This window comes from Alloalcanivorax marinus, from assembly GCF_016785095.1.
GTDB classification, from domain to species: domain Bacteria; phylum Pseudomonadota; class Gammaproteobacteria; order Pseudomonadales; family Alcanivoracaceae; genus Alloalcanivorax; species Alloalcanivorax marinus_A.
In genome coordinates, this window is the sequence record NZ_JAEKJB010000008.1 from 338874 (window position 1) to 396215 (window position 57342).

Annotated in this window: 55 protein-coding genes and 1 tRNA gene (2 of these 56 running past the window's edge); 20 read left to right on the plus strand and 36 right to left on the minus strand. The window is 65.7% G+C overall.

Features of this window, described 5'->3' with window-relative positions:
* Positions 1 to 25, minus strand: partial view of a methyl-accepting chemotaxis protein gene (locus JF515_RS08600; protein WP_203103206.1) — the 5' end (the start) only. It extends 1622 nt beyond the left edge of the window; only the first 25 of its 1647 coding nucleotides appear in the window; it begins with the start codon at positions 23 to 25; the stop codon falls past the left edge of the window.
* Positions 26 to 221: 196 nt separating this feature from the next.
* Between JF515_RS08600 and ettA the strand changes: the two genes are divergently transcribed.
* From ettA to JF515_RS08615, 3 genes are read left to right on the plus strand one after another with little or no spacing between them, the layout of a single operon-like run.
* Positions 222 to 1889, plus strand: a complete 1668-nt coding sequence (gene ettA, locus JF515_RS08605) for an energy-dependent translational throttle protein EttA (protein WP_203103208.1) — start codon at positions 222 to 224, stop codon at positions 1887 to 1889.
* A 42-nt stretch (positions 1890 to 1931) separates the two neighbouring features.
* Positions 1932 to 2546, plus strand: a complete 615-nt coding sequence (locus JF515_RS08610) for an RNA polymerase sigma factor (protein ID WP_203103210.1) — start codon at positions 1932 to 1934, stop codon at positions 2544 to 2546.
* A complete protein-coding gene (locus tag JF515_RS08615) occupies positions 2540 to 2767 on the plus strand; it encodes a zf-HC2 domain-containing protein (protein ID WP_203103212.1) in 228 nt (75 codons plus the stop codon). The genes JF515_RS08610 and JF515_RS08615 overlap by 7 nt, the downstream gene beginning before the upstream one ends.
* A gap of 198 nt (positions 2768 to 2965) precedes the next feature.
* On the opposite strand, the gene JF515_RS08620 is transcribed toward JF515_RS08615, so the two are convergent.
* Positions 2966 to 3604, minus strand: coding sequence for a Fic/DOC family protein (locus tag JF515_RS08620; RefSeq protein WP_194297454.1), 639 nt, complete (start codon positions 3602 to 3604; stop codon positions 2966 to 2968).
* A 165-nt stretch (positions 3605 to 3769) separates the two neighbouring features.
* Between JF515_RS08620 and fdhD the strand changes: the two genes are divergently transcribed.
* From fdhD to JF515_RS08655, 7 genes are all read left to right on the plus strand, one after another.
* A complete protein-coding gene (fdhD, locus tag JF515_RS08625; protein ID WP_203103214.1) occupies positions 3770 to 4603 on the plus strand; it encodes a formate dehydrogenase accessory sulfurtransferase FdhD in 834 nt (277 codons plus the stop codon).
* Positions 4604 to 4638: 35 nt separating this feature from the next.
* Positions 4639 to 6966, plus strand: a complete 2328-nt coding sequence (locus JF515_RS08630) for an FdhF/YdeP family oxidoreductase (RefSeq protein ID WP_203103216.1) — start codon at positions 4639 to 4641, stop codon at positions 6964 to 6966.
* An 18-nt stretch (positions 6967 to 6984) separates the two neighbouring features.
* Positions 6985 to 7605 carry a hypothetical protein gene (locus JF515_RS08635; protein ID WP_203103218.1) on the plus strand — a complete coding sequence of 207 codons (621 nt, stop codon included), beginning with the start codon at positions 6985 to 6987 and terminating at the stop codon, positions 7603 to 7605.
* Between the two features lie 126 nt (positions 7606 to 7731).
* The gene (locus JF515_RS08640; RefSeq protein WP_203103220.1) at positions 7732 to 8979 is read left to right on the plus strand and encodes a sensor domain-containing phosphodiesterase; all 1248 of its coding nucleotides are present in this window, start codon (positions 7732 to 7734) and stop codon (positions 8977 to 8979) included.
* 96 nt (positions 8980 to 9075) lie between these two features.
* Positions 9076 to 10119: a methyltransferase domain-containing protein gene (locus JF515_RS08645; protein WP_203103222.1), complete on the plus strand. Its 1044-nt coding sequence runs from the start codon at positions 9076 to 9078 to the stop codon at positions 10117 to 10119.
* Positions 10120 to 10205: 86 nt separating this feature from the next.
* Positions 10206 to 12350, plus strand: a complete 2145-nt coding sequence (locus JF515_RS08650) for an FAD-dependent oxidoreductase (RefSeq protein ID WP_203103224.1) — start codon at positions 10206 to 10208, stop codon at positions 12348 to 12350.
* 73 nt (positions 12351 to 12423) lie between these two features.
* The gene (locus tag JF515_RS08655; protein ID WP_203103226.1) at positions 12424 to 13227 is read left to right on the plus strand and encodes a DUF547 domain-containing protein; all 804 of its coding nucleotides are present in this window, start codon (positions 12424 to 12426) and stop codon (positions 13225 to 13227) included.
* Here JF515_RS08655 and JF515_RS08660 read toward each other — a convergent pair.
* From JF515_RS08660 to rnr, 11 genes are all read right to left on the minus strand, one after another.
* On the minus strand, positions 13224 to 14588 hold the full coding sequence (locus JF515_RS08660; RefSeq protein ID WP_203103228.1) for a TrkH family potassium uptake protein: 1365 nt from the start codon (positions 14586 to 14588) through the stop codon (positions 13224 to 13226). The two genes, JF515_RS08655 and JF515_RS08660, sit on opposite strands and share 4 nt — an antisense overlap.
* Complete coding sequence (locus JF515_RS08665) at positions 14585 to 15235, minus strand: potassium channel family protein (protein ID WP_203103230.1); 651 nt, start codon at positions 15233 to 15235, stop codon at positions 14585 to 14587. Before JF515_RS08665 ends, JF515_RS08660 begins: the two co-directional genes overlap by 4 nt.
* Positions 15236 to 15311: 76 nt before the next feature.
* Positions 15312 to 16676, minus strand: a complete 1365-nt coding sequence (gene radA, locus JF515_RS08670) for a DNA repair protein RadA (RefSeq protein WP_203103232.1) — start codon at positions 16674 to 16676, stop codon at positions 15312 to 15314.
* Positions 16677 to 16734: 58 nt separating this feature from the next.
* Entirely contained in the window at positions 16735 to 17805 is a 1071-nt protein-coding gene (alr, locus tag JF515_RS08675; protein WP_203103234.1) for an alanine racemase, read from the minus strand.
* A 9-nt stretch (positions 17806 to 17814) separates the two neighbouring features.
* The gene (gene dnaB / locus JF515_RS08680; protein ID WP_203103236.1) at positions 17815 to 19206 is read right to left on the minus strand and encodes a replicative DNA helicase; all 1392 of its coding nucleotides are present in this window, start codon (positions 19204 to 19206) and stop codon (positions 17815 to 17817) included.
* Positions 19207 to 19323: 117 nt separating this feature from the next.
* A complete protein-coding gene (gene rplI, locus JF515_RS08685) occupies positions 19324 to 19776 on the minus strand; it encodes a 50S ribosomal protein L9 (protein WP_203103238.1) in 453 nt (150 codons plus the stop codon).
* A gap of 15 nt (positions 19777 to 19791) precedes the next feature.
* Positions 19792 to 20022 carry a 30S ribosomal protein S18 gene (gene rpsR / locus JF515_RS08690; RefSeq protein WP_161384846.1) on the minus strand — a complete coding sequence of 77 codons (231 nt, stop codon included), beginning with the start codon at positions 20020 to 20022 and terminating at the stop codon, positions 19792 to 19794.
* A 21-nt stretch (positions 20023 to 20043) separates the two neighbouring features.
* Complete coding sequence (gene priB / locus JF515_RS08695) at positions 20044 to 20331, minus strand: primosomal replication protein N (RefSeq protein ID WP_203103247.1); 288 nt, start codon at positions 20329 to 20331, stop codon at positions 20044 to 20046.
* 23 nt (positions 20332 to 20354) lie between these two features.
* Positions 20355 to 20696 carry a 30S ribosomal protein S6 gene (gene rpsF, locus JF515_RS08700; RefSeq protein WP_203103249.1) on the minus strand — a complete coding sequence of 114 codons (342 nt, stop codon included), beginning with the start codon at positions 20694 to 20696 and terminating at the stop codon, positions 20355 to 20357.
* Between the two features lie 266 nt (positions 20697 to 20962).
* Positions 20963 to 21700: a 23S rRNA (guanosine(2251)-2'-O)-methyltransferase RlmB gene (gene rlmB, locus JF515_RS08705; RefSeq protein ID WP_238400991.1), complete on the minus strand. Its 738-nt coding sequence runs from the start codon at positions 21698 to 21700 to the stop codon at positions 20963 to 20965.
* Between the two features lie 86 nt (positions 21701 to 21786).
* Positions 21787 to 24231, minus strand: coding sequence for a ribonuclease R (gene rnr / locus JF515_RS08710; protein WP_203103253.1), 2445 nt, complete (start codon positions 24229 to 24231; stop codon positions 21787 to 21789).
* Positions 24232 to 24400: 169 nt separating this feature from the next.
* Between rnr and JF515_RS08715 the strand changes: the two genes are divergently transcribed.
* Together JF515_RS08715 and JF515_RS08720 are read left to right on the plus strand one after the other, a co-directional pair.
* Positions 24401 to 24487: transfer RNA gene (locus JF515_RS08715), tRNA-Leu, on the plus strand.
* A gap of 157 nt (positions 24488 to 24644) precedes the next feature.
* A complete protein-coding gene (locus JF515_RS08720; protein WP_238400946.1) occupies positions 24645 to 24863 on the plus strand; it encodes a hypothetical protein in 219 nt (72 codons plus the stop codon).
* Positions 24864 to 24874: 11 nt separating this feature from the next.
* Here JF515_RS08720 and JF515_RS08725 read toward each other — a convergent pair whose 3' ends face one another.
* From JF515_RS08725 to JF515_RS08810, 18 genes are all read right to left on the minus strand, one after another.
* Positions 24875 to 25561, minus strand: a complete 687-nt coding sequence (locus JF515_RS08725) for a hypothetical protein (protein WP_203103255.1) — start codon at positions 25559 to 25561, stop codon at positions 24875 to 24877.
* 59 nt (positions 25562 to 25620) lie between these two features.
* The gene (locus tag JF515_RS08730; protein ID WP_203103257.1) at positions 25621 to 27027 is read right to left on the minus strand and encodes an alkaline phosphatase; all 1407 of its coding nucleotides are present in this window, start codon (positions 27025 to 27027) and stop codon (positions 25621 to 25623) included.
* A gap of 25 nt (positions 27028 to 27052) precedes the next feature.
* Positions 27053 to 28495 carry an alkaline phosphatase gene (locus tag JF515_RS08735; RefSeq protein WP_203103259.1) on the minus strand — a complete coding sequence of 481 codons (1443 nt, stop codon included), beginning with the start codon at positions 28493 to 28495 and terminating at the stop codon, positions 27053 to 27055.
* Positions 28496 to 28705: 210 nt separating this feature from the next.
* A complete protein-coding gene (locus tag JF515_RS08740; RefSeq protein ID WP_203103261.1) occupies positions 28706 to 29998 on the minus strand; it encodes an adenylosuccinate synthase in 1293 nt (430 codons plus the stop codon).
* A 19-nt stretch (positions 29999 to 30017) separates the two neighbouring features.
* Complete coding sequence (locus JF515_RS08745) at positions 30018 to 31196, minus strand: ATP phosphoribosyltransferase regulatory subunit (RefSeq protein ID WP_203103263.1); 1179 nt, start codon at positions 31194 to 31196, stop codon at positions 30018 to 30020.
* A 1-nt stretch (position 31197) separates the two neighbouring features.
* Complete coding sequence (locus tag JF515_RS08750) at positions 31198 to 31389, minus strand: DUF2065 family protein (protein ID WP_161384568.1); 192 nt, start codon at positions 31387 to 31389, stop codon at positions 31198 to 31200.
* A 310-nt stretch (positions 31390 to 31699) separates the two neighbouring features.
* Positions 31700 to 32425, minus strand: coding sequence for a response regulator (locus JF515_RS08755; RefSeq protein WP_203103265.1), 726 nt, complete (start codon positions 32423 to 32425; stop codon positions 31700 to 31702).
* Between the two features lie 296 nt (positions 32426 to 32721).
* Entirely contained in the window at positions 32722 to 33456 is a 735-nt protein-coding gene (locus tag JF515_RS08760; RefSeq protein WP_203103267.1) for a response regulator transcription factor, read from the minus strand.
* Positions 33453 to 35201, minus strand: coding sequence for a hybrid sensor histidine kinase/response regulator (locus JF515_RS08765; protein ID WP_203103269.1), 1749 nt, complete (start codon positions 35199 to 35201; stop codon positions 33453 to 33455). Before JF515_RS08765 ends, JF515_RS08760 begins: the two co-directional genes overlap by 4 nt.
* Positions 35202 to 35596: 395 nt before the next feature.
* Entirely contained in the window at positions 35597 to 36670 is a 1074-nt protein-coding gene (gene hflC, locus JF515_RS08770; RefSeq protein ID WP_203103271.1) for a protease modulator HflC, read from the minus strand.
* A complete protein-coding gene (hflK, locus tag JF515_RS08775) occupies positions 36670 to 37860 on the minus strand; it encodes an FtsH protease activity modulator HflK (protein WP_203103273.1) in 1191 nt (396 codons plus the stop codon). The genes hflC and hflK overlap by 1 nt, the downstream gene beginning before the upstream one ends.
* Positions 37861 to 37871: 11 nt before the next feature.
* Positions 37872 to 39239: a ribosome rescue GTPase HflX gene (hflX, locus tag JF515_RS08780; RefSeq protein WP_203103284.1), complete on the minus strand. Its 1368-nt coding sequence runs from the start codon at positions 39237 to 39239 to the stop codon at positions 37872 to 37874.
* 80 nt (positions 39240 to 39319) lie between these two features.
* Positions 39320 to 39616, minus strand: a complete 297-nt coding sequence (gene hfq / locus JF515_RS08785; RefSeq protein ID WP_203103296.1) for an RNA chaperone Hfq — start codon at positions 39614 to 39616, stop codon at positions 39320 to 39322.
* Between the two features lie 257 nt (positions 39617 to 39873).
* On the minus strand, positions 39874 to 40866 hold the full coding sequence (miaA, locus tag JF515_RS08790) for a tRNA (adenosine(37)-N6)-dimethylallyltransferase MiaA (RefSeq protein ID WP_203103298.1): 993 nt from the start codon (positions 40864 to 40866) through the stop codon (positions 39874 to 39876).
* Positions 40866 to 42725, minus strand: a complete 1860-nt coding sequence (gene mutL / locus JF515_RS08795) for a DNA mismatch repair endonuclease MutL (protein WP_203103300.1) — start codon at positions 42723 to 42725, stop codon at positions 40866 to 40868. The genes miaA and mutL overlap by 1 nt, the downstream gene beginning before the upstream one ends.
* Before the next feature lie 11 nt (positions 42726 to 42736).
* A complete protein-coding gene (locus tag JF515_RS08800; protein WP_203103302.1) occupies positions 42737 to 44080 on the minus strand; it encodes an N-acetylmuramoyl-L-alanine amidase in 1344 nt (447 codons plus the stop codon).
* Complete coding sequence (gene tsaE, locus JF515_RS08805) at positions 44067 to 44501, minus strand: tRNA (adenosine(37)-N6)-threonylcarbamoyltransferase complex ATPase subunit type 1 TsaE (RefSeq protein WP_203103304.1); 435 nt, start codon at positions 44499 to 44501, stop codon at positions 44067 to 44069. Before tsaE ends, JF515_RS08800 begins: the two co-directional genes overlap by 14 nt.
* Positions 44491 to 45981 (minus strand): NAD(P)H-hydrate dehydratase, encoded by a 1491-nt coding sequence (locus tag JF515_RS08810; protein WP_203103306.1) that lies wholly within the window; start codon positions 45979 to 45981, stop codon positions 44491 to 44493. Before JF515_RS08810 ends, tsaE begins: the two co-directional genes overlap by 11 nt.
* Before the next feature lie 81 nt (positions 45982 to 46062).
* On the opposite strand from JF515_RS08810, the gene JF515_RS08815 reads away from it, so the two are divergent.
* The 3 genes from JF515_RS08815 to JF515_RS08825 all read left to right on the plus strand — a co-directional run bounded on the left by JF515_RS08815 (position 46063) and on the right by JF515_RS08825 (position 48572).
* Entirely contained in the window at positions 46063 to 46956 is an 894-nt protein-coding gene (locus JF515_RS08815; RefSeq protein ID WP_203103308.1) for a DMT family transporter, read from the plus strand.
* A 12-nt stretch (positions 46957 to 46968) separates the two neighbouring features.
* Complete coding sequence (gene queG / locus JF515_RS08820) at positions 46969 to 48027, plus strand: tRNA epoxyqueuosine(34) reductase QueG (RefSeq protein ID WP_203103310.1); 1059 nt, start codon at positions 46969 to 46971, stop codon at positions 48025 to 48027.
* A 110-nt stretch (positions 48028 to 48137) separates the two neighbouring features.
* Positions 48138 to 48572, plus strand: coding sequence for a c-type cytochrome (locus JF515_RS08825; protein ID WP_203103312.1), 435 nt, complete (start codon positions 48138 to 48140; stop codon positions 48570 to 48572).
* Between the two features lie 71 nt (positions 48573 to 48643).
* On the opposite strand, the gene JF515_RS08830 is transcribed toward JF515_RS08825, so the two are convergent.
* Both JF515_RS08830 and orn read right to left on the minus strand, forming a co-directional pair.
* Positions 48644 to 49312 (minus strand): cytochrome b/b6 domain-containing protein, encoded by a 669-nt coding sequence (locus JF515_RS08830; RefSeq protein ID WP_203103314.1) that lies wholly within the window; start codon positions 49310 to 49312, stop codon positions 48644 to 48646.
* 23 nt (positions 49313 to 49335) lie between these two features.
* Positions 49336 to 49881 (minus strand): oligoribonuclease, encoded by a 546-nt coding sequence (orn, locus tag JF515_RS08835; protein WP_203103316.1) that lies wholly within the window; start codon positions 49879 to 49881, stop codon positions 49336 to 49338.
* Positions 49882 to 50032: 151 nt separating this feature from the next.
* Here orn and rsgA point away from each other — a divergent pair, with 151 nt between their 5' ends.
* The 3 genes from rsgA (at position 50033) to asd (ending at position 52876) form a co-directional block, all read left to right on the plus strand.
* Positions 50033 to 51064: a small ribosomal subunit biogenesis GTPase RsgA gene (gene rsgA / locus JF515_RS08840; RefSeq protein ID WP_203103318.1), complete on the plus strand. Its 1032-nt coding sequence runs from the start codon at positions 50033 to 50035 to the stop codon at positions 51062 to 51064.
* Between the two features lie 77 nt (positions 51065 to 51141).
* Positions 51142 to 51966 (plus strand): sulfurtransferase, encoded by an 825-nt coding sequence (locus JF515_RS08845; RefSeq protein ID WP_203103320.1) that lies wholly within the window; start codon positions 51142 to 51144, stop codon positions 51964 to 51966.
* Positions 51967 to 52015: 49 nt separating this feature from the next.
* The gene (asd, locus tag JF515_RS08850; RefSeq protein ID WP_203103322.1) at positions 52016 to 52876 is read left to right on the plus strand and encodes an archaetidylserine decarboxylase; all 861 of its coding nucleotides are present in this window, start codon (positions 52016 to 52018) and stop codon (positions 52874 to 52876) included.
* Between the two features lie 163 nt (positions 52877 to 53039).
* Here the strand turns inward: asd and JF515_RS08855 are convergent, their stop codons facing one another.
* Positions 53040 to 53813, minus strand: a complete 774-nt coding sequence (locus tag JF515_RS08855) for an enoyl-CoA hydratase-related protein (protein WP_338015189.1) — start codon at positions 53811 to 53813, stop codon at positions 53040 to 53042.
* Positions 53814 to 53959: 146 nt separating this feature from the next.
* Here JF515_RS08855 and JF515_RS08860 point away from each other — a divergent pair, with 146 nt between their 5' ends.
* Positions 53960 to 54769 (plus strand): ATP-grasp domain-containing protein, encoded by an 810-nt coding sequence (locus JF515_RS08860; RefSeq protein WP_203103324.1) that lies wholly within the window; start codon positions 53960 to 53962, stop codon positions 54767 to 54769.
* Here JF515_RS08860 and JF515_RS08865 read toward each other — a convergent pair.
* A complete protein-coding gene (locus JF515_RS08865) occupies positions 54700 to 55896 on the minus strand; it encodes a hypothetical protein (protein WP_203103326.1) in 1197 nt (398 codons plus the stop codon). The two genes, JF515_RS08860 and JF515_RS08865, sit on opposite strands and share 70 nt — an antisense overlap.
* A gap of 152 nt (positions 55897 to 56048) precedes the next feature.
* Here JF515_RS08865 and serB point away from each other — a divergent pair, with 152 nt between their 5' ends.
* Entirely contained in the window at positions 56049 to 57278 is a 1230-nt protein-coding gene (gene serB, locus JF515_RS08870; protein WP_203103328.1) for a phosphoserine phosphatase SerB, read from the plus strand.
* A gap of 9 nt (positions 57279 to 57287) precedes the next feature.
* Here serB and JF515_RS08875 read toward each other — a convergent pair whose 3' ends face one another.
* Positions 57288 to 57342, minus strand: the final stretch of a protein-coding gene (locus tag JF515_RS08875) for an EAL domain-containing response regulator (protein WP_203103330.1). It continues 2024 nt past the right edge of the window; only the last 55 of its 2079 coding nucleotides appear in the window; its start codon lies beyond the right edge, outside the window; its stop codon occupies positions 57288 to 57290.

The following is a 57342-nucleotide window of genomic DNA, read 5'->3' on the forward strand; positions in this document are numbered from 1 at the left end:
TGATCCGGTTGAAATTGGCAAACACGGCTCGACTCCTCAGTGCGGGTCAGGGCGGGCGTACATGGCACCCACCATTCATTGTTCTTCGCGCTGGGTATCGGCGCGGGCGCCGGGAACTTGAGCGGGCTTTCATCCCGGCGCGGGTTCGGTTAGTTTAGGCGCCATTCCGTCCGCGCCCCGTATGGCGGGCTTTTCAAAGCGATTTCAGGCAGTTTCTTTCTATGTCCCAGTACATCTTCACCATGGATAAGGTGGGCAAGGTCGTCCCACCCAAGAAGCAGATTCTCAAGGACATCTCCTTGTCGTTCTTTCCGGGCGCCAAAATCGGCGTGCTGGGTCTCAACGGCGCGGGTAAATCCACTCTGTTGCGCATCATGGCCGGGGTCGACAAGGACTACATCGGCGAGGCGCGTCCGCAGCCGGGCATCAACATCGGCTACCTGCCCCAGGAGCCGGAGCTGGACCCGGACAAGAACGTGCGCGAAATCGTCGAGGAATCACTGTCCGAGATCCGCAACGCCCAGACCCGACTGGAAGAGGTGTACGCCGCCTACGCGGAAGAAGACGCGGACTTCGAGAAGCTGGCCGAGGAACAGGCCAAACTGGAAAACATCATCGAGGCCACCGACGCCCACAACATCGAGCGGCGCCTGGACATCGCCGCCGACGCCCTGCGTCTGCCGCCCTGGGACGCCAACGTGGCCAATCTGTCCGGCGGTGAGCGTCGCCGGGTGGCGCTGTGCCGGCTGCTGATGAGCGCCCCGGACATGCTGCTGCTGGACGAGCCCACCAACCACCTGGACGCGGAGTCGGTGGCCTGGCTGGAGCGCTTCCTGCACGAATTCCCCGGCACCGTGGTGGCGGTGACCCACGACCGCTACTTCCTGGACAACTCCTGCGAGTGGATTCTGGAGCTGGACCGGGGCGAGGGCATCCCCTGGAAAGGCAACTATTCCTCCTGGCTGGAGCAGAAAGAGCAGCGCCTGGAACAGGAAGCCAAGGCGGAAAGCGCCCACCGCAAGACCGTGGAGAAAGAACTGGAGTGGGTGCGCCAGAATCCGAAAGGCCGGCGCGCCAAGAACAAGGCCCGGGTCAACGCCTTCGAGGAATTGGCCAGCCAGGATTTCCAGAAGCGTAACGAAACCCAGGAGCTGTACATTCCACCCGGCGAACGCCTGGGCGAGAAGGTGTTCGAGATCAAGGATGTCAGCAAGCAGTTCGACGGCAAGCTGCTCTACGAGAACCTGAACTTCTCGATCCCGCGCGGCGCCATCGTCGGCATCATCGGCCCCAACGGCGCCGGTAAGACCACCCTGTTCCGCATGCTCACCGGCGAGGAAACCCCGGATTCCGGCGAGATCGACAAGGGCGACACCGTGGACCTGGCCTACGTGGACCAGAGCCGCGAGGACCTGGACAGCAAAAAGACGGTCTGGGAAGAAGTGTCCGACGGCAATGACATTCTGAAAATCGGCAACTACGAGGTGTCCAGCCGCGCCTACCTGGGCCGCTTCAACTTCAAGGGCGGCGACCAGCAGAAGCGGGTCGGCGACCTGTCCGGCGGTGAGCGCAACCGCCTGCACCTGGCCAAGCTGCTCAAGCAGGGCGCCAACGTGCTGCTGCTCGATGAGCCTACCAACGACCTGGACGTGGAAACCCTGCGGGCCTTGGAGGAAGCGCTGCTGGCCTTCCCCGGCTGCGCGGTGGTGATTTCGCACGACCGCTGGTTCCTGGACCGGGTGGCCACCCACATCCTGGCGTTCGAGGGCGATGCGCAGGTGGAATGGTTCGAGGGCTCCTACACCGAGTTCGAGGAATACCGCCGCAAGCAGCTCGGCGACGACGCCCTGCAACCCAAGCGCATGAAGTACAAGCGTATCGAGGTATAGCTGGACGCTGGACGCGAAAAAATCGGGGAGCCATAAAGGCCCATGACGGAGCAGGATCTGGAAAGCGACGACTTCATCGCCCGCCTGCGCGCCGGGGACCGTGCCGCCCTGGCGGCGCTGGTGCGCGGCTATCATCCGCGCCTTCTGGCCACCGCCCGCACCCTGGTCAGCCCGGCGGACGCCGAGGAAGCGGTCCAGGACGCCTGGATCGCCGCCCACCGTGCACTGCCCCGCTTTGAGGGCCGCAGCACCCTGCTTACCTGGCTCACCCGCATCGTCATCAACCAGGCCCGCATGCAGCTGCGTCGTGGCGGCCGGGAAATACCGTTCGATCCCACCGAGGACGGCGGCGACGCCCTGGACCACCGCTTCAAACCCGGCGGCCACTGGCGGGACCCGCCGCGTCACTGGGACCTCACCGGGCCGGACACCCTGCTGACCCGGGATGAGCTGCAGCATTGCCTGGAAAAGAACCTGGCGGCTCTGCCCGACAACCAGCGCCTGCTGCTGCAGCTGCGTGACGTGCAGGGGCTGGATTTCGACGCCATCTGTCACATCCTGGAGGTCAGCGCATCCAATGCCCGGGTGCTGCTGCACCGGGCCCGGGCCCGCATTTTCCAGATGGTGGATCACTTTCAGGAGACCGGCGAATGCTGAAATGCCGAGATCTGGTCAATCAGGCCGACCTGCTGATCGACGGCGCCGAACTGCGCACCGGTCGGAGGATGGCGTTGCGAACGCACTTGCTGATCTGCCGCCACTGTCGCCGCTACCTGCGCCAGCTCGACGCCCTCACCCACCACCTTCACCAACCGCCGCCGCCCCTGAACGAACGCGACACCCGGGCGGTGCTGGAGCGGCTGGAACCACGGCGTTAACGCTTTCAAACCGCTTTCGGGATAGGTTTCAGAGCGGGTATAATGGCGTCATGAATAGAAAACGCGGCACCGCACCTCTTTCCGAGACCAACCCCCATCTCCGCCGGGCAGGCGGCGCGTGGCGTGTTCGTGCCCGCTCCGTGGCCAGTTCCACCGCCATTGAAACCGGCGAATCAGTAAAGGTGATCAAGGCCAAACTCAAAAAACATCCGACTCGGCGTCCCGCAAGGCAGAGCTGACAAACGCTTCCATCGCCCCATAATCCTCACCAAGCCCCTGCTGAATGGCGGCGAAGTAATTATCCCGGTCCCGGTCCCAACTGGAAAAATCCAGCCCCGCCTTACCCGCCTGAAGGGCCATGATATCCGCCAGCAACCGGGCGATGCGCCCATTGCCTTCCCGAAAAGGGTGCACAAGAACAAACTCGACGTGGGTTCTGGCAATCGCGGCAACCAGTTCCTCCTCCGTCATACAAAGACATGGCGTTGATTCCTGGATCATCTGATCCAGCTCCTCGGCGAGACGGGGCAACTGGGCGGCGGCGGCGAACGGAAAGCCATTCTTGCTCATATTGACGGTCCGATACTGGCCCGCCCAGGCGTAAATACCCCCCAGCCATTCCCGGTGCCAGGCAATGATGTCCTCCATGCCCAGCGTTTCGTCTTCGGTCACGGATTCGTACACACTCTGATAGAGATAGTTCAAACCATCGAGCTCAATCTGGTCCATCAGACAGGGGTCGGTAACCCCAAGCTGATTGGCCAGCACCTGTTCCTCCGAGCCCGGTTCCCATTCGCCTTCCGGTGAACCGGCCGTATCGTAGCGTCCCTGATTCACTGCGCCTGCCTCTCGTCAACGAGTGACCAAAGCATCGACGATTCCGGCCCGGGCGCCAAGGCCACGGCACGGCCAATTGGCCGATAGGCATTCGTTATTTGGCCAGCGCGCGCGAAGCGCTTATCCTCTCGGGCAGAATGCTTTCCGACCGCAAGAGGCACCGGCATGACCTCCCCGCCCCGGCACGACGCCGGGCATGATCCCATCCAGGAAACGCTGAACGATCCGTCTCCCCGCTTTGCTTACCGGGAATACGGCGCCGACGGCGCCGGCGGTGAGCAGGCGCTGGCCGCCGAGGTGGCGGTCGCGATCAGCTACAACGGCATCAATCACGCGGTGATGATGGCCACTCCGGAACACTTGGAGGACTTTGTCACCGGTTTCACGCTGACCGCCGGGCTGGTGGACCACGCCAGTGCCCTCTACGACATCGAACTGACGGCCCTGGAAGACGCGGTGGACGTGGCGGTGACCCTGAGCAGCCGGGCCTTCGCCGGCTTCAAGCAGCAGCGGCGCGGCCAGGCCGGCACCGGCGGCTGTGGGCTGTGCGGCGTGGAGGCCCTGGACCAGGCGCTGCCGCCACTGCCGGTGCGCGAGTGGGAGCCTCCGCCGCCTCGAGAGCACCTGGAAGGATTACGCGAGCGTTTCGACGCCACCCAGCGGCTGGCCCGGCACAGCGGCGCCATGCACGCGGCAATCTACGTGGACGGCACCGGCGAAACGCGGATCTGCCGGGAGGACATTGGCCGGCACAACGCCCTGGACAAGCTGATTGGCGCCTGCGCCCGCCAGGGGCTGGACCCGGCGGACGGCTTCCTGGCGGTCACCAGCCGTTGCGGCCTGGAGCTGATCCACAAGGCGGTGCGTGCAGGCGCCGGCACCCTGGTGAGCCTGTCCGCGCCGTCCTCGCTGAGCGTGCGCCAGGCGCGCCGCAGCGAACTGAACCTGATTCATCAACCCCGACACGGCGCGCCGCGCCTGTACAGCCCGATACGCTGATCCCGGACATCGGGCCCGGGAACACGGAGAACCCCATGAGTGATCCTCATACCCCCGCCGACCGGTTGCGCTTCAAGCCCTACCCGGGCCCCGCCGCCGGTTGGGGCGCGTTGCGCGCCGTCACCGACCACTGGTTCGAGAGCAAGCAGCCGTTCAAGAACCTGTTCGCCATGGTGAAAACCAACAAGAGCAACGGTTTCGATTGCCCCGGCTGCGCCTGGGGCGAAGCGCCCCAGGGCGGCATGATCAAATTCTGCGAGAACGGCGCCAAGGCGGTGAACTGGGAAGCCACCAGCCGCCGTGTGGACGCCGCCTTCTTCGAGAAACACAGTGTCTCCGATCTGCTCAAGCAGGACGATTACTGGCTGGAATTCCAGGGCCGGCTCACCGAGCCGATGGTTTACAACCGCGACACGGACCACTATGAACCGATCGCCTGGGACAACGCCTTCGCGCTGATCGCCCGTCATTTGAAGAACCTGGACAGCCCCCACGACGCCGCCTTTTACACGTCGGGCCGAGCCAGCAACGAAGTGGCCTACCTGTACCAGCTGTTCGTGCGCGCCTTCGGCACCAACAACTTCCCGGACTGCTCCAACATGTGCCACGAGGCCAGCGGCGTGGCCCTGTCCGAAAGCATCGGCACCGGCAAGGGCACCGTGACCTTCGAGGATTTCGAGAAGGCGGATGCCCTGTTCCTGTTTGGCCAGAACCCGGGCACCAACCACCCGCGCATGCTCGAGCCGATCCGCGACGCGGTGAAACGCGGCGCCCAGGTGGCGGTGTTCAACCCGCTCCGCGAGCGCGGCCTGGAACGCTTCCAGGCGCCCCAGGACCCGAGGGAAATGCTCACCGGCGGCTCCTCGCCCCTGAACACCGCCTACTTCCGTCCGGCCCTGGGTGGCGATATGGCGGCGGTGCGCGGCATGGTCAAATGGCTGCTGCAGTGGGACCGGGAGGCCACGGAGAACGGCGGCGAGCCGGTGTTCGATCACGCCTTTATCGCCGAGCACACCGACGGCATGGACGACTATCTGGCGGAGGTGGACGCCACTTCCTGGGAGCGGATCGAAACACAGTCCGGCCTGAGCCGCGATGTCATCGAGCATGCCGCGCGCATCCACCGGGACAGCAAGCGGGTGATCATCTGCTGGGCCATGGGCATCACCCAGCACAAACACTCCGTGCCCACCATTCAGGAGATCGCCAACCTGCAGCTGCTGCGTGGCCAGTTCGGCGAAGGCGCCGGCCTGTGCCCGGTACGCGGCCACTCCAACGTGCAGGGCGACCGCACCGTGGGCATCGCCGACGAGCCGCCGGCGGCGCTGCTGGACGCCCTGGAGAAACGTTTCGGTTTTCAGCCGCCCCGGGAGCCGGGCTACAACGTAATCACCACCCTGCAGGCCATGGTGGCCGGCAAGCTCAAGGTGTTCCTGGCGCTGGGCGGCAACTTCGCCCAGGCCACCCCGGATACACCGCGCACCCACGAGGCCCTGCGCAGTTGCGAACTGACCGTGCAGATCAGCACCAAACTCAACCGCAGCCATCTGGTGTGCGGCACCGAGGCGCTGATCCTGCCGTGCCTGGGCCGCACCGACATAGACATCCAGAAAGGCGGACCGCAAGGCGTGACCGTGGAGGACTCCTTCTCCATGGTGCATATCTCCCACGGCCAGCTGAAACCACTGTCGGAACAGATGCGGTCCGAGCCGGCGATCATCGCCGGTATCGCCGAAGCCACCCTGGGCAAGACGCCGGTGGACTGGTCCGCCCTGGTGGAGGACTACGATCGCATCCGCGACCTGATTCAGGACACCATTCCCGGCTTCGAGCGTTTCAACGAACGGCTCAAGCACCCGGGCGGCTTTTACCTGGGCAATCCGGCCCGCGACCGTGCATGGCATACCGACAGCGGTCGCGCGCGCGTGGCTGCCAACCCGCTGCCGGACAGTCTGGTGGACGGCGAGCTCCTGGCCCGTGGCGACGAGCCGGATCTGGTGTTGCAAACACTGAGATCCCACGATCAGTACAACACCACCATCTACGGCCTGCATGACCGCTACCGGGGCGTGCACAATGGCCGCAAGGTGTTGTTCGCCAACGGCGCCGACATAAAGCGCCTGGGTTTTCGCCCCGGCGACAAAGTCGATCTGGTGTCGCTGTGGCGTGATGGGGTGGAGCGTCGCGTCAGCGACTTCACCCTGCTGGAGTACGACGTGCCCGCCGGTCAGGCCGCTGCTTACTACCCGGAAACCAATCCACTGGTGCCCATGGACAGCTATGGCGATGGCAGTTTCACGCCCACCTCCAAGCTGATCGCCATTCGTCTGGAAGCCAGCCGTGCCCCCGCACGCATCGCCTGACCGCGAAGGACGGGTCCGGTGAGCGGCTTTCTGGCATTGTGTCTGGCGGGTCTGCTGGCGGCGCTGGTAACCCTGGCGGTCCTGGACCTGCGCCATTGCCGCCGGGGCCTGGCTCATCCTCAACAAAGCCCGGGCGGGGATAAAGTCGTCGGCCACCTGCGCGTGATCCTCTGCCTGGCGGTGGGCTTTCTGATTCCCACCGCGGCCATGGATATCGCCACGGTGCTGTACGCGGATAAAGGCAAAGCCCTGCGCACCGGTACGGTATCGGCGCTACACGGCTGCCAGCGCGACCCGTTGTTGTCGTGGCTCGGCCATCGCTGCGAGGTGCGTGTCGTCTGGCCGGGCCCGGGCCCGGAACGGCTCACTGTGCAAAGCCCGGCTCCGCTCGCCACCGGCGACCATATTGGTGCCTACTTGCAGCGGTTCAGCCGCCGCCCCGGCGCCGTCACCCGCTATTTCCCGGCATCCATCCGCGCCCCGGCATTCGATCTCGCCGGCTGGCGTCCGGCCCTGGGTGCCGGCGGCCTCCTGCTCGGGCTGATCAGTGGCATATGGTGGGAACGTACCTGGCGCCGGCACCGCCTCCCCGGCGGTAGCGAATCGCCGCCGCCCGCGACTCAGGACCGGCCACACTGACCACCATTCGCCAGCGCCGGCGCGTATCGCCTGATGATACCGGCCCGCCCTTCCCGAGGCGGGTCGTTGATCTTTGCCAAAGCGGGCGATAGCCTGAAACCTCCGTGCCTTATTTCGGGGAATATCATGGGGGATGACAGCCTGATCACCCCGCTCCTCGCCAGCGGCGAAGAGGACGTCGCTGACCTGGATCTGGACCAGGATACCCAGGACATCCAGCATATTCTTACCACGTTGCGCAGCCACCTGGGCATGGACGTGGCGTTTATTTCCGAATTCGTGGATGGCCGACGCCTGATCCGCTACGTGGACAGCCGGCGGCAAGCCGCCGCCATGCAGCCCGGCGACTCACACACCCTTCCAGAAAGCTACTGCCACTATATCTCCACCGGTGAGCTGGCGGGCATCGTTCCCAATACCGCCGAAAATCCGCTGACCCGGCACATGGCCGTCACCGGCGAGTTGAACATCGCCAATTACATCGGCGTGCCCATCCGGCTGCCGGATGGCTCTCTGTACGGCAGTTTCTGCTGCTTCGACCACCAGACCGGCGCCGATCTCGACCAGCGGGATCTCGCCCTTTTACGCGCGTTCGCGGATTTTGCCGGGCGCCTGATCAACAAGCAGGAAGAACAGCAAAACCGAGGGCGCCGCATCAAGGAAAGCGTACTCACACTCATCGAGGGGCGCCGGCTTACCACCCTGTTCCAGCCGATTTTTCACATGACCGAGCGCAAAGTGGTGGGCTTCGAGGCACTGACCCGCTTCCACTCCGAGCCGTATCGCTCGCCGGATTCATGGTTCGCGGATGCCCAGCGGGTGGGGCTGGGTCTGGAGCTGGAAAAGCTGGCCGTGGAGAGCGCCCTGGAGGCGGCACGGGCGATCCCCGCGCCCCTTTATGTTTCCCTGAACGTTTCCCCCGCCCATCTGCTCAAGGATAACTTCCTGGCTTGCCTTTCCAACTGGCCGCCACAGCGCACTTTGCTGGAGGTCACCGAACACGCGCGCATCGCCGACTATCAGGCGCTGCGCGCGGCACTGGCACCATTGCGCGAAAAAGGCGTACAGATCGCGGTGGACGATGCCGGTGCCGGTTACGCCAGCTTCCAGCATGTACTGGAGCTATCGGCGGACACCATCAAACTGGACCTCAGCCTGATCCGCGACATTCACACCGACCGCGCCCGCCAGGCTCTGGCGGCGGCCCTGATTCGCTTCGCGGAGGTTATCAATGCCCGGGTGATCGCCGAAGGGGTGGAATCCGAGACCGAGCTGGACACCCTGCGGCGGCTCGGCGTGGAAAAGGTACAGGGCTATTTCATCGGCAAACCCCTTCAGTTGGAGGAAGCCCTCCGCCTCGCCGGCCTGGACTAGGGCCGACTTTCCTGTTTTCTTCACGGAGAAGGGCCCCGACCCCTGATAGCGTCGGACTGGTGCCCCGTTTCGCCGCTACAGCAAGAGGTTCTCCCCGTGCGTGAAGACGTTCAACAGTATTACGGCCAGCATCTCTCTGGCAGCCAGGACCTGCAGACCAACGCCTGCTGCGACCAGACGCCGCCGGCCCACCTCAAACCCCTGCTCGCCCGCCTCCACGACGAGGTGGTGAGCCGCTATTACGGCTGCGGTCTGGTGGCGCCGGCGGCTCTGGAGGGCATGCGCGTACTCGATCTGGGCTGCGGCTCCGGTCGCGACGTTTATTTGCTGTCGGCCCTGGTGGGGGAAACCGGTGAGGTGGTGGGCGTGGACATGACCGACGAGCAACTGGCCGTGGCCCGGCGCCACCAGGATTACCACCGGGAAGCGTTCGGGTTCGCCGAAAGCAACGTGCGCTTTCTGAAAGGCTACATAGAGGAACTGGACGCTCTCGAGCTGGAGAGCGGCTATTTCGATATCGTGGTGTCCAACTGCGTGATCAACCTGAGCACCGACAAGGCCAAGGTGATCGGCGACGTTAAACGGCTGCTCAAACCCGGCGGCGAGTTCTATTTTTCCGATGTGTACGCGGACCGGCGGGTACCGGCGGCGCTGACCACGGACCCGGTGCTGTACGGCGAGTGTCTGGCGGGCGCTCTGTACTGGAATGACTTTCTCAATCTTGCCAGGAGGGGCGGGTTCGGCGATCCCCGACTGGTGGAATCCCGGCGTCTGACCGTGGACAACCCGGCCATCGAGGCAAAGCTGGGCAGTATCCGGTTTTATTCCGCCACCTACCGTCTTTTCAATATCGAGACTCTGGAGCCGGCCTGCGAGGATTACGGCCAGGCGGTGATTTACCGGGGTACGCTGGCGGAGCAGCCAGACGCCTTCGTGCTGGACGATCACCATGTGATGGAGACCGGGCGGGTCTTTCCCGTTTGCGGGAATACCTGGTTGATGTTGGCGGAGAGCCGGTTTGCCGGGCATTTTGAATTTATCGGGGATTTTTCCCGGCATTTTGGGATTTTCGAGGGGTGTGGGTTGAGTGTGCCCTTCGAGGAAAGTGACGTTGGTTCGTCGCCCGATGCTTGTTGTTAGTGAGTGCTTGACCCTCCAGAGGGGCGAAACGGCACAGCGCTATCCGGAAACCTCAGCGCTCCGGTAATTCGGATTCAGGAGAGGTTATGAGTATTAAGAAGGTGGCGTTGCTGTTGGTGATCGTGACGCTGGTGGCGGGCTACTTCTTTTTCGATGTGGGTCAGTACCTGAGCCTGGATTATTTGAAGGAGCAGCGCGGAGCGTTTCAGGCGTTGGCCGGTGAACATCCGGTGGCGGTGCTGGGCGGGTTCTTCGCGTTGTATGTGCTTGTGACGGCGTTGAGCTTGCCGGGGGCGGCGATCATGACGCTGGCGGCGGGAGCGTTGTTCGGGTTCTGGGTGGCGTTGCTTCTGGTATCGTTCGCGTCCAGCGTGGGAGCGACACTGGCGTTTCTGGCCGCCCGGTTTCTGTTCAAGGACGCGGTGCAGGAACGGTTCGGCGAGCGGCTGAAGAAGATCAATGCGGGGGTGGAGAAGGACGGCGCGTTTTACCTTTTCACGTTACGGTTAATTCCGGCGTTCCCGTTTTTCGTGATCAACCTGGTGATGGCGCTGACGCCGTTGAGGACCTGGACGTTTTACTGGGTAAGCCAGGTGGGCATGCTGGCGGGCACCGCGGTGTATGTGAACGCGGGCACTCAGTTGGGCGAGCTGGACCGGCTGTCCGGGTTGCTGTCGCCGGAACTGCTGGGCGCGTTCGTGTTGCTGGGCCTGTTCCCGTGGCTGGCCAAGGCGGTGCTCGCGCTGGTGCAACGGCGCAAGGTCTATCGCGATTATTCAAAACCCAAGCACTTCGATCGCAACCTGATCGTGATCGGTGCCGGCTCCGCCGGCCTGGTGAGTGCCTATATCGCCGCCACGGTAAAAGCGAAAGTATCGCTGATCGAGGCGGACAAAATGGGCGGCGATTGCCTGAATACCGGCTGCGTGCCGTCCAAGGCATTGATCAAGAGCGCGTCCCTGGCACATCTGGGAAAAGAGCCGGCCCGTTACGGCTTCAAGCGCATTATCACCGAGTTCGACTTCGCCGATATCCAGGCCCGTATCCAGCGAGTGATCGACCGCATCGAACCCCACGATTCCGTGGAGCGCTACAGCGCCCTGGGGGTGGACTGCATCCGCGGCCGGGCGCGGCTCGTATCCCCCTGGGAAGTGGCCATCGACACCGCCGATGGCGAGCAACGGCTGACCACCCGGGCGATAATCATCGCCACCGGCGCGCGACCGTTCGTACCGCCCATCGACGGCATCGACCAGGTACGCGTGCTGACCTCGGAAAACCTCTGGGATTTGAATGAGCTGCCACGCCGTCTGCTGGTGCTGGGCGGCGGGCCGATCGGCTGCGAGCTGGCGCAGAGTTTCGCCCGTCTGGGCAGCGCGGTGACTCAGGTGGAGCAATCTCCGCGGGTATTGCCCAGGGAGGACGAGGACGCGGCACACGCCGTGGCCCACGCCCTGACCGCGGATGGCGTGACCCTGCTCACCGGGCACCGCGCCGCGCGCTTCGCCGTGGAGCAAGGGGAGCAGGTGCTGTACGCGGAGAGCCAGGACGGCGAACGGCGCCTGGCTTTCGACGCGGTGCTGGTGGCGGTGGGCCGGCGTGCCAACAGCGCCGGCCTGGGACTGGAGCAACTGGGCATCGCCACCCGCGACAATGGCACCCTGGAACTGGACGAGCGCCTGCGCACGCGCTTTCCCAACATCCTGGCCTGCGGCGACGTGGCCGGCCCTTACCAATTCACCCATGTGGCCGCGCATCAAGCCTGGTACGCCGCCGTGAACGCCCTGTTCGGTCGCATCAAGACCTTCAAGGCGGATTACCGGGTCATCCCCTGGGCCACCTTCACGTCGCCGGAGGTAGCGCGGGTGGGCCTCAACGAGGACGAAGCCCGCGAACGGGGCATCGAAGTGGAAGTGACCCGCTATGGCATCGACGATCTGGACCGGGCCATCGCCGACGGCAGCGACCAGGGTTTCGTGAAGATACTGACGCCGCCGGGCAAGGACACCATTCTTGGCGTCACCCTGGTGGGCGAGGCCGCCTCCGATCTGATCAGCGAATACGTGCTGGCCATGAAGCACGGTCTGGGTTTGAACAAGATCCTCGGCACTATCCACATCTACCCCACCCGGGCGGAGGCGAACAAGTTCGCCGCCGGCCAGTGGAAGCAGGCGCACAAACCCGAAACCCTGCTGAACTGGGTGCAACGCTTTCACGATTGGCAACGCTGACGTGGCCACCCCCTCACTTCAACACCACGCGCAAGCGGGTATTCTGAAGTGCATTCGCTTCAGGAGACCCGCCATGCGCCTTCCCCGCTGGCTTTTGTTGTTACTGCTGATGCCCTGGGCGGCGCCCCCGGCCCTTGCCGCCACGGACTTCGATCACTCGGCCTGGGACAGGCTGCTCCAGCAGCATGTGACCTGGCGCCGCGACGGCGTCGCCTCGACGGTGGATTACGACGGTTTCGCCGCCGACCGGGAAGCACTGCGCGGCTACCTGGGACAACTCAGCGCATTGCCCACCGAACGCTTCCAGAGCTTTCCCCGGGCTTCACGGCTGGCGTTCCTGATCAACGCCTACAACGCCTTCACCGTGGAATTGATCCTGCGCCAGGAGCCACGTCCCGATTCCATCCGCGATATTGGCTCGATCTTCCGAGGCCCCTGGAAACAACGCTTCTTCTCACTGCTCGGCGAAGAACGCACCCTGGACGAACTGGAGCACGGAATGATCCGGGGCAACCCGGCGCTGATGGACGAGCGCATTCATTTCGCCGTGAACTGCGCCTCGGTGGGCTGCCCGGCACTGCGCCCGGAGGCCTACACCGGTGCCCGTCTGAACGACCAGCTCGACGACGCCACCCGCCGCTTTCTCTCCGACCGGCAACGCAACCGCTACCGCGACGGCGCCCTGGAGGTCTCGCCGATCTTCAACTGGTATGAATCCGACTTCGAAACGGCGGGCGGGGATCTCGGTGCCTGGCTGGCGGCCCACGGCGATGCCCTGGGCCTGCCCGATACGGTCCGTGCGGCGCTGCGCGACGGCGACCTGGAAATCGACTTTCTCGACTACGACTGGTCGCTCAACGATGGCGCCGGGCACTAACCGATCTGAACCTGATCCTCGGTGAAACGTACCTTGGCGGGCCGCGGGCGAGCCAGTGCATAGGCGAACGCCAACGGCCCGATGCGACCGACGAACATCAGCAGCATGAGAATGCCCTGGGCCGGCGCGGAAAGATCGGCGGTAAGGCCCCGGGACAAACCCACCGTGCCGAACGCGGACACCGCCTCGAAAAACACATCCAGTGGCGCCTGTTCGGGCGCCAGCACCACCAGAATAAAACACGCCAGCGCCAGCAGGATCAGGCTCAGCATGACCACCGCGTGGGCGCGGAATACCGCGTCCCGGGCCACCGCGCGCCGGAAGATGGTGGTCTGCGCATTGCCCATCAGAAAAGCACGGGTGGACAGCAGCAAAACCATGAAGGTGCTGACCTTGATGCCCGAGGCGGTGGAGTTGCTGCCGCCCCCAATAAACATCAGGAACATCACCAACAGCATGGCCGGCACGCCCAGGCCCGCCGTGTCCACCGTGTTGAAACCGGCGGTGCGCGGCGTCACCGCCGTGAACCAGGCGGCCCAGAAGCGTTCGCCCACCGGCAGCGCCCCCAGGGTGCGCGCGTTGTTCCATTCCAGCAGCAGGATCAATAAGCCACCGCCCACCGCCAGCACCAGGGTGCCCACCAGGGTCAGCTTGCTGTGCAGGGTCAGGGCCTGAAAACGGCGGCGGCGCCACAGATCCACCACCACGGTGAACCCCAGGCCGCCGATGATGAACAACGCGGTGATGACGATATTGACCAGCGGATGGCCGGCCCAGGCGGAGAGGCTGTCCGGCAGCAAGCCGAAACCGGCGTTGTTGAAGGCGGAGACGGCATGGAACAGACTGAACCAGAGCCCGCGGGCCCAGCCCATTTCCGGCACCCAGACAGTGGCCAACAGGATCACGCCCACCGCTTCCAGGGAAAACGCCAGCAGCGCCACATGACGCACCAGGGCGAGCACGTCACCGGGGGAGGTCTGGTCCAGTGCTTCACGCACCAACCGCTGGCCGCGCAGGCCGAAGCGTCCGCCCAGGGCCATCACGGTGAGCGCGGCGAAGGTCATCAGGCCGAGACCACCGAGATGAATCAGCACCAGTACCACGGCCTGCCCGAACAGGGTGAGCTGGGCGCCGGTGTCCACCACCACCAGGCCCGTGACGGTCACCGCCGAGCAGGCGGTGAACAGCGCCTGCCACAAACTCAGGCCGTCCTCGCTGGCCACCGGCAGCCACAACAGCAGCGCACCGATCACGATCAGCACCGCGAAGCTGGCCGCCAGGATCACCGGCGGTCCGTACCGCCAGGCGCGGCGCAACTGGCGGGCGGCGCGGCCGCGCAGGCCCGGGTGCCAGGTTCTCACAGGCTCGCCGAAAAACGCCGCAGGGCCTGTTCCTCGCCGACCAGCACCAGGTGGTCGTTGCGGCGCAGGCGCTGCTCCGGGTCCGGGCTGAGGCTCACGCTCTGACCATGCTTGATGGCCAGCAGGCGTACCTCGAAATCATCGATGCGCAGGTCGGACAGGGGCCGGTCCTCCAGTACCTCGCCGGGGCGGATCTCGATGACGAAGTAGTTATCCCCCAGACCGATGTAGTCGAGCATGTTGGGGTGCGCCAGGCTCTGCGCCACGCGCAGGCCCATTTCGTATTCCGGATGCAGCACCCGGTCGGCGCCCAGCTTCTCGACGATCTTGTGATGCGTGGGGGTGATGGCCTTGACCCAGACCTCCTTGGCGCCCAGGGATTTGACCATCATGGTGCACAGAATGCTGGCCTCGATATGAGCGCCTATGGCTACCAGAACGGCGTCGAAGCGGTCCAGATCCAGTTCCGCCAGGGCGTCTTCGTCGGTGGCGTTGGTGATCACCGTCTGGGTGAGCTTGTCGCCCAGGTGGTTGGCTTTGTCCTGGTCGGAGTCCACGCCCAGCACTTCATGGCCGAGACGCATCAACTCCAAGGCCACCGCCTCGCCGAACCCGCCCAGCCCGATTACCGCGAATTGCTTCTTCATGCACGCTCCTTTCCGGTTTTTGCAGGAGCGGCTTTAGCCGCGAATGACCTCCGCTTCGCGACTGAAGTCGCTCCTACTATAACTGTTCCAGGGCTTCGGCGAGGGTGCTCACGGCAATCACCTCGACGCCTTCCGGCCGCTGCCGGGGCAGGTTGGCCTTGGGAATGATGGCACGGCGAAAGCCGTGTTTCACCGCTTCATGCAGACGCTCCTGGCCCTGGGGAACCGGGCGGATCTCGCCGGACAGGCCGATCTCGCCGAACACCACCAGGTCCCGGCCCAGGGGCCGGTCCCGGAAGCTGGACACGATCGACAACACCAGCGCCAGGTCGGCGGCGGTTTCCGCCACCTTGACGCCGCCCACCACGTTGGCGAACACGTCCTGGTCACCCACCTGAATGCCACCGTGGCGGTGCAACACCGCCAGCAGCATCGCCAGCCGGTTGGCCTCCAGACCCACGCACACCCGGCGCGGATTGCCGAAGTGGCTGGCGTCCACCAGCGCCTGCAGCTCCACCAGCAACGGCCGGGTGCCTTCCCAGACCACCGTCACCAGGGACCCGGCGGCGATTTCCTCGGCGCGGTTGAGGAAGATGGCGGACGGGTTCTTCACTTCCTTCAGACCCTCGCCGGTCATGGCGAACACACCCAGCTCGTTGACCGCGCCGAACCGGTTCTTCAGCCCGCGCAGGGTGCGAAAGCGCGAGTCCGTGGAGCCTTCCAGCATCAGCGAGCAGTCGATCATGTGCTCCAGCACCTTGGGCCCGGCCAGGGTGCCGTCCTTGGTGACGTGACCCACCAGCAGCAACACGGTGCCGGTTTGCTTGGCGAAGCGGGTCAGGGCGGCGGCGCATTCGCGCACCTGGGCCACCGAGCCCGGCGCCGATTGCAGGCCGGACAGGTACATCACCTGGATCGAGTCCACCACCAGCAGGCGCGGCTGCTCCTTGCGGGCCAGTTCGATGATCTGCTCCACGTCGGTTTCCGCCGCCAGCCGCAGCTTGTCCTTGGGCAGCTTGAGACGGTCGGCGCGCAGCGCCACCTGGGCCAGGGATTCCTCGCCGGTGATGTACAGGCAATGCTGCTGGTCGGCCAGTCGGCACAGGGTCTGCAGCAGCAGGGTGGACTTGCCGGCGCCCGGGTGGCCGCCGATCAGGATCGCCGAGCCCGGCACCAGGCCGCCGCCCAGCACCCGGTCCAGCTCGCCCATGCCGGTGCCGATGCGTGGCGTTTCCTCCAGCACGATCTCGTCCAGGTTGCGCACCTCGGAGAGCTGGCCGGTGTAGCCGCCGCGACCACTGGAACGGGTTTTCGGCGTGGCCTGGTCGACCACGAATTCCTGCAGGGTGTTCCAGGCGCCACAGGCCGGGCACTGGCCCTGCCATTTGGGAAAGTCGGCACCGCAGTCAGTGCACACAAAGGCGGTTTTCTTTTTTGCCACGACGGCTCCTTCATTCGCTCTGCAGGAGCGGCCCGGCGGCGCTCCTACAGTGGCGGTATCACGATTCGGTGATCACCCGCACCGGTCGAGCAGTGATCTGACAGAACAATTCGTAGCTGATGGTACCGCAGGCAGCAGCCACTTCATCCACGGACACCACATCACCCCACAGCTCCACCTCATCGCCGACCCGGGCATCGATGCCGTTCAGATCCACGGTGATCATGTCCATGGACACCCGCCCGGCGAGCACGGTGCGCCGGCCGTTCACCGCCAGGGGCGTGCCGTTGGGGGCATGGCGCGGGTAGCCGTCGCCGTAGCCCACCGCCACCACGCCGATGCGCCCTGGTCCGGTAGCGGTCCAGGTGGCGCCGTAGCCGACGCTATCGCCGGCCTGCACCGGGTTGATGGCGATCAGTCGGGCACTGAAACGCTGGGTAACGCTCAGGTCCAGGTCGGCGGCGGCGCGCCATGCGAAGGGGGAAGAGCCATACAGCATGATACCCGGGCGCACCCGCTCGGCACGGGCCCGAGGGTAGCGAATCAGCGCGGCGGAGTTGGCGGCGCTCAGCGGCACCCCCAACTCGCCGGCCAGGGTTCGGGCCAGTTCAAGTTGATGCTCGGTGAGCGGATCGTCCGCGACGTCGGCACAGGCGAAATGACTCATCACGCCAAGCAGCCGCACGCCCTTCAGACCGCGCAGCCGGGCGGCCTGGGCGCGGGCCAGGTCCGGGGCCATGCCGAGACGGTTCATGCCGGTATTGACCTTGAGCCAGACGCCCACCGGCTGGGGGCGGGCGACCAGCAGATCCACCTGCCAGGGCGAATGCACCACCACCTCGGCGTGCAGGCGCGCGGCCAGAGCCAGCTCGTCGGCGTCGAAGAACCCTTCCGCCACCAGCAGCGGATGGGCCAGCCCCAGGTGGCGCAGTGCCTGGGCCTCCTCCATTACCGCCACGCCCAGGCCATCCACCTGGTGGGCCAGGGCCCTGGCCGCCAGCCCCAGGCCGTGGCCGTAGCCGTCCGCCTTGACCATGGCGAACACCCGGGCACCGCCGGCCAGCGCCCGCGCCCGGCGGGCATTGGCGGCGAGCGCGGCGGGGCGCAGCTCTAGCAGGGTACCGCGCATGGCCCGCTCCTACTCGTCGCTGCTGTATTGCTGATAGTACTCCGGCGCCAGGTCGTCGAAGCGGGTGAACTCACCGCGGAACGCCAGGCGTGTCGTGCCGATGGGGCCGTTCCGCTGCTTGCCGATGATTACCTCGGCGATGCCTTTTTCCGTGGTGTCCTGGTTATAAACCTCGTCGCGATAGAGGAACATGATCAAGTCGGCGTCCTGCTCGATGGCCCCGGATTCCCGCAAGTCCGACATTACCGGGCGTTTGTTGGGGCGCTGCTCCAGGGAGCGGTTGAGCTGCGACAGCGCGATCAGCGGGCAGTTGAGTTCCTTCGCCAACCCCTTGAGCGAGCGCGAGATCTCCGAGATCTCGTTGACCCGGCTGTCGGCGCCGGGCACCTGCATGAGCTGCAGGTAATCGACCATGATCATGCCCAGCTCGCCACCGCATTCGCGCGCCACCCGGCGGGCGCGGGCGCGCATTTCCAGCGGGCTCAGCGCCGGCGTGTCGTCGATGTAGAACTTCTGTTCGCTGAGCATCTGGATCGCCGAGGTGATGCGCGGCCAGTCGTCCTGCTCCAGGCGACCGGAACGGATCGCGCCCTGGTTGATGCGCCCCAGGGACGACAGCATCCGCATGACGATGGAATCCGCGGGCATCTCCATGGAAAACACCAGCACCGGCTTGTGGGCCTTGAGCGCCACGTTCTCGCACAAGTTCATGGCGAAGGTGGTCTTACCCATGGAAGGCCGGCCTGCCACCACCACCATGTCGGCGGGCTGCAGGCCGGCGGTCATCTTGTCCAGCTCCTCGAAACCGGTGGTCAGACCGGTCAGCGAGTTCTTGTTGCGGTACAGCTCGTCGATGCGGTCCACCGCCTTCTTGAGCACCGCCTTGATGTTCTGAGGGCCATCGCCCTTTTTTTGCTGCTCGGCGATCTCGAAAATCGACGATTCGGCGTCGTCGAGGATCTCCAGGGAAGGCTTGCCCTTGGGCTGGAAGGACTGGTCGGCGATGCGGTGGGACACCTGGATCAACTGCCGCAGAATACTGCGTTCGCGGACGATGTCCGCGTAGGCGGTGATGTTGGCGGCGCTGGGAGTGTTGCGGGCCAGCTCCGACAGGTAGGTCATGCCGCCGGTTTCTTCCAACTGCCCGAGGTGAGTGAGCGCCTGAGACACGGTCACCAGGTCACTGGGCTTTTCCTCTTCCACCAACTGGCCGATCACTTCGAAGATCTGCCGGTGTTCCTTGCGGTAGAAGTCCTTGACGCCGACCCGCTCGGCCACATCGTCCCAGGCGTCGTTGTTGAGCAGCAGCCCCCCCAGTACCGCCTGTTCCGCTTCCAGGGAATTGGGGGGAACGCGCAAGTTATCCGGCAGGTGATCGTCCAGGCTTAGGGGTTCGGTCATGGCGGGTCCGCATGGCGTAAACGAAAAAGGCACCGCCCGAGACCGGACGGTGCCCTTGATTCTGTCACCGCGCCCCCGGTCGGGCAAACCCGGCCGGGAACACTGGCGGCGAGGCCCTTATTCCTGGGGCACCACCGTCAGCTTGATGGTCACGGTCACGTCGGCGTGCAGGGTCAGGTCGATCTCGTACTCGCCGGTCTGGCGGATCGCGCCATAGGGCAGTTTGACCTCGGCCTTGGCCACTTCCACGCCGGTCTGCTCGGTGATGGCATCGGCGATGTTGACGGTGCCCACGGAGCCGAACAGCTTGCCTTCGTCGCCGGACTTGGCGGCCACGGTAACGTTGGCTTCGGCCAGCTTCTCGGCACGGCCTTCGGCGGCGCTGAGTTGCTCGGCGGCTTGCTTCTCCAGCTCGGCGCGGCGTGCTTCCACCTCGGCCAGATTGTCCTTGGTCGCCGGCAGGGCCTTGCCTTGCGGGATCAGGAAGTTACGACCGTAACCGGGGCGAACGTCCACCACGGAGCCCAGGTCACCCAGGTTCTTGATGGTTTCCAGCAGGATCACTTGCATGACGGTCCCCTCGGCTTAATTGTCGTGGCTGTCGGAGTACGGCAGCAGCGCCAGGAAGCGGGCCTGCTTGACAGCGGTGGCCAGCTGACGCTGATAGCGCGCCTTGGTGCCGGTGATGCGGCTGGGCACGATCTTGCCGGTCTCGGTGATGTAGGCTTTCAGGGTGTCGAGGTCCTTGTAGTCAATGAACTCGACACCTTCCGCGGTGAAGCGGCAGAACTTGCGACGGCGATAAAAACGGGCCATGGATAATTCTCCTCTCGATTCCTAGTCCAGGGGCACCAGTGTTTCCGCAATCAACTGCACCCGGTCGCGGGCTTCGCCCTTGTAACCGGCCCGGCTGAGAAACCCCGTCACCTTCACGTTTTGTCCTTCCTTCAAACCCTGGATCAGTTCGGCCTTGCGACCGACCAGAACCACGGCGAGACGTACCTGGACTTCACGGGGGTGACCGTCTTCCTCCTGCCGGGAGCGGTGTTCCAGCCAGAACCGCTGGCGGGACACACCGGCCGGAGTAACCGCCGCCTGTTCCAGGCGGGCGATGACACCGGTCATCTGGCAGTGATTGCCGTCGGAAATCAGCTGGCGGCCTCCTCCTTCTCGTTGGATTTCGCCAGCGGCGAGGCTTCGGGGATGGCCCGATGACGGCGAACCACGAGGTGACGGATTACGGCATCGTTGAACCGGAAGGTGTTTTCCAGTTCGGCGAGGGTGTCGCCGTCACATTCGATGTTCAGCAGCACATAGTGTGCCTTGTGGATCTTGTTGATCGGGTAGGCCAGCTGACGGCGGCCCCAATCTTCCTGACGGTGGATGATGCCACCACCATCGGTAACGATGGCGACGTAGCGTTCCACCATGGCGGGAACTTGTTCACTCTGGTCCGGATGGACCAGGAACACGACTTCATAATGACGCATTGTGGTCTCCTTTCGGATTGCGCAGCCTCCCACGGTAGGCGGTGAGGCAAGGAGTTCCGCCCTCCCGGCGGACCGGAAAAGCGGAAGGGCGGGGATTCTAGCCCAGACGGCGTCCGGGCTCAAGGGCGCTGGCACGCAACACGCTTACACGCTTACACGCTAAGTCAAAACCCGCGGCGGAACGGATTGCGAATTGGCACCCCGCTTTCTGCAAACCCGCAAGACGGGCCGGTGGCACCGATTTAGCGTGCCAGCATGTAAGCGTGTTAGCGCGCCAACGCGGCGCGGATATGGAACAACACCACCCCGGTGGCCACGGACACGTTCAGGCTCTGTACATAGCCGGCCATGGGAATCGCCAGCAAATCGTCGCAGCGCTCCAGGGTCAGGCGCCGCAGGCCCTCGCCCTCGGCGCCCATGACCAACGCCAGGGCCGCCGGCGGTTGATACTCGAACAGCGACGCGCTGTGCTCTTGAAGGGCGGTGCCGGCGACGCGGATGCCGCGCTCCTGGAGGCCTTCCAGCAGCCGTGCCAGGTTGCCCACCTCGAAGTACGGCAGCGACTCGGCGGCGCCGGCGGCGCTGCGGCAGGCCACCGGGGTCAGGCCGGCGGCATGGCGACGCGGCACGATCACCGCATCTACCCCGACGGCGTCGGCACTGCGCAGGCAAGCGCCCAGGTTGTGCGGATCGGTGACGCCTTCCAGGATCAACAGCAGCGGCGGGCGGCCCAGGCGATCCAGATAATCGGCCAGGGCGGCATCGTCACCGGGCCGGCGCGGTCGGGCCCGGGCAGCCACGCCCTGGTTCTGCGGGCCGGCCAGCTTGTCCAGGGATTCGCGGCGCGCCAGTTGCACGGCGATGCCCTGGTCCCGGGCGGCGATCATCAGGGTCTCCAGGCGGGCGTCACCGCGCCTGGCGCGGCTGTCCAGCACGAACAGCTCCAGCACGCCCTCCGGGCGATGCCTCAACAACGACTCCACGGCGTGGATGCCGGAATACATCAGCGGCTTGGCCTGGCCGCCCTTGCGGGCACCGGGCTTGCCGGCCGGGCGGCGCGGCGCTTGCGGGTCGCTCATGGCGACCGTGCTCAGCGGCGGCGACGGCGCTTGCCGGCGCCGCCCTTGCCATCGCTCTTGCCATCACCCTTGCCGCCCTTGGGGATTTCGCCCCGGGCCAGCTTCTCGCGTTCGGAAGCACCTTTCCCGGAGCCGCCCCTGGACTGCCCACCGGAGGCTTTTTTGTTGCCGCTGGCGGCTTTTTTCTTGCCGCCGCCACGCCGCCCCTTGGCGGGCGTGCTGCTGATCAGTTCCAGGTCGATCTTGCGTTCGTCGGTGTGCACGCCGGCCACCTTCACCCGCACGCCGTCACCAAGGCTGAAACGGCGCCCGGAGGATTCCCCGATCAGCGCCATGTTGACGTCGTCGAAGTGGTAATAGTCGCTGTCCAGGTTGGCCACGTGCACCAGACCGTCGATGTGCAGATCCTGGATCTGGATGAACAGACCGAAGGCGGCCACGCCGCTGACCACGCCATCGAATTCCTCGCCCAGGTGATCCTCCATGTACTGACACTTGAGCCACTGCACCACGTCGCGGGTGGCCTCGTCGGCGCGCCGCTCGGTCATCGAGCAGTGCTCGCCCATGGCGACCATGCCGCTCTGGCTGTAGGGCAGAATGTGATCCTGGGGGATCGCCGGCAAATCGCCCGGGTTGTCCGCGTGGGGCGTCTCGGCGCCGCCACGGATCAGATAGCGGATGGCGCGGTGCACCAGCAGGTCCGGGTAACGGCGAATCGGCGAGGTGAAGTGGGTATAGGCGTTGTACGCCAGCCCGAAGTGACCCTTCACCTCCGCCTCGTACTTAGCCTGGGACATGGTGCGCAACATCATGGTCTGAATCACCTGACGGTCCGGACGCTCGGCGATGGCCTCGCCCAGTTCCTGGAACACCTGCGGGGTGATGGAGCCTTCCGACCAGGCCAGGCTCAGACCCAGCCCGCCCAGGAACTGCTGCAGATTGGCCAGGCGCTCTTCCTTGGGCGGCTCGTGGTTACGGAACAGGGTCGGCACGCCGGCTTTTTCCAGCAGGCGGGCGGCACAGATGTTGGCGGCCAGCATGGCCTCCTCGATCATCACGTGGGCCACGTTGCGATGCACCGGCACGATGTCGCGGATCTTCTGGTGCTCGTCGTAGAGAATGCGGCTCTCGTCGCTCTCGAAATCGATGGCGCCGCGCAGCTCCCGGCGCCGGCGCAGGGCGGTGTACATCTCGTGGAAGGCCCAGATCGAATCCAGGGACTCGTCGTCCAGGCTGTCCACGGTCTTGATCGCCAGCTGCGATTCCGGCTCCTCGATGAGCGCGCCCACCTTGGTGTAGGTGAGACGGTGACGGGAGCGCATCACGCCCTCGCGGAACACGAAGCGCGACACCCGGCCATTGGCGGACACCAGCATGTCGCAATACAGACACAGCCGGTCCACATGGGGGTTCAGCGAGCACAGACCGTTGGACAGGGCCTCCGGCAACATCGGTACCACCCGGTTGGGGAAGTACACCGAATTGCCACGTTTGTGGGCTTCGTTGTCCAGCGGGCTGTTGGGGTGCACGTAATGGCTGACGTCGGCGATCGCCACGATCAGCCGCCAACCGCCGCGCTTGCGGCGCTCCACGTAGACGGCATCGTCAAAGTCACGGGCGTCCTCGCCGTCGATGGTCACCAGCGGCAGGTCGCGCAGGTCCACCCGGTGGGCCTTGGCGGGATGGGGCACCTCGGCGCCGAAGCGCTCCGCGTCGGCTTCCACGCCCTCCGGCCACTGGTGGGGAATCTCGAAACGGCGCAGGGCCACATCCACTTCCATGCCCGGCTGATCCGGCGTGGCGATGATCTCTTCCAGGCGCACCAGCACGTTGTGGTCCCGGGACGGGTACTGGGTGATCTCGGCACGGACATGGTCGCCGGGGGCCGGCTTGATGTCGTTGTGGTCCTCGACCAGCACTTCCTTGGTAATGCGGCGGTTTTCCGGATCGATGAAGGCCACGCCGGCCTCCTGGCGGTAGCGGCCAACGATCTCGGTGACCGCCCGCTCGGCGATCTCGACGATGCGCGCCTCTTCCTTTCCAAACCGGTTGAAGCCGGCCACGCTGACCAGCACCCGGTCGCCGTCCATCACCTTCTGCATCTGGCGCGGGGCCAGGAACAAATCCTTGCGACCGGGCTCGTCGGCGATCAGGAAGCCGAAACCGTCGCGGTGCGCCTGCACCCGACCGGCGATCAGGTCCATGCGCGAGGCGATGCCCACCTTGCCGTTGCGGTTCTCCACCAACTGGCCGTCGCGCAGCATCGCCTTGAGGCGGCGCTCCAGGCCCACCTCGCCGTCCTCACCCACCTCCAGGATGTCGGCGAGCTGATGCTTGCCGAGCGGCTTTCCCTGGTCGTCGAGGACCTTAAGGATCAATTCGCGGCTGGGCACCGGATTTTCGTATTTCTCCGCTTCCCGGTCCGCGTGGGGATCCTTGTAGCGTTTCCTGGACATTCAACAACCTCTATGAAAATACATGTATTAGCGCGCCCCGAGGCGGCGCCAGTGGCGGCTACCTTAACGCAGCGGGAAAAGAGAGGAAATCAACCGTTGACATCCGGTCATCATATACTAGAATGCACGCGCTTTCGCGATGAAGCGTTCTCGAAACGAATCGCGACTTGCCGAGGTGGTGAAATTGGTAGACACGCTAGCTTCAGGTGCTAGTGGGGGCAACCCCGTGGAGGTTCAAGTCCTCTCCTCGGCACCAATTAGAGAAAGGCTCCCAACAGGGAGCCTTTTTCGTTTCTCGGCCGGACTCCCGGCCGGTGGCCTTGCATGCCCCGCCGAACTGGCCCACTATCCGGCCTCGGAGCCGCCCGCGAAAAGGCGGCCAGCATCTCCTTCGTGAACGACGCCGGTACCGCATGCGCTTATTGATCCTTTCCCTGATGCTTGCCCTGGGCCTGACGATGGCTCCGCCCGCCCCCGCCCAGCAGGATGACGGCGCGGTCCATCCGGAAATCCAGAAAGCCAATGCCCAACGCGAGAAGATCGAACGCCGCGAGCGCCTGTTGTTGCTGTTTCCCGCCGGCGTCCTGGGCCTGACCATCGCCCTGGTCATCATCACCCGCCGCCGGCGCTGAGCCCTTCCGACTCAATCCAGCAAATCCGAGTAATCCCGGTCCCGATAATCTCCCAGGTCATCCCAGGGCATGTTGTCGGGTGCCGCCAACGGGGTGGCACGAATTGTACGCCCGGACAGGCCTTGCCTGCCCTGCGCGATGATCGACACCGCGTAACGCCCAGTCGGGTCCCATACCAGAGTGATGCTATGATCGCCCCGCTCCAATTGATAGGTTTCTCTGCCATTTTCGTCGGTGGACGCCGGCTTCAGGGACTCCAGTGCGCGCGGGTCCGCCAGTGCCCAGCTTTCCGCCCAATGGCCGTCGAACCCCACGTTGCCATAGTAGGGGCGAGCGATATCGATGAGTCGTTTCTCGTGGCGATCCACCAGTTTGACGTCCAGGTTGCCCTGGCCATCGCGGCGAATCCACAGCGGCGCGCCCACCACATCGGCATGTTTGTGGCCCAACCCGCCGTGGGCGTGCTGGTCGTGTTCCCGTTCCGCCGCCTCCGGGATCTCACGCTCGATCCACAGGGCGTTTTCCTCGCGGTACAGGGTTTCCGCGTAGTCCATTTGCTGGCGTACGCCGTCACGCCCGATCTGCCATTGCTGGTATTCGACACGCAACGCCTCGACTGGCTCGGCCGAGGCGACCGGCGGCATCATCAGAACCAGCGCCACGGCCAGGCACCCCATGCGATTGATAACTTTACTCACGTTTTCCTTCTCCATAAAAAAGGGTGGCCGGAAACGACCACCCTTTGAAACGCGAAGCATTACAGCCCCATCGCGTCCTGAATCAGACCGAACACCTCGATGTTGTTCAGGGTGCCCTTGAACTGTTCACTACCTGCGCCGCCGGCGGTGAGACGGATGTCACCACCACCGTGCGTCTCGCTGCCCGGACCACCGAGACGCACACCCACTTCCTGCAGGTAATCGTCTTCCAAAACCTCGCTTTCAGTCAGGGTGGCACGGCTCGCCTCGCGGGGGCCACCACCGTTGCCAAACACCAGGGTAGTGAAGGGCTTGCCCTGAGCGTCCAACGCCAGCTCACCACTGCGATATTCCTTAAGCAGCCCAAGCACCGGATTGCCAATCTTGGAGTAACCGTTAAAGGCCATCACGTGGTCATGGTCGGCGGTAACCACGATTAGCGTGTCTTCCATATCTACCTTGCTCACCGCCGTGGCGATGGCTTCGTCGAAGGCCAGCGTGTCTTCCAGCGCGCGCTTGGCGTTGGTGCCATGCAGCGCGTGGTCGATACGGCCACCTTCCACCATCAGGAAATAGCCGTCCTGGTTGCGCGACAGGATGTCGATGGCGGCGCTGGTCATGTCCGCCAGGCTCGGCTCGTTCAAGTCGCCGTTAACCCGGTCCAGCTCGTAATTCAGGTCACTGCTGTTGAAGATCCCGAACAGCTTGTCGGTGCCCGCCAGGTTCACGCCGGCCAGCTCGGAACCGGTGCTCACATAGGTGTAGCCGGCGTTCTGCATTTCCACCAGCAGGTCGCGGCCGTCGGTGCGCCGCCCGCCGTCGGTGGTGGGCAGAAAGTGACGGCGGCCACCGCCGAGGATCACGTCGATGCCGTCGTCGCCCAGCTCGCCGTTGTAGCCGTCACCGCCCGGCACCATTTGCGCGGCGATGGTGTTCTCCGCGTTGCGATTGCAGATATGGGCGTAGGTGGTAGCCGGAGTGGCGTGGGTGATGCGCGTGGTGGATACCACGCCGGTGCCATAGCCGCGCGCCTTGAGGATTTCCAGCAGCGTTTGCGCGCGCTCGCCGTTGCCACTGGCCGGGCAGGTGCTGTCGCCATTGGTCTGGTAAGGGTTGCCGTTGGCGTCGTTGGGGTTGGTGTCCGGCGTCATCGAAATCACTTCGTTCTTGGATTTCATGCCGGTCATGTAGCTGGCCATGCCCGGGGCGCTGTCGGTGGTCTGGGCGTCTTCGGAGTAGGTTTTGATGCGGGCGGCGTAGGGCAACTGCTCCATGGCCAGCTTATGCCGCTCCGGAATCTCCAGGCCGAGTTTTTCACCCGCGTAGATGCGCGCGGCGGTTTGCGTCACCGGGCCCATGCCGTCGCCCAGGAAGAAAATGATGTTCTTGGCCTCGGCGGCCGCGTTCTGAGTGGCCAGAGCGGCGGCACAGCAAATCAGCGCACCGCCAATGATGGAAGCTTTCATGATGTTCTCCTGCGTGGTTGGCGGTTTATTCCAGATCGAGGATGGCGGTGATCTTCTCGAACACCTCGGTGTTGTCGATGACGCCGTGGAAGCCGTCGGCGCCCATGCCGGTGGCGCCCAGGTAGACGTCGCCGCCACCGTGGGTTTCGCTGCTCAACTGGATGGCGGCCTCTTGCAGGTAATCGTTCCCGGCGGTGGTGGTCTCATCCAGGGCCACGCGGCTGTCCGGTCGGTTCGGACCATTGCCGAAGCCGAGAATGGTATAGGGGTTGCCGTCCACATCGGTGCGAGGAGTCCCCTTGTTCGGACCGTTGGCATAGTTGCGCACCAGGCCCAGCACGCCGGCGTGACCGTCAGTGGTTGCTCCGGTTCGTTCGGCGTAGCCATTGATCACCAGAGTGTGATCATGGTCGGCGGTCACCACGATCAGGGTGTTTTTCAGGCCCGGGTCAATGTTTTCCATTTTTTCCAACGCCGCGGCGATAGCATTATCGAAGGCGATACCGTCGGTCAGCGCGCGCTTGGCATTGCTGGCGTGCAACGCGTGGTCGATACGCCCCCCTTCCACCATCAGGAAGAAACCGCTGTCACGGGCATGCAGCATGTCGATGGCCTTGCTGGTCATCTCTTCCAGACTGGGTTCCTGCTGGGGAACGCGATCCAGCTCATAACTCATATCGCTGCTGGTGAAGATACCCAGCACACGGTCCTCATCGGCCACGTCCATCAGTTCGGAAGTGCTGGAGGCGTACTGGTAGCCGGCCTCCTGCATTTCCGCGATCAGATCGCGACCATCGGTGCGACGCCCACCGTTGTCGTTAGCCAGAAAATGACGACGGCCGCCGCCCAGCACCACATCGATACCATCGCCCAGGGCGGCGTTGTAGCCTTCTCCACCGGGCACCATCTGCGCGGCGATGGTGTTCTCACCATTACGGTTGCACAGGTGCGCGTAGGTGGTCGCCGGAGTGGCATGGGTGACCCGGGTGGTGGTAACCACGCCGGTGGCGTAACCGCTGGCTTTCATTTTTTCCAGCAAGGTGGGTACCGGTGAACCATTACCTTGCTCACAGGTGGTGTTGCCGTCGGCGTCCACGTATTGGGAACCGTCCGGCGCGTAGGCGTTGGTGCCGGTGCTCATGGAGATGACTTCGTTCTTCATCTTCACGCCGGTCATATAGGCGGCCATGGACGGCGCGCTATCGGTCACCTGACCGTCCTCGGAATAGGTGCGCACGAAGGCAGATTCGGGAAGCTCATCAATGGTGATGCTGCCGGCTTCTCCCGCTTCGTAGATTCGCATGGCGGTCAGCGTGGTGATCCCCATACCATCACCCAGAAAGAACAATACGTTTTTCTTGCTGGTTTCAGAGGGCGGCGGCGTACCGTTATTGTCGTTGTCGCTATCACCGCCGCAACCCGCCAGAGTCACGGCCAGGGCCAGCCCTGCCATCTTGAGCATCTTCATCGGATTATCCTGTCATGGTGTCCATTTCCGCCGACCTTTACTAACCCCGGGTCGGTCCCAAAGGTGAGTATCACGGCGCTTCATGACAGTTAGGCGATAGGAAAAAGACAGCAGCCAGACAACCGGAACCCGGTCACAATCCCACTGAAAAAAGGCTAACGGCGAAGGGAAAGCACGGGCCCCTCCGAGTGGCGGGGCCCATGTAGTGGCTTACCCGAACGGGTGGCGCTTGATGATGGTCTCGGCCCGGTCCGGGCCGGTGGAGATGATATCGATGGGCGCGCCGGTCACTTCCTCGATGCGCTTGAGGTAAGCGCGGGCGTTTTCCGGCAGATCCTCGAGCTTCTTCACGCCGATGGTGGATTCCCGCCAGCCAGGCACGGATTCGTACACCGGCGTCACTTCCGCGTAGCTGTCCGCGTCCCAGGCACATTCCAGGGTCTCACCGTCCGGGCCCTTGTAGCCCACGCAGATGTTCACCTCTTCCAGGCCGTCGAGCACGTCCAGCTTGGTCAGGCACAGGCCGCTGATCGAGTTGATCTGAATGGCCCGCTTCAAGGCAATGGCGTCGAACCAGCCGCAGCGACGGGCGCGACCGGTGGTGGCACCGAATTCGTGGCCCTTTTCCGCCAGGTGGCGACCGGTTTCGTCGAACAGCTCGGTGGGGAACGGACCGCCACCGACCCGGGTGGTGTAAGCCTTGGTGATGCCCAGCACGTAGTCCAGGTAAAGCGGGCCGAAGCCGGAGCCGGTGGCGGTACCGCCGGCGGTGGTGTTGGAGCTGGTGACGTACGGGTAGGTGCCGTGGTCAATGTCCAGCAGGGTGCCCTGGGCACCTTCGAACATAATGTTCTCGCCCCGCTCGCGTGCCCCGTGCAAGCGCGCGGTGACGTCGCATACCAACGACCGGATCTCCTCGGCCAGGGCCAGAGTCTCATCCAGGGTCTGCTGGAAATCCACCGGCTCGGCATTGTAGAAGCTGCGCAGGATGAAGTTGTGGTAGTCCATCACCTCGCCAAGCTTGGCGGCGAACCGTTCACGGTGGAACACATCGCCCAGGCGCACGCCGCGACGGGCCACCTTGTCTTCGTAAGCGGGGCCGATGCCGCGCCCGGTGGTGCCGATCTTCTGGGCACCACGGGCCACTTCCCGGGCCTGGTCCAGGGCCACGTGCACCGGCAGGATCAGCGGGCAGGCGGAGGACAGACGCAGGCGCTCGCGCACCGGCACGCCTTTCTCTTCCAGGCCGCGGATTTCATTGAGCAGCGCCTCCAGCGACAGCACCACGCCGTTGCCGATCAGGCACTGGACGTTTTCGCGCAGGATGCCGGAGGGAATCAGATGCAGGACGGTTTTCTCACCGTCGATCACCAGGGTGTGGCCGGCATTGTGGCCGCCCTGGAAGCGGGCCACATAGGCGGCCTGGTCGGTGAGCAGATCGACGATCTTGCCCTTGCCTTCATCACCCCATTGGGTACCGAGAATTACGACGTTCTTGCCCATGGCTGTTCGCTTTGGCCTGTCAGGAGGAAATGGGTTGGAGGGTCCAGCCGCCGTCGGCGGCCACCAGTTCGCGGTCGCACCCGAGCTCGCCCGGGTCGTTGTCGGCGCCGGCCAGAGCCAGCACCACCCGCTCGCCGTCGGCGCGCAGGCGCGCCACGCGATCGGTAAAGACGGCATCGGTGAGCACGCCCCGGGCGAGAATACCGCCGCCCCGGGTGACCGGCGCCAACGACGCCAGTTTTTTCAGATCGGCACTGAAGCCGGTGGCCGGCCGGGCGCGGCCGAACACTTCGCCGATGTGATCGTAGCGGCCGCCCTTGGCCAGCGGCTCACTGTCGCCGGGCAGGTAGGCGGCGAACACGCAGCCGGTGTGGTAGTGGTACCCGCGCAGTTCACCCAGGTCCAGGTGCACCCGGGCCCCGCGCGCGCGCAGTACGCTCACCAGGCTTTCCAGCTCCGTCAGCGCCTCGGTGGCGGCGGGAAACGCCGCCAGCAGTTCGCGCGCCTGCGGGAACACCGTGGCGTCGCCGTCCAGGAACGGCAGCGCCGCCAGGGCGTGGCGAGCGGCATCGGGCAGCGCGCGGCTGGCCACGAACTGTTCCAGTTCGGTGCGTGCCTTGCGCAGGTAGATGTCTTCCAGGGCGGCCTGGTCGGCTTCCGACAGATCGCAGGCGGCGACCAGGGCACGAAAAATGCCCACATGGCCCAGATCCAACACCACCCGGTCGCCGGCTCCGACAAGATCCAGGGTTTCCAGAAGCAGCAGGATCACTTCCAGGTCGCTGTCGGCACCATCATGGCCGAACAGTTCCACGCCCAGTTGATACGGCAGCCGGGTGCCGCCGGCCTGGGGCGGCTTGGCGCGCAGGGCGGTGGAGCAATAGCACAGCCGGGTGGGGGCGTCGCGGCGCAGGCCGTGGGCGTCGATGCGCGCCACCTGCGGAGTCATGTCGGCGCGCACGCCCATCAGGCGACCGCTGAGCTGGTCGGTGATCTTGAAGGTATCCCGCTCGAGATCACGGCCGGCGCCGTTAAGCAGGGATTCCAGGAATTCGATCAGCGGCGGGAACACCAGTTCGTAGCCCCAGGACCGGTACAGATCCAGGGCGCGCCGCCGCAATTCTTCGATGGCCCGGGCGCGTTCGGGGAGGACTTCCTCGACGCCGTCGGGCAGGAGCCACTGTTCTTCCTGATTCATCCTAGGACCGTGTTAGCAGCAGGAGGCCGGCACCCAATAACATGGCGGCCAGCCCGATGAGTCTCAGCACGCGACTATCCAGATCGGCCAGTTCCCGCGCCGCCCGGCGCATACGCGCCGGCGCCAGGAACAGGGGAATGCCCTCGATGACCAGAACCAGGCACAGCGCCGTGATCAGTACGCTCGCGTCCATCGCACCGCCCGATAGCCACAAAAAAACCGGGTCCCTCGGGCCCGGTTACGGCATTCTAACACGTCCTCCAAAGCACAGACACCTTCGCGGAGCCGGCGTCATCGGCCGGCCCGGCACGGGCCAGTTGGCCATGCACGGCGAGCCCCACGGCAAAGGCGGCGAGCAGCACCTGCAGCACGAATAGCACGGTGGCGAAGCGGTGGTTCAGACTTCTCATCCCTTTTCCCCGGTCCCGATCAGCGGCCCCAATGCTAGGCGGTGAACCGCCCGCGCACACCCATGGCCCGGTCTTCCCCGGCTCATGGCCGCCTCACGGCGACCACCGCCGGCGATAGGCATCTTCGTTGATCAGGGTGGCGAAACGATGGGCACCGGCGCGGCTTTCAAGCGGCGGCGGCAGGCCGGTAAAGGCGGCGATCTTACGGCGCAGGCGGCGGAACAGGCGGGCCGGCACCGGGCGCTCTCCGGGGCGCGACTGGCCGGCCAGGGCGGACACCAGTTCCGGGTCCGGCACCCAGGCACCCGCGGCGGCCAGCAGGCGCGACAGAAGCACCCGTTCATGGCCGTTGAGAGCGATTTCGCGGTTGTCCGGGGTCCGCAGCAGCCAGCCGTCCTCGGCCAGCCACCAGCCGGCGGAGCGTGGCGGAGCGCCCCGGTCCTCCAGCCGCAGCCGCCGCGCCAGCCGCTCCAGCGTGGCGACCAGCACGTGGATGTCCACCGGCTTGACCAGATAGGCATCGGCGCCTTCGCGCAGGCCCAGCAACTGATGTTCGTTGCTGCCGTAACCGGATACCATCACCACCGGTATCCGGCTCTCCCGACGCAGCCGCCGGCTGACCGAGAAACCATCCTCATCGGGCAGGCCGATATTGAGGACCACCAGGTCGAAGACCTCGCCGGGGAAGTGCCTCCACAGGGACGCGGCGTCCGGGTACCCCACCGCGCGGAATCCGCCGGCCACCAGCTCGCGCACCAATAGCGCCCGCATCGGGCCGTAGTCCTCGACCACCGCCACGCGGAGCGGGCGGTCAGCCACGACGGCGCCCCCCCGGAGTAACCGGGGCCCGCGGCGCTCGCCGGTGGCCTCGGCGCTTTCCCAAAAACGGCATAAAGAACGGTCGTCACCATGACGGCCCCGTTCCGCGGGGTACCGTCCGGCGCGTCCCCAAGGTCAGGTGATCGGAACGCCGACTATTCCGGCGGACAGGGTCGTGGTTCGCTATCTGGTTTGCGGGACTCTAGGGAAAAGTGTGATCCGCTTCACCAATCTGGACGTAGCCGCCCACTCACCACTGACTCACAACCCCATCCTGAACCGTTGCCGCTCTCCGGTCACCCGGGCACGCCGCTGTACTCTCGCATGTCGTTTACCAGGTAGCCCACGCCACGTACCGCCTCCAGGGGCAGGGTCCATTCGCTGACCGCGCGGATTTTGCGGCGCAACCGGTAGATCACCATCTCCAGGCGGTGCGGATCGAAATCGTGCACGTCCGGGGTCAGGGCACCGATCAGGGTCTCCCGATCGATTGGTCGCCCCCCGGCTTCGATCAGGCAGCGCAGCATGTCACGTTCATAGGCGGTGAGGGTGACGTCCTGCTGGTCCGGCGTGCGCAGTTTCCAGCCATCGGCCACCAGCCGCCACAGGTTCTCCTGGCCGGGCTCCGGATCCGCCATCTCCGGCACATCCATGGTGCCGCGCAAACGCCGCCCCAGGCTTTCCAGGGTGGCCACCAGGACGCCGTAGTCCACCGGCTTGGTGAGGTAAGCGTCGGCACCGTGGCGCAGCCCGTTCACCTGGTCGGAGCTGGTGGCGTAGCCGGTCAGCATGACGATGCCCACCTGGGAGGCACTGCGCAGATGCTCCGCCACCGACAGGCCGTCCTCGCCGGGCAGCCCCACATCCAGCACGATGAGGTCGCAGCGTGATACCGTCATATGGCGCCACAGGGCAGTGGCATCGGCACAGCCCTTGACGTTGAAACCGTTGGCGGCGATTTCATTCACCACCAGTTCCCGTTGCTCGGGGTCGTCCTCGACGACCACCACATCAAGACGTCGTTCGCTCATCCACCCTCTCCTTCTTTGCCTTCTTCCAGCGTCCAAGTGGTCAACATAAACACGTATTGCAACAGCAGGTGTGGGGAGAACGGCTTCACCAGCCGCTCCACGTCCGGCGGCAGCTCCCGGGCCAGCGCCCCCGCCTCGGGCAGATAATCGGAGATCAGAATAATCGCCAGCTCGGGGTAAAGCGGGCGCAACCGTCGAATCAGCGCCGGCCCGCCCAGCCCGGGCATGCGCAGGTCGGTGACCAGCACATCCGGTATCCGGCCACGACCGATCACCCGCCAGGCTTCCTCACCATCGCGAGCACCAAGCACCCGACAACCACCGTTTTCCAGGGTCGCGCCAAGCATGGCGCGCAATTCATCGTCATCATCGACCAGCAGCACCAGCGGCGAATGCACACCGCCGGGCGGCGCCGCCAGCTCGCGGTGCGGCAGCAGCAGCCGGAAGCGACTGCCCGCCCCGGGCCGGCTTTGCACCTCGATGGCGCCGCCGGCTTCGTTGATCACCCTGCCGACCACCGCCAGCCCCAACCCGGTGCCGCTGCTTTGCCCCTTGGTGGTGAAGAACGGCTCGAAGATGCGCCGGCGCACGTTCTCGTCCATGCCCACGCCGGTATCGCTCAGGTCAATTTCCACCCGCGAGGCGTCTTGCTCTTGCCGACCGACCGCCAACCGGAAGTGGCCGCCTTCCGGCATCGCATCGCGGGCGTTGGTGGCCACGTTCAGCACCGCCAGTTCGAACTGTCCCCGGTCAATGCGCACCGGCAGAACCTCTTCCGGCAACAGCAACTCGATGCGCACGCGCGGATCGAACAACTGGCGCAGCATGCCCTCCAGGCCTCGTAGTGCCTCGCACACATCAAACACTTCCGGGTGCGCCACGTCCTGGCGGCTGAAGTTGAGCAATTTGCGACTGATCGCCGCGCCGCGCCGGGCGGCGGTTTCCACGCCGGCCAGGGCCTCGAGCAATTCCGCTGGCTCACGGCGCCGTTCACGCCACTGCGCGTAACCAAGAATGACGCCGAGAATATTATTGAAATCATGGGCCACGCCGCCGGCCAACTGGCCGATGGCCTTGACCTTCTGTACGTGCACCAGTTGCTCCATGGTTTGTTCCCGTTCTTCTTTTTCGGCTTTCAGGGAGCGACGCGCCGCTTCCAGTTCCCGGCGCCGGGTTTCCACATCGTCCAGGCTGGTGGCCAGGCTGGTCAGCGAGCCGTCGAAGACCACCGCCACGACGAGAAAACTGACCATCAGGCCGGCGGCGATCTCAAGGGCCAACCCCGGGGCGGTACCGACATAAAGTTCATGTCCGACCCCCACCAGCACGCACAACCAGGTAAACACCAGCACCCCCCACAATGCCCGGCGTCCGAACAAGACGCCGGCCAGGGCCAAAGGAAACACATGGGCGATCTGGGCCGGCCCCGGGCTGCGGATACCGGACAGCAGATACACCAGCATGATCATTGCCAGACTGCCGGCCAGAAACAGCCGGGCGGCGAACCGGAATCGCCCGCGGCGAATCAACAGAAAACCCAGCCAGGCAAAACCCGCCACCCAACCGTGGATGACCAGATAAAATCGTTCCAATTCCCCCAGCGGCCCGCCGCCCAACAGCCGCAGCAACCAGCAAAACGGGATCAGCACGCCAAGAATCAGCAACACCAGTTGCAGCGTCACCGCGCCGTGACGGTCACCCTCCCCCACTACCCGTTCCAGCCAATACCGCGCTTTTCTGTGCATTCAGCCTTGTTCTCCCTGCGCTGGCGGCACGCGTGGACGGAGGGCCTCGAAGGCCCGCCCATCAGGGGGACTCCCGACTCCTCATTATGCCATTATTTGATTAATGGTAATTCACTCTCAAGCCCTTCACCCTAATCGAATCCTCACGCGAGGAATACGCTCCGCGAAACCCTATTATTACCATTATTGTTCCACCTTCCCCATTGCCACCTTCGTCGACCCCCACCGGCGAGGCCAGAAAGGCAACGGCGGGCGCTTTGCCCGGAGGGCGCGGCTGAAGCCGCTCATACAGGGGTATCCAGCCCGCCAGGCCGCGCGGAACGCCTATTGCGGTAATGCACAATGAACCAAAAAAAAACCCGCCAGAAGGCGGGTTTTTTCATCGTCGGCGCGGATCAGTTCGAACCCGAATCCTTCATGTAGCGGAAGAATTCGCTGTCCGGCGACAGGATCAGCAGGTCGTCCGAGGAATTGAAGCTGTCCCGGTAGGCCTGCAGGCTGCGATAGAAGCGGAAGAATTCCCGGTCCTTGGAGTAGGCGTTGGCATAGATGTTGGTGGCGCGGGCGTCGCCCTCACCGCGCATCTTCTGCGCGCCCTCGTAGGCACGAGCCAGGATTTCGGTGCGCTCACGGTCGGCGGCGGCGCGGATACGCTCGGCCACCTCGCGACCACGGGCACGATGCTCGGCGGCATCGCGGGCCCGTTCGGCGCGCATGCGGTCGAATACCCGACCGCGAACCTGCTCCGGCCAGTCGACCTGCTTGACGCGCACATCCACCACTTCGATCCCCAGGTCCTCCATGGTGGCCGCGTTCACTTCCTCGGCCACGGAGTTCATCAACTCCTCGCGCTGGTCGTCCTTTTCCGGCGGCGGGCCGCTGCCGGCGTCCGGGTCCGGCTGCCCGGAGGCGGCGCTCTCATCCCCGGAGGTGGTGGCATCGGCCTCCTCGGCGGCGGAGGTGGTCCCGTTCATCAATTCTCCGCTGCTCACCGCGGACGGGTCCAGGGCCTCATCGGGCAGGGCACCACCGCGACCGGCCACCACTTCCTGCACGGTGCGCGAGGCGAACTGGTTGCGCAACGCCTCGTTGACGCGCGGATCGAGCAGTTCCCGCGCCCGCCGCTCCATGGCCAGACCGCTGTTGGCGCCAGCGCCGACACTGACGATATAGCGCTGCACGTCGGCGATGCGCCAGGTCACGAAGGCATCCACGTTAAGCAGCTTCTTCTCGGCGGTGAGGAACGACTGGGTGGGCACGTCGTGGGTGAGCAGACGCCCGTCCACGCGAATCACCTCGTCGATCAGCGGCACCTTGGGGTAAATACCCGGCTCGATGTCCGCCTGCTCCACCCGGCTGAAGCGCTTCAGCACGGCCTTCTCGGTTTCATTGACGATGTAGAACGAATCCAGGGCCAGCAGCAACAGCACGCCCACTGCCACCAGCACCAGCCAGCTACGTGTGCTCATCAGCGAATCTCCGTGCGGTTGCTTTGGTACAGGCTGCGCGACGTCTTGCGGCCACTGCCGCCGTCATCGGCGCCGGCGCTGGCCGGATTCGACGCCCCACCGGTGCCGCCACTGGATGCGCCGCCGCGGGTGTCGGTCTTGCCGGCGCGACCCTTGAGCATCTGATCCAGGGGCAGGTACATCAGGCTGTCGCCGTTGGGGATATCCGCCAGCACCTTGCTGGACTTGCTCAGCACTTCGGTGATGGTGTCCAGATAGAGGCGCTGCCGGGTCACTTCCGGCGCCTTGCGGTATTCGGCCACCAGGTCGTTGAAGCGCGCCGCGTCACCTTCGGCTTCCGCCACCACCCGGGCTTTGTAGGCCTCGGCTTCCGCGCCGATGCGGGCCCCCTCACCACGGGCCTGCGGGATCACCGAGTTGTAATAGGCTTCCGCTTCCTTCTTGAAACGGTCCTCGTCTTCCTTGGCCTTGGCGACGTCGTCGAAGGCGTCGCGCACCGCTTCCGGCGCGGCGGTCTTGTCCAGCACCACCTGGTTGATCACCAGGCCGGTATTGTAGCGGTCCAGGTAATCCTGCAGGCGCTCGCGCACCTCAAGACGAATGTCCTCGCGGCGGTCCTTGAGAACGCCGTCCATGGTGGAACTGCCCACCACGTGCCGCAGCGCGGAACTGGTGGCGTGTTCGAGGATGGCTTCCGGGGCACCGACGCGCAGCAGGTAGGCCTGCGGGTCGAGCACCTTGTACTGCACCTCCAGGGTCACCGCCACGATGTTGGTGTCCTCGGTGAGCATCTCCTCGCTGAGCTCGTAGCTGCGATTCTGGCCGACATCGACTTTCATGGTCTGCTCGATGACCGGGGCACGCCAGTTGAGGCCCGGGTCCACCATGCGGTTGAACTCACCAAAACGCAGCACCACCGCGCGCTGGCTCTGATCCACCACGTAGAAGCCCATCAATACATAGCCGACCACCAGGATCACCAGCACCACCGCCAGCAGGCCGCCAGGGAAGCCGCCGGACGGCTTCTTGCCACCGCCACCGCCGCCGCTCTTGCCGCCAAACAGGCTGTTGATACGATCCTTGAGGTTCTTCAGTGCTTCATCGAGATCCGGTGGGCGCTGATCGCCGCCACCGCCACCCCCGCCCCAGGGGTCCCTGGGCTTGTTGCCGCCGGGTTCATTCCAGGCCATTGAATTCTCCGTTATCCCGCTCTGTGCGAGCGTCCAGGATTGTAGGAAGGGGTCTCCGCGTCTGCAACCGACGGGTCCGGTACCTTTACCTGTTCCTCGTCCAGCCCCGCCTCGCGCAGCAATCGCTCGAAGTGCACCCGATTGACGTGCACCCGCAACAGCATGCCCCCATCCGTGGCCGCCTGCTCATCGGTCACCTCGCCGGCCTCGTGCAGACGCGCGCGCAGCTTGCCCGCCCAGGGTGGCAGCCGCAACCAGCGGTCCACCCAACGATCAGCCAGCCGTTCGGCGATCGCCTGGTTGAGCAGGTCAAAACCTTCACCGGTGGCCGCCGACAACCACACTCGCCAGGGCAGTCCCTGCTCGTCGCGCTCCAGGCGGGCCCCCTCTTCGAGACGGTCCACTTTGTTGTAAACGTGCAACACAGGCACCTGATCGGCGCCGATTTCCTCCAGCACCTCGTCCACCGCCGCCACATTGGCGTCCCGTTCCTCGGCGCTACAGTCAGTCACATGCAGCAGCAAGGACGCGTTAACGGTTTCTTCCAGGGTGGCGCGAAACGCCTGCACCAGCCGGTGCGGCAGATGACGAATGAAGCCCACCGTATCCGCCAGGATCGCCGGGCCCACGCCCGGCACGCGCACCTTGCGCAGGGTCGGGTCCAGGGTGGCGAATAACTGGTCGGCCACGTAGACATCACCGGTGGTCAGCGCATTGAACAGGGTGGACTTGCCGGCGTTGGTGTAGCCCACCAGGGAAATCAGCGGGGTTTCCGAGCGATCCCGGGCACGCCGGCCCTGAGCGCGCTGCTTGCGCACCTTATCCAGCCGCGTCTGAATCGAACGGATGCGCTCGCGCAGCAGGCGCCGGTCGGTTTCCAGCTGGGTCTCACCGGGCCCTCGCAGGCCAATGCCGCCCTTCTGGCGCTCCAGGTGGGTCCAGCCACGCACCAGGCGGGTGGACAAATGCTGAAGCTGGGCCAGTTCCACCTGCAGCCGCCCCTCGTGGGTGCGGGCGCGCTGGGCGAAAATATCCAGGATCAGACCGGTGCGGTCGAGCACCCGGCATTTCACCGCGCGCTCCAGGTTCCGTTCCTGTCCGGCGCTCAGGGCATGGTTGAACAGCACCACGTCGGCCTCGTGCTCGCGCACCAGGTCAGCCAGCTCCTCGGCCTTGCCGGAGCCGATGAACAGCGCCGGGTCGGGCCGGTCGCGCTTGCTCACCAGTTCCGCCACGGGCTCGACCCCGGAAGAGGTCACCAAATGGTGAAATTCGTCCAGGTCCTCACGCCCCAGGGCGTCGGGCAGTTCCAGATGAACCAGCACCGCTTTCTCGCCGGCGCCGGTGCGCACCTGTTCGGTACGATCAAAAAGATCCATGGGTTCCAGTGTAAAGGACACAAAAAGCAAAGCCACGCCGTTCGGCGTGGCTTTGGCGAGGGAGGAAGGCGATTGGCGGCTTACTGGTTGCCGAAATCGTCACCTATGCCCCCTTGGTGGCCGGCTTGCTGGCCGCCCTGCATTGCCGGGTTGCCGCCTCCGCCCGCGGCGCGCGGGTTGCGGGCCGGTACCACGGTGGAAATAGCGTGTTTGTAAACCATCTGGCTGACCGCGTTTTTCAGCAGAACCACATACTGATCAAAGGACTCAATCTGCCCTTGCAGTTTGATGCCGTTCACCAGGAAGATGGAAACCGGGATGCGTTCCTTTCTCAGCGCATTGAGAAAAGGGTCTTGTAGCGAGTGCCCTTTTGACATGGCAAATCTCCTTAACGTTCATAAAAAGTGAGCGCCCAAGCGTTCGGGCAATCATCAGCGCTTACGTCCGGGCTTCGCGAGGCCGGCCATCCCTGCCGGACGGCCCGCGGGCCAAGGACTTCTCTTTGGCAGCCTTCCCCGAAAAAGGTTTCAGCCCCACCCTTCGTAAAGCCCTGCGTCATCGTGGTCCTCTATGGGGCTTGGTCCCAATAAAAACAAGCCTCAAGGGAGCAATTGCGCCCTCCGGAACCCTCGATTCAACTAAACACGGTTTTACAAACGCCTGCAAGACGGGCAACGCACGCCCTGCGACTCTCGTCACGGGCGCCGTCGTACCAGGTAAGACCGGGCCATTTACGCAGCCAGGTGAGCTGCCGTTTGGCCAGCTGCCGGGTAGCGATAATACCTTTTTCCACCATGGTCATGTAATCCCATTGGCCCTCTAAATAACGCCAAACCTGACGATAGCCCACCGCCTTGAGGGCCGGCAGCTCGCCGTGCAGGTCAGCGCGGGCGCGCAGTGCCGCCACCTCTTCCACCAGCCCCGCCTCGAGCATGGCATGGAAACGGGACTCGATGCGCCGGTGCAGCTCCTCGCGGGGCGGCGCCACCGCCAGACTAAGCACCGGTCGGGCCAGGCCCGGGAAGCGATAAAAGCCATCCGCCAGGGGCTCGGCGGCGGTATCGTGTTCGCCGTGGAAAGCGCTCAGTGGGCGACCGGTGAGTCGGTATACCTCCAGGGCGCGCTGCAGGCGCTGGCGGTCAGTGGGCTTGAGACGGGCGGCGCTGGCCGGGTCCACCTCGGCCAGCGCCCGGTGCACCGCCGGCCAGCCGTCGCGCGCCGCCAGGGCGGCGATGTCGGCGCGCACCGCCGCGTCCGCCTCCGGCAGCGGCGCCAACCCCTCCACCAGGGCCTTGAAATACAACATGGTGCCGCCCACCAGCAGCGGAATCCGGCCGGCGGCGGCGATGGATTCGATTTCGCCGAGCGCGTCGGCGCGGAAATCCGCCGCCGAATAGGGCTCGGCCGGGTCGCGAAAACCCAGCAGGCGGTGCGGGGCGCGGGCCAACTCATCGTCGGAGGGGCGCGCGGCGCCGATGTCCAGGCCGCGATAGACCAGGGCGGAGTCCACGTTGATCAGCTCCACCGGCAAGGTTTCGGCGGCCTCGATGGCCAGGTCGGTCTTACCGGCGGCGGTGGGGCCCATCAGCAAGATCACCGGCAGCGATGCCCCGGGTACGGCGCCCATTACTGACCCCGCATGAACAGGCGATCCAGTTCCTTGACGCTCATCTGGGTCCAGGTAGGCCGCCCGTGATTGCACTGGCCGGAACGCTCGGTGGCTTCCATGTCCCGCAGCAGGGCATTCATTTCCGGCACCGTCAGGCGCCGGTTGGCGCGCACGCTGCCGTGGCAGGCCATGGACGAGAGCAAGGCATCGAGCTGCTGCTCAATGCGCTCGCTGGAACCCTGGGCGAGCAGGTCGGAAAGCACGTCGCGCACCAGGGTTTCGCTGTCCGCGTTACGCAGCAGCGCCGGCACCTCGCGCACCACCAGGGTTTCCGGCCCGGCGCGTTCAACCAGAAAGCCCAGGCGCTCGAACACCTCCGGCTGCTGCTCGGCGAAGTCCGCCTCCCGGGAGGACACCGCCATGGACACCGGCACCAGCAACGGCTGGCTGCGCACCTTGGCCTCGGCCCAGTCGCGCTTGAGGCGCTCGTAGGTAATCCGTTCATGGGCGGCGTGCATATCCACCAGCACCATGCCGTGCTCGTTTTCGGCGATGATAAAGATGCCATGCAATTGCGCCACCGCGTAGCCCAGCGGCGGGGTCTGGCCCGGCTGTGGCGCGGCGGCGGGCGTGTCGGCGGCGGGCGCACCCACCAGAGCACCGTAGGCACCGGCCTGGCGGGCGCCATCGGCCACCGTCGCTGGCCGCCCCGGCACCGGCCCCGGATAGCCGCCCCCGCCGCCGAAGCCCCCCACGCCCCCGACACCACCGCCGCCGGTATCCGGACGCGGCGTGGTCAGCGGCATGCTGCCCTGGGTGGGCGCCGGCTGAACCTGATCGGTCAGCGGCACTTCGGCATGGCCGTCGGCGCCGGGGCGCACCTCGGCGATGGTCCGGTGCAGGGTGCGGAACAGGAAATCGTGCACCATGCGCTGCTCGCGGAAACGCACCTCGTGCTTGGTGGGGTGCACGTTGACGTCCACCAACGCCGGGTCGACCTCGAAAAACAGCACATAGGCCGGATGGCGACCGTGGTAGAGCACATCGGAGTAAGCCTGGCGTACCGCGTGGTTGACCACCTTGTCGCGGATCACCCGGCCATTGACGTAGAAGTACTGCAGGTCCGCCTGGGAGCGGGAAAAGGTGGGCAGCCCCATCCAGCCATGCAGGCGCAGGCCGCCGTGCTCGATGTCCACCTCCATGGCCTGCTCCATGAAAGCGCGGCCACACAGCCGCGCCACCCGGGCGGCGCGCAGGGTGGCGTCGTCGCCGGCGGGCAACTGGTGAATCACCTTCTGATTATGGGTAAGCCGGAAGGCGGTCTGGAATTCGCTCAGGGCGACCCGCCGGAACACCTCTTCCAGGTGGTTGAACTCGGTCTTCTCGGTACGCAGGAAACGGCGCCGGGCCGGCGTGTTGAAGAACAGGTCGCGCATGGTCACGGTGGTGCCGCGCGGGTGAGCGGCGGGGGCCACGCTGGGGGCCATGTCGCGGCCCTCCACGGACACCTGCCAGCCCTGGGCCTGGGCACCGTCGTTACTGGCCAGAGTGAGCCGGGACACCGAGCTGATCGCCGCCAGCGCCTCGCCGCGAAAGCCCAGGGTGCCGATGGCTTCCAGGTCTTCCTGGCTCTGAATCTTGCTGGTGGCATGCCGGGACAGCGCCAGCGGCAAATCCTCCTCGCCGATGCCGGTGCCATCGTCGCGCACCTTGATCAGCTTGATGCCGCCCTGCTCCACATCCACGGTGATCTGCCGGGCTTCGGCGTCCAGAGCGTTTTCCAGCAGTTCCTTAAGCACCGAGGCGGGCCGCTCCACCACCTCGCCGGCGGCGATCTGGTTGGCGAGCCGGGAATCCAGGCGGTGAATCTTTGCCACGGTGAAAAACCTCAGGATTGGGGGATGACCAGCGTCTGGCCGACGATGATGCGGTCATCCTGAATATTGTTGGCGGAGCGCAGCGACTGCTCGCTGACCTGGTGCCGGCGGGCGATGCCGGACAGGGTATCGCCGGGCTGGATGCGATACTGGTCGCCGTTCTGGCTGCGCTGGGCGGCGAACCAGCTACCCGGCGCCGGGTGGGTGCGGAAATAGCGCTCCACGCCGGCCTCGATGGAGCGCGCGAGTTTCTCCTGATGGGCGCTGGAACGCAAATTCCGCGCTTCTTCCTTATTGGAGATAAAGCCGGTTTCCACCAGCACGGATACCATCTCCGGCTCCTTGAGCACCACGAACGCGGCCTGCTCCACGGTGTCGCGGCCGCCGTGCAGGCGCGTCACCTGGCCCATTTCGGCGAGGATCTGACGGCCCAGATACAGGCTGTGCGCCATGGAACCACTCATGCGCATGTCGGCAAGCACGCTGAGCAGATTGGAATCGTCCTTCTCTTCCTCGTAGACGCCGGCCACCTTGTCCGATTCGTTGGCCATTTTCGCCAGATAGCGGGCACGGGCGCTGGTGGCGCCCCGGTTGGACAGGGCGAACACGCTGGCGCCATGGGCGCGCGGATCGGTGAAGGCATCGGCATGGATCGAGATGAACACATCGGCGTGGTTGTCCTGGCGGGCGATGCGGCGCCGCTCCGCCAACGGCACATAGTAGTCGCCATCGCGCACCATCACCGCCTTCATGCCGGGCTGGGCGTCGATGCGCGCCTTCACCTTCTTGGCGATCTGCAGCACCACGTCCTTTTCACGCAGATTACCCGGCCCGGACGCACCCGGGTCCTCGCCGCCATGGCCGGCGTCGATGGCGACGATCATGTCGCGGGGCGCGCCGGTGGCCGCGTCCGGCTTGTCCACGGTCTTCACCGGCTTCGGGTCCTTGTCGAACAGATCCACCACCAGCCGCCAGTTGTGCGGCGACACCGGTTTGAGCAGGTTGGTGCGTGGCCGCACCGCCTCGTTGAGATCGAATACCACCCGGGTCATGTCCGGGTGCTTGCCGACGCGGATGTCCTTGATCGGGCTGTCGCTGATGTCCAGCGACATCATATCGAAGTCGAGTTCGGTGTCCGGCAGATCCACCACCACCCGGTCCGGGTTGGCCAGCTTGTCCAGACTGTGCTCCACCGGCTCGGGCAGATCAAAGACGATGCGGGTGTGATCCGGCGCCCGGTGCAGGCGCACCGAGTCCACGGTGACGGCGGCGGCCGGCACCGAGGCCAGACAACCCAGCGCCAGTATGCACAGGGCGATCAGTCGGGGCGGAGTCGGTCGCTCAATGTTGGCCATGGGCCCAATCCAAATTCGCCTGTCGTCCCCGACCGTCCACGGTCAGGGTCACGGTAAGATCCGGTTCGGGAATCATGCCCCGGCCCCGGTCGGGCCACTCCAGCACGCACAGGGCCCGTCCGTCAAAATAGTCGCGGATGCCGATCATCTCCAGTTCCTCGGGGTCGCCCAACCGATACAGGTCGAAATGATAGATAGGGACCCCACCCACTTCATAGGGTTCCACCAGGGTATAGGTGGGACTTTTTACCGCGCCCCGGTGGCCGAGCCCGTGAAGCAGGCCGCGCATCAGCGTGGTCTTGCCGGCACCCAGGTCACCACGCAGATAGACGCAGCTCCCCGGCGTCAGACGGCGCCCCAGGTCGGCGCCCAGCGCCAGGGTGGCGGCCTCGTCGGCCAGATAATGGCGTTCAGTAGTCATTCAACTCCCGGCGCAGGTCGATAAGCAGATCGGTGGCGAGCAGGCCTCGCTCGCCGTCCCGGGCGGCGGCCCGGTCGGCGGCGCGGGCGTGGGCCATGGCGCCCAGGGCGGCGGCCCGGTAAGGCGCCAGCCCCTGGGCGCGCAGGGCGGCGATCACCCCGGTGAGCAGGTCGCCCATGCCACCGCTGCCCATGCCCGGGTTGCCATCACTGATCAGCGCGGTGCCCTCGGCGCCGCGCACCAGGGTGCCCAGCCCCTTGAGCAGGGCGGTACCGCCGTAACGGGCCGCCAGGCTTTCCACCGCCGCGAAACGGTCCGCCTGGACGGCGCCGGTGTCGCTGCCCAGCAGCCGGGCCGCCTCCCCCGGGTGCGGCGTCAGTACCCAGTCGTCGCGGGCGTCCACGCCCCACTCCGCCAACAGGGTCAGGGCATCGGCGTCCACCACCAGCGGCAGGCCGCTGTCCAGGGCCGCTTCCAGCAGGGCCCGTCCCCAGGCATCACGACCCAGCCCCGGCCCCACCGCCACCACCGTGGCTTGCTCCAGCAGCGGCGCCAGATCCGTCGCGCCGTCCACCGCCCGCGCCATGATTTCCGGCTGGCGCGCCAACAGCGGCGCCACGTGCTCGGCGCGGGTGGCCAGGCTGACCAGGCCGGCGCCGGCATGGCCGGCGGCCTGGGCGGTCATCATCGGTGCGCCACCGAAACCGTGGTCACCGCCGATCACCAGGACATGGCCGTAGGTTTTCTTGTATCCGTCCCGGGCACGGCGTGGCAGGGCACGGCGCAGGTCCGCCGGGGTCGGCCGCCATACCGGCGCGTCGATGCGGGCGTGCACCCGCTCATCGACACCCAGGTCATCGAACAGCAGCTCGCCGGTGCAGACCGGCCCAATGCCGGTGAGCAGCCCCCGGTTCACGCCGATATAGGTCAGCGTGCACCGGGCGTGCAGCACGGCGCCGGTGGATGCGCCGGTGTCCGCCGCCAGCCCGGAGGGCACATCCACCGCCAGCACCGGCTTGCGCAACGCGTCCAGGGCCAGGATCAGGGCACGCTTGTCCTCGCTCAGGGCCCCGGACAGGCCGGTGCCCAGCAAAGCATCCACCAGCACCGGCGCATCTTTTGGCAGGCTGTCCAGGCTCAGCGGACGCATCGGCACGCCGGCGTCCCGCGCCCGGCGGGCCATGGTCAGGGCATCGCCTTTCACGGCCTCCACCGGCTTATCCTGGAGGATCACCGGGTCCAGGCCGGCTTCCCGGGCCAGGCGCGCGACCACATAGCCGTCGCCACCATTGTTGCCGCCGCCACACAGAACCACCGGCCGCGACAGGCCCGGCCAGCGCTGTACCAACAGTTCAAAGGCGGCGCGACCGGCGCGCTCCATCAATTCCTCGCCGGACAAACCGGCGTCGCCGGCCAGTCGGTCCAATTCGCGGGTTTGCGCCGCGCTGTAGAGGCGGTCGGGTAACGATCTCAGGGGCATTCGCTGCTATCCTTGGCTCCGTCGTTGCGGTATGCGACGACAGTATACCTGTTCCTATTTTATACCGACCACGGGACCATCATGCCGCCTCGCTCCGAGCCCCACTGGGACCTCTACGGCCTCCACCTGGCCGCCTTCATGCTCGCCGGCACGGCACTGTTCGCCAAGCTGGTGCCGCTGCCGGCGCTGGACATCACCGGCCTGCGCGGCGGCATCGCCGCGCTCGCCCTGCTGGTGGTGATGCTGCTGGGCCGCGCCCGGCTCCGCTTGCCGTCACCGCGCCATTATCTGGCCATGCTGGTGGGCGGCCTGCTGTTCGCGGTGCACTGGATGACCTACTTCCACGCCATGCAGGTGTCCTCGGTGGCGGTGGGCGTGGTGGCGCTGCTGACCTTCCCGGTGATCACCGCCGTGATCGAACCGCCCCTGCTGCACCGCCGGGCGCCGCGCGGCTATGCGCTGGTGGCCGGCCTGGCGGTGCTGGCCGGCGTCACGCTGATCGGTCTGGAGAGCGGCCTGGGCGGCAACGTGCCCCTGGGGCTGGCGGTGGGGATCTTCTCCGCGGTGCTCTATTCACTGCGGAATCTGCTGCAAAAACGCTTCCTGGAGGGTGTCTCCGGCCCTCAGGTGATGCTCTACCAGGGTGCGCTCACCGCCCTGGTGTTCGCGCCTTTCCTGAGTACCTCGCCGCTGCAGCTGGCACCATCCACCTGGGGCCTGCTGCTGTTGCTGGGCACGGTGTTCACCGCCGTACCGCACACCCTGATCACCCATGGTCTGCGCCGTTTGAGCGCCACCACGGTGTCGTTCACCCTGGCCCTGCAGGTCCCCTACGCCACCCTGCTGGCGGCTCTGGTATTGTCGGAAACTCCAGGCCCCCTGGCCATCACCGGCGGCGCCCTGGTGGTGGCGGCCTCGTTGTTCGTTACCGCCCGGCAACGGCGCGAACCGGCGCCGGTGGCCGCCACCGACTGATTCACGGACGCCATGGACCTCGACCACCTGAAGCGCCGTATCGCCCACCAGGCCCGGGAACTGGGCTTCCAGCAGATGGGCGTGGCCGACCCGGATCTGAACCTGGCGGAACAACGTCTGCATGACTGGCTGGCCGCGGGCCGCCATGCCGGCATGGACTGGATGGCCGCCCACGGCAACAAGCGCTCGCGTCCCACGGAGCTGGAACCGGACACGGTGCGCGTGCTGTCGTTCCGCATGGATTACCTGCCACCGGACACCCAGCCGGTGAAGGTGCTGCGGCAAAAGGACAAAGCCTATGTATCGCGCTATGCCCTGGGCCGGGATTACCACAAGGTGATCCGCAAACGCCTGGCGCGGCTGGCGGACTGGATTCGCCAGGAAGTCAGCGGCACGCGCCTGGCCCGGGCGTTCGTGGACAGCGCCCCGGTGATGGAAAAACCGCTGGCGGAAAAGGCCGGTCTGGGCTGGCAGGGCAAGCACACCCTGCTGCTCAATCGGGACGCCGGCAGTTGGTTCTTTCTTGGCGAGCTGTACACCGACCTGCCGCTGCCGGTGGACACCCCCGGCGAGGACCATTGCGGCAAGTGCTCGGCCTGCATGACGGTATGCCCCACCGACGCCATCGTCGCGCCCTACCAACTGGACGCCCGGCGCTGCATCTCCTACCTGACCATCGAGCATGACGGCGCGATTCCCGAGGATCTCAGGCCGGGCATCGGCAACCGGGTGTTCGGCTGCGACGACTGCCAGTTGATGTGCCCCTGGAATCGCTTCGCCTCGCACAGCGGCGAGACCGATTTCCGGCCACGCCACGGCCTGGAGGACCGGGAGCTGGTGGAGCTGTTCGAATGGAACGAAGCCACCTTCCTGGAACGCACCGCCGGCTCACCGATCCGCCGCGCCGGCTTTCAGCGCTGGCGGCGCAATCTGGCGGTCGGCCTGGGCAATGGCCCGGCCAGCCCGGTGGCGCTGGCGGCTCTGCAAGCGGCCCGCCAGGACCCCAGCGAGCTGGTGCGCGAACATGTGGAATGGGCTCTGCGCCGGTTGCGAAACAAGACCAGCATGTAAAGTTCGTATTCTTTAGACTGTCAGGACCGCCTTCGGGGAACCGCCGTCGGGATGACGCCTTCAAACCGGGGGAACGTTTTTCAATTATCGACCAAGAGGGAACGCCAGCCATGAAAAAGCCAGCCCTGATCATGCTCGCCATCACCGCGCCACTGTTGAGCGCCTGCTCCAGTGGGCCCAACGAAGCGGCCGGGTATCGCCATTCCATCTTCCACGTGATCGCCTGGCACTTCGGCACCCTGGGTGCCATGGCCAAGGGCGAGCAGCCGTTCGACCAGGCCGTTTTCGAGCGCAAGGCGGGTATTCTGGAGGAACTCTCCACGCTGCCCTGGGAGGGCTTCCAGGAAGGTACCGCGGAAGGCAGCGACGCCAAGCCGGCGATCTGGGAGAACCGGGACGACTTCGATGCCAAGGCCCGCGACTTCGAGGAACGGGCAAGCACCCTGGCCAGCCTGGCCCGGGAAGGCGACCAGCAAGCCATGCTCGACCAGGTGGGCAAGGTGGGCCAGGCCTGCAAGGCCTGCCACGACGATTACCGCAAGTAGCTGCGAATCGTCCGCCGGCCGATCGCGGCTGAAGCCGCTCCTACATATGGCGGATAGCGGTAGGAGCGGCTTCAGCCGGCCAGCGCCAGCACCAGCCACACCACCGCCGTCGCCAGCACCGCCAGCACCAGGGCCCGCCAGACGGGAGCCGGGGCGGCGTCATCCGCGCCGGGCTTACGCCCGCTGATCATGGCGCCCACCAGCCGCTCGCCGCGCAGCCGGTGAGCGGCTACCGCCGCCACGTGCAGGCCCGCCAGCATCAGCAACAGGTTGATATTGAGACCGTGGAAATCGGTGAACGCGCCGGCCAGTGACGAGGACACCAGGTGATTGAGGGGGCCGTCGATACTGATGTCATCGGTGGCGAACAGGCCGCTGACCACCTGGGCCAGCAGCAACACCAGCATCACCACCACCATCCAGCCCCCCAGGGGGTTATGCCCCCGGTAGACCGGCGCCCGACCGCGCGCGAACGCCAGCCCGTAGCGCGCCGCCGCCGCCGGCGCGGTGAGAAAGTCACGGAACCGGCTGTGCCGCGAGCCCCAGAAGCCCCACAGAACCCGGAACAGCAACAGCGCCAGCAAGGCGTAACCGGCCAGCATGTGCCAGTCCATCTCGGCGCTGCTGCCGCCGCCGGAATACCACAGGAAACCGAACAGCCCCACCAGGGTCCAGTGAAACAAGCGGGTGGGCAGATCCCAGACCCGCCCTTTTTCCGTTCGCTGCTCCGCGCCTTTCACGATCAACCCTCCCGGTAACGACCCTAAAGCTGAATGAGATGCTCGCGGTAGTAGGCGAGTTCCTCGATGGACTCACGAATGTCATCCAGGGCCAGGTGCTTGTTGGCTTTCTGGAAGCCGGCCAGGATGTCCGGCTTCCAGCGCCGGGCCAGTTCCTTGAGGGTGGAGACATCCAGATTCCGGTAGTGGAAGAATGCCTCCAGACGCGGCATGTAATTGGCCAGGAAACGGCGATCCTGGCAGATGCTGTTGCCGCACATGGGCGAGGCGCCGGTTTCCAGGTATTGCTCCAGAAACGCCAGGGTGCGGCGTTCGGCTTCGGCCTCGTCCACATCGCTGCGACGGACCCGTTCCACCAGGCCGGAATTGTTGTGGTGACGGGTGTTCCACTCATCCATGCCGTCAAGCAGGGCGTCGCTTTGCCTGACCGCCATCACCGGCCCTTCGGCCAGAATATTCAGGTGGGCGTCGGTGACGATGGTGGCGACCTCGATGATACGGTCATGGCTGGGGTCCAGCCCGGTCATTTCCAGATCGATCCAGATCAGGTTGTCTCGTGATTGCGTCATGGTTTTCCCGGCAAAAAAGTCGATACAGGATTCAGGGTACAGGATACAGCGCGGAGCCGGACCTGCCAGCCATAAGGCCGTGCCCGCGACGCCCGGGTTCCTGTATCCTGCATCCTTCACCCTGTATCGGCGGCGAAATCGCCACGCTTTTATGGCAAAACGTAAACTCAACCGGCGGCAGCGCTGGCGTATCGAAAAGATTCAGCAGGAGCGGCGCGACCGCGCGCAACGCAAGGCGGAACATGCCCATCCGACGGCCACCGACCTGGGCGAGGAACAGGAAGGCACCGTGGTGGCGCATTTCGGCGGGCAGGTGCTGGTGGAGGCCGATGAGGCCCCGCCGACGCGCTGCCATTTCCGCGCCAACCTGGAGCAACTGGTGGTAGGCGACCGGGTGATCTGGCAGGCCCCGCGCAGCGAGGGGGACGGCGTGGTCACCGCGCTGATGCCCCGGGCCACCGTGCTCAAGCGCCCGGATAACTATGGCAACCTGAAGCCGGTGGCCGCCAACCTGGATCGGCTGCTGGTGGTATTCGCGCCGCGCCCGGAGCCCTCCAGCGTTTTGCTCGACCGCTATTTGGTGGCCGCCGAGCTATCCGGCATCCCCGCCACCCTGGTGCTCAACAAAGCGGATCTGGTGACCCCGGACAATACCGCCAACGTGGACCGCCTGGTGGCCCTTTATCAGGACCTCGGTTACCCGCTGGCGCGGGTATCGGCCACTACCCGGGACGGCCTGGCGGAACTGCGTGCCGCCTTGACCGGCGGCACGGTGGCGTTCGTGGGCCAGTCCGGCGTGGGTAAGTCGTCACTGGTCAACGCCCTGCTGCCGGAGGCGGAGCTGGCGGTGGGATCGCTATCGGACGTGTCCGGCCTGGGCCAGCACACCACCACCACCGCGCGCCTGTTCCATCTGGACGGCGGGGGCCATCTGATCGATTCCCCGGGCATCCGCGAATTCGGCCTCTGGCACATCGGCGAGGAGGAGCTGCTGCGCGGCTACCGGGAACTGGCGGAATTGGCCGGTCATTGCCGGTTTCGCAACTGCACCCACCGCCACGAGCCCGGCTGTGCTCTGCAAGAAGCGGCGGACCAGGGCCGGATCAGCGCGGAGCGGCTTAATAACTTTTTTCAGATCGCCACCACCCTGGATGAACAGGCGCGACAGCGTTATCAGTCCTGATCCTGGCCAGGAACCGATCTGACACCTTCCCTGTCGTTCATTACAATGGCCCCCACCGGCAACCACGAAGACTCACCATGACCACTGAACTGCCGCTTCTCATCGAACCCGCCGAACTCGCCCGCCATCTGGACGCGCCGGATCTGCTGATCATCGATCTGTGCAAGAGCCAGGTGTACGAACAGGCCCATGTACCCGGCGCCATCCACCTGGATTACCAGCGCCTGCTGGCCGGCACCCAGCCGGCACCGGGCCTGCTGCCCGACGACGACCGCCTGGCGGCGCTGTTCTCGGAACTCGGCCTGACCCCGGACACCTGGGTGGTGGCCTACGATGACGAGGGCGGCGGCTGGGCCGGGCGCCTGCTGTGGACCCTGGACGCCATCGGCCACAAACGCTACAGCTACCTGAATGGAGGCATCCACGGCTGGCTGGCGGAGGACCTGCGTACCGAAACGGAAACCACCGAGCCCGAGGCCAGCGACTACCGGGTGGCGGAGCATGATCCGCGCACCAGCGTGGACCTGGAACATGTGCTCGCCCACCACCAGGACCCGGATGTGGTGATCTGGGACGCCCGCTCCGAGGAAGAATTTTCCGGGGTGCGCGCCTTCGCCCAGAAAGCCGGCCACATCCCCGGCGCCGTTCACTATGAGTGGACCGACGCCATGGACAAAAGCAATAACCTGCGCCTGCGCGACCTGGACGAACTGCGCCGGGAACTGGCGGAGCGCGGCATCCGGGGCGACAAGCAGGTGATCACTCACTGCCAGACCCACCACCGCTCCAGCCTCACCTGGCTGCTGGGCAAGATCCTGGGATTCCAGGATATCCGCGGTTACCCGGGCTCCTGGGCCGAATGGGGCAACCACCCGGATACGCCGGTGGAAAAATCCGAATAACACCACCCACCCCGCCGGGCCCGTGCCCGGCCCGTACGGAGAGCCCGCCGTGAGCGAGCTGAAAGACAAAGTATTCGTGGCCGTCCAGTACTGCCTGCCCCAGCATTGGCTGTCGCGGCTGGTGGGCTGGGTGGCGCGCAGCGAAATCCCCTGGATCAAGACCACCTTCATCAACACCTTCATCCGCCGCTTCGACGTGGACCTGAGCGAGGCGGACATCGAGGACCCGGATCGCTTCGAGAACTTCAATGCCTTCTTCACCCGGGCCCTGAAGGACGGCGCCCGACCGATCACCGACGACGACAACGCACTCGCCTGCCCGGCTGACGGCACCGTCAGCCAGCGTGGCAGCCTGCGCGGCGGCGACTTGTTCCAGGCCAAGGGACGCCACTACTCCGCCTTCGAACTGCTCGGCGGCGACGGTGCCCTGGCCGCCGAATTCAGCAACGGCGATTTCGCCACCGTCTATCTCTCTCCCAAGGACTACCATCGGGTGCACATGCCCTGCTCCGGCACCCTGCGGGAAACGATCCATGTGCCAGGACGACTGTTCTCGGTGAACCAGGCCACCACGGAACGGGTGCCACGGCTGTTTGCCCGCAACGAACGGCTGGTGTGCGTGTTCGACACCGAACGCGGGCCCATGGCCGTGGTGATGGTGGGCGCCATGATCGTCGCCGGCATCGAAACCGTGTTCGCCGGCCAGGTGACGCCCCAGGCCACCGACATCACGCGCCGCGACTACCGCGATCCAAGGCCGGTGGTGCTGGAGAAAGGCGCGGAGCTGGGCCGCTTCATGCTCGGTTCCACGGTGATTCTGCTGTTCCCGGAAGGCACCGCCGGCTTCGACGCCGCCGCCCTGCCCGGCGACACCGTGCGCATGGGCCAGGCCTTCGGGCGGTTCCGGTAACCGCCCCCCACACACACCTACGAAGCCGCGCGTGACGCTACCCCGTAGCGAGTCGGCGTGGTCCCCCCTTCCGGGACCCTGTTTGACAGGATGTCAAACCGGGAGCCCCCAGGGACGGGTTCACGGCGTTCCCGGAAGGGGGGACCACGCCGACTCGCGGCCCTTATTTCTTCCCGACCTTGGCGGCCAGAATCGCCTTGGCCTCGTCACCCTTGAGCATCTCCGCGAACAACGCCAGGTCGTGATCAACCAGATCGTGCAGACGCATTTCCGCCGCCTCGCGCATCAGTCGCTTGCTCTCGCGCATGGCACGGCGCGGCTTGGCGGCCAGGGCCACCGCGTACTGGCGGGCGGCGCCCTCCAGTTGCGCCCGCTCCACCACCCGCGCCACCAGCCCGGCCTGGGCCGCCTCCTCGGCGGTCAACGGCTCGCCCACCAGCAGCATGCGCGCCGCGCGCTGATAACCCAGCCAGGCCGGCAGCAACTTCGAGGAACCGGCCTCCGGCACCGCCCCCAGATCGACGAACGGAGTAATGAACCTGGCATCGTCGGCGGCCACCACGATGTCCGCGTGCAACAGCATGGTGGTGCCCACCCCCACCGCGTTGCCCTGCACCGCCACCACCAGCGGCTTCTCGAAACGGCTCACCGCGCGAATGAAAGGCGCCGCGCCGGCCTCCGTGCCATCCCCGGTACCGTTGCCGGCGGCCAGGAAATCGGCCAGATCGTTGCCCGCGCAAAACGACTTACCCTCGCCCTCGATCAACACCGCGCCGATGTCGTCACTGTCGGACGCGAACGCCAGCAGGCTGACCAGGTCCTGATACATGGCGCCGGTCAGGGCATTGAGTTTGTCGGGCCGGTTCAAAGTGATCGCCATCACCGATTCAGTGGTCTTGACCAGGATCTGGCCGCTTTCCGGTGCCGGTAATTCCACGGTTGTCTCCCTTGATTGATTCACTGCGCGAAAGGTTAGTGCGCCGCCGGCGGGAATGCCATGACCGGAAGCGTCGCGCGGGGGCTTGCCGGCGGTCGGTTTTCGTCCTATAAATCGCCGGTTACGTTGCGCGAGGTCCGTCGGCCTTGAAACTGATTTCCTTCGATCCCTTCCGCACCCTGGGCCTGCCCGGGGTGCGCTATATCAAACCCGAGCACATGTTCGCCCAGCGCGATGAGCTGGCCAACGCGGACTGGCTGCTGTTTCCCGCCTACTGGCAATTGCACGCGCTGCACTATGTGCTCGGTCGGCCGATCTTCCCAAGCCTGGCCACCTACCACCTGGGCCACGACAAGATCGAGATGACCCGGGCCCTGCGGCTGGCCTGCCCGGACAACGTGCCCGAAACCGAGATCCTGCCCTCCAGCCACAGTGGCGTGAGCCGCATCCTGGACACCTGGACCTTCCCGTTCGTGGCCAAGCGGGTGCGCTCCAGCGAGGGCGACGGGGTGTTCCTGGTGGAGAACCGCCAGCAGTTCCTGGACTACGCCGCTCGCCACGAGGCGCTGTACATCCAGAAGCTGCTGCCCATCGTGCGCGATCTGCGAGTGGTGGTGGTGGGCCGCGCGGTGGTCGCCAGCTACTGGCGCGAGGGCACCAGCTTCCATAACAACCTGGCCCGGGGTGCCCGGGTGCGCGTGGACCTGCCGGTGCCCGACGCCGCCTTGGAGCTGGTGCTGGACCTGGCCCACCGCCTGCGCATCGATCATGCCGGCTTCGACGTGGCCTGGGTGGACGACCAACCCTATGTGCTGGAATTCAACCGGCTGTTCGGCAACCAGGGCATGGCCGACCTGCCGCAACGGGTGGGCGCCGCCATGCGTGCCTATTTGCTGGACGAGGTCTCGCCTTCGCCATTGTCTCCGGAACCGGCACCCATCACCGTTTCCGCCTGAGTGCGCAGCAGGGTCTGGTAGCGGTAGGCGAGCTGCTCCACCGGCTGCAGGCGCACCTGCTGCTCGCCGGCCCGCACCACCAGGGCCCGATCGGTCTGGTAGAGCGCCTTTACATCCAGCTCGGCACGGGTCAGCTCGCTTTCCGGCACATGCAGCCGGCCGGGCACGCCGGCCAGGCACAGCGCCCAGCTTTCCGTCTCGCGGAACTGCTCGCTGATCAGCGCCTTGAACTCCAGCGCCGGGGACTGGGCCGCCTTGCGGCGCGGCGCCTGCAGACGCGCCACGCGCAGGAACAACAAGCCGGCGCACAGCGCCGAGAAAGCGGCGGCGGACAACGACTCAGCACTGAAACGTACCCGCGCCCGCTCCCCCAGACCGACCACCACGCGACCGCCATAGAGCGCCACCACCTGGTCCAGAAGCCGGTGGTAATCGTCCAGCAGGTGTTCCAGAGCGGCGCGGGTGTAGCGCTGCTGGTAGTAATCGAAATTCACCACGCTCAGGCGCAACTCCACCGCCGGCCCGGCATCCTGCTCCGGCTCGTCCGGCCCTACCCGGGGCGCCGGACGATCGTCCGGGGGCGGCGCCGTTTGCGCGGCGGGAGGTTCCGGGCGAAACAGCCGCCGGTAAATGGCCTCGCCGGCCAGCCGCAGCATCAGTATCCCCAGCACCACCAGTACATAGCCGGTCTCCAGCCGCTGGCGCGGCGCCGGGTCGGCCCGTGCCGCCAGCTGCAGGGAACCGGCCAGTTCGCCGTCGGGCAGGGCCACTGGCACCTCCACGACCACCGGCGCCTGCTCCAGCAGCTCACCGGTGACCGGCTCCCGGGCGGTATCGAGAAAGCGTGCTCCGGCCACCGGCGCCAGGGCGCGAGTTTCCCGGGCGATCACGTTCAGGCCGATCAGATCGTCGCCGGCCAGGGATTCGGCGGCACGCAGCGCGGTCTGGCGCGCCAGGGCTTCCAACTGCACGCGCTGCTCGGCGGCCAGACGGCTGGAGAAGTGTTCCAGGAAATAAACGCCGATCACCAGGGCCACCAGCAACATCAACGCCAGCTCCCACAGCAGCCGTTTTTCGCGCCGCAGGTACGGACGCCCTTGCTCCAAAAGCTGTTGCCACAAGGCCATGCGGTGCCATCCTCGCTTGGTTCAATGGGCGCCGAGTATACCCGCCTTGGCGCCGCCCCGCTTGGCCGGGGCCTCAACCGGCGGCGCTTTTCTGGTAATCTTGGACGCCGTTCCATTCAGCGACCCACGGCCCCCAAGGAGAGCCCCAGAGCGTGCGCGAGATCATTCTCATCCAGGTGTCCGGCAACGACCGTCCCGGACTCACCGCCGCCTTCACCCGTATTCTGGCCCGCTACCACCTCAACATCCTGGATATCGGCCAGGCGGTGATCCACGACACCCTGTCGCTGGGCATCCTGGTGGAGGTGCCGCCCGGGGCGGACGCTTCCTCCATGCTCAAGGATCTGCTGTTCGAGGCCCACAAACGCGACACCTCGGTGCGCTTCCGGCCCATCGACAAGGACCGCTACGAGCAGTGGGTGTCCGGCCAGGGCAAGGACCGCCACATCATCACCCTGCTGTCTCGCAAGATCACCGCCGAGCAGCTCGGCGACGTAACCACCGTGGTGGCGGAGAATAACCTCAACATCGACAGCATCGCGCGGCTGTCCGGGCGCGTGCGCCTGGAGGGCGAGGACGGCGATCCGGACGGGCGCGCCTGCGTGGAGATCTCGGTGCGCGGCGAACCCCGCGACACCGCCGCCATGCGTGCCGCCTTCTTGGGCATCGCCAACGAACGCAACCTGGACATCGCCTTCCAGCGCGACAATGCTTTCCGCCGCAACCGCCGGCTGGTGGTGTTCGACATGGACTCCACCCTGATCCGATCCGAGGTGATCGACGAACTGGCCGTGGAGGCCGGCGTCGCCGAACAGGTGAGCGCCATCACCGAACGGGCCATGCGCGGCGAACTGGACTTCAACGAGAGCTTTCGCGCCCGGGTGGCGCTGCTCAAGGGCCTGGATGAAGGGGCCCTGGAGCGGGTCCGCGACCGCATCGAGCTGACGGAAGGCGCGCGCCGCCTGGTCAGCACGCTGAAGGCACTGGGTTACCGTACGGCGATTCTATCCGGCGGTTTCACCTGGTTCGGGCACTGGCTGCAGGGGCTGCTGGGCATCGATTACGTCTACGCCAACGAGCTGAAGATCAAGGAAGGCAGGGTCACCGGCGAGGTGGCGGAACCGATCGTCAACGGTGAGCGCAAGGCGGAGCTGCTGCGCGAGATCGCCGCCCGCGAGGGCATCGACATGGAGCAGGTGATCGCCGTGGGAGACGGCGCCAACGACCTGCCCATGCTGGGCGCCGCCGGGCTGGGCATCGCCTTCCGCGCCAAACCGCTGGTGAAGAAGAACGCCGAACACTCCATTTCCACCCTGGGGCTGGACGGCATCCTTTATCTGATCGGGGTGCGGGACAAGGACCAGGCGGAGCTGTTGCGGTAGCCGCGATTCTCAGCCGTCGGTGGTTTCCGCCGCCTCCAGGCGATCCATTGGTGCCTGCAGGTAA

Bases quoted from the DNA above. Each gene is read 5' to 3' on its own strand.
- ettA (WP_203103208.1), top strand. From the start codon at position 222: ATGTCCCAGTACATCTTCACCATGGATAAGGTGGGCAAGGTCGTCCCA.
- JF515_RS08610 (WP_203103210.1), top strand. From the start codon at position 1,932: ATGACGGAGCAGGATCTGGAAAGCGACGACTTCATCGCCCGCCTGCGC.
- JF515_RS08615 (WP_203103212.1), top strand. From the start codon at position 2,540: ATGCTGAAATGCCGAGATCTGGTCAATCAGGCCGACCTGCTGATCGAC.
- fdhD (WP_203103214.1), top strand. From the start codon at position 3,770: ATGACCTCCCCGCCCCGGCACGACGCCGGGCATGATCCCATCCAGGAA.
- JF515_RS08630 (WP_203103216.1), top strand. From the start codon at position 4,639: ATGAGTGATCCTCATACCCCCGCCGACCGGTTGCGCTTCAAGCCCTAC.
- JF515_RS08640 (WP_203103220.1), top strand. From the start codon at position 7,732: ATGGGGGATGACAGCCTGATCACCCCGCTCCTCGCCAGCGGCGAAGAG.
- JF515_RS08650 (WP_203103224.1), top strand. From the start codon at position 10,206: ATGAGTATTAAGAAGGTGGCGTTGCTGTTGGTGATCGTGACGCTGGTG.
- JF515_RS08655 (WP_203103226.1), top strand. From the start codon at position 12,424: ATGCGCCTTCCCCGCTGGCTTTTGTTGTTACTGCTGATGCCCTGGGCG.
- JF515_RS08665 (WP_203103230.1), bottom strand. From the start codon at position 15,235: ATGAAGAAGCAATTCGCGGTAATCGGGCTGGGCGGGTTCGGCGAGGCG.
- alr (WP_203103234.1), bottom strand. From the start codon at position 17,805: ATGCGCGGTACCCTGCTAGAGCTGCGCCCCGCCGCGCTCGCCGCCAAT.
- dnaB (WP_203103236.1), bottom strand. From the start codon at position 19,206: ATGACCGAACCCCTAAGCCTGGACGATCACCTGCCGGATAACTTGCGC.
- rplI (WP_203103238.1), bottom strand. From the start codon at position 19,776: ATGCAAGTGATCCTGCTGGAAACCATCAAGAACCTGGGTGACCTGGGC.
- rpsR (WP_161384846.1), bottom strand. From the start codon at position 20,022: ATGGCCCGTTTTTATCGCCGTCGCAAGTTCTGCCGCTTCACCGCGGAA.
- priB (WP_203103247.1), bottom strand. From the start codon at position 20,331: ATGACCGGTGTCATCGCCCGCCTGGAACAGGCGGCGGTTACTCCGGCC.
- rpsF (WP_203103249.1), bottom strand. From the start codon at position 20,696: ATGCGTCATTATGAAGTCGTGTTCCTGGTCCATCCGGACCAGAGTGAA.
- rlmB (WP_238400991.1), bottom strand. From the start codon at position 21,700: ATGTATTCCGGCATCCACGCCGTGGAGTCGTTGTTGAGGCATCGCCCG.
- rnr (WP_203103253.1), bottom strand. From the start codon at position 24,231: ATGTCCAGGAAACGCTACAAGGATCCCCACGCGGACCGGGAAGCGGAG.
- JF515_RS08720 (WP_238400946.1), top strand. From the start codon at position 24,645: ATGCGCTTATTGATCCTTTCCCTGATGCTTGCCCTGGGCCTGACGATG.
- JF515_RS08730 (WP_203103257.1), bottom strand. From the start codon at position 27,027: ATGAAAGCTTCCATCATTGGCGGTGCGCTGATTTGCTGTGCCGCCGCT.
- JF515_RS08735 (WP_203103259.1), bottom strand. From the start codon at position 28,495: ATGAAGATGCTCAAGATGGCAGGGCTGGCCCTGGCCGTGACTCTGGCG.
- JF515_RS08740 (WP_203103261.1), bottom strand. From the start codon at position 29,998: ATGGGCAAGAACGTCGTAATTCTCGGTACCCAATGGGGTGATGAAGGC.
- JF515_RS08745 (WP_203103263.1), bottom strand. From the start codon at position 31,196: ATGAATCAGGAAGAACAGTGGCTCCTGCCCGACGGCGTCGAGGAAGTC.
- JF515_RS08750 (WP_161384568.1), bottom strand. From the start codon at position 31,389: ATGGACGCGAGCGTACTGATCACGGCGCTGTGCCTGGTTCTGGTCATC.
- JF515_RS08760 (WP_203103267.1), bottom strand. From the start codon at position 33,456: ATGAGCGAACGACGTCTTGATGTGGTGGTCGTCGAGGACGACCCCGAG.
- JF515_RS08765 (WP_203103269.1), bottom strand. From the start codon at position 35,201: ATGCACAGAAAAGCGCGGTATTGGCTGGAACGGGTAGTGGGGGAGGGT.
- hflC (WP_203103271.1), bottom strand. From the start codon at position 36,670: ATGAGCACACGTAGCTGGCTGGTGCTGGTGGCAGTGGGCGTGCTGTTG.
- hflK (WP_203103273.1), bottom strand. From the start codon at position 37,860: ATGGCCTGGAATGAACCCGGCGGCAACAAGCCCAGGGACCCCTGGGGC.
- hflX (WP_203103284.1), bottom strand. From the start codon at position 39,239: ATGGATCTTTTTGATCGTACCGAACAGGTGCGCACCGGCGCCGGCGAG.
- hfq (WP_203103296.1), bottom strand. From the start codon at position 39,616: ATGTCAAAAGGGCACTCGCTACAAGACCCTTTTCTCAATGCGCTGAGA.
- miaA (WP_203103298.1), bottom strand. From the start codon at position 40,866: ATGGGCGCCGTACCCGGGGCATCGCTGCCGGTGATCTTGCTGATGGGC.
- JF515_RS08800 (WP_203103302.1), bottom strand. From the start codon at position 44,080: ATGGCCAACATTGAGCGACCGACTCCGCCCCGACTGATCGCCCTGTGC.
- tsaE (WP_203103304.1), bottom strand. From the start codon at position 44,501: ATGACTACTGAACGCCATTATCTGGCCGACGAGGCCGCCACCCTGGCG.
- JF515_RS08810 (WP_203103306.1), bottom strand. From the start codon at position 45,981: ATGCCCCTGAGATCGTTACCCGACCGCCTCTACAGCGCGGCGCAAACC.
- JF515_RS08815 (WP_203103308.1), top strand. From the start codon at position 46,063: ATGCCGCCTCGCTCCGAGCCCCACTGGGACCTCTACGGCCTCCACCTG.
- queG (WP_203103310.1), top strand. From the start codon at position 46,969: ATGGACCTCGACCACCTGAAGCGCCGTATCGCCCACCAGGCCCGGGAA.
- JF515_RS08825 (WP_203103312.1), top strand. From the start codon at position 48,138: ATGAAAAAGCCAGCCCTGATCATGCTCGCCATCACCGCGCCACTGTTG.
- orn (WP_203103316.1), bottom strand. From the start codon at position 49,881: ATGACGCAATCACGAGACAACCTGATCTGGATCGATCTGGAAATGACC.
- rsgA (WP_203103318.1), top strand. From the start codon at position 50,033: ATGGCAAAACGTAAACTCAACCGGCGGCAGCGCTGGCGTATCGAAAAG.
- JF515_RS08845 (WP_203103320.1), top strand. From the start codon at position 51,142: ATGACCACTGAACTGCCGCTTCTCATCGAACCCGCCGAACTCGCCCGC.
- JF515_RS08865 (WP_203103326.1), bottom strand. From the start codon at position 55,896: ATGGCCTTGTGGCAACAGCTTTTGGAGCAAGGGCGTCCGTACCTGCGG.